Annotated in this window: 36 protein-coding genes; 14 read left to right on the plus strand and 22 right to left on the minus strand. The window is 68.0% G+C overall.

What is annotated here, in order from left to right; genetic code table 11:
• Positions 1-117: 117 nt before the first annotated feature.
• Both ACT3UL_RS17390 and ACT3UL_RS17395 read right to left on the minus strand, forming a co-directional pair.
• On the minus strand, positions 118-783 hold the full coding sequence (locus ACT3UL_RS17390; protein WP_443351010.1) for a lysoplasmalogenase: 666 nt from the start codon (positions 781-783) through the stop codon (positions 118-120).
• 33 nt (positions 784-816) lie between these two features.
• Positions 817-1,299 carry a globin domain-containing protein gene (locus tag ACT3UL_RS17395; protein WP_443351009.1) on the minus strand — a complete coding sequence of 161 codons (483 nt, stop codon included), beginning with the start codon at positions 1,297-1,299 and terminating at the stop codon, positions 817-819.
• 406 nt (positions 1,300-1,705) lie between these two features.
• On the opposite strand from ACT3UL_RS17395, the gene ACT3UL_RS17400 reads away from it, so the two are divergent.
• The 3 genes from ACT3UL_RS17400 (at position 1,706) to ACT3UL_RS17410 (ending at position 5,285) form a co-directional block, all read left to right on the plus strand.
• The gene (locus ACT3UL_RS17400; RefSeq protein ID WP_444579615.1) at positions 1,706-2,791 is read left to right on the plus strand and encodes a transglycosylase family protein; all 1,086 of its coding nucleotides are present in this window, start codon (positions 1,706-1,708) and stop codon (positions 2,789-2,791) included.
• A gap of 313 nt (positions 2,792-3,104) precedes the next feature.
• Positions 3,105-4,277, plus strand: coding sequence for a Gfo/Idh/MocA family protein (locus ACT3UL_RS17405; protein ID WP_444579616.1), 1,173 nt, complete (start codon positions 3,105-3,107; stop codon positions 4,275-4,277).
• A 159-nt stretch (positions 4,278-4,436) separates the two neighbouring features.
• Positions 4,437-5,285: a sugar phosphate isomerase/epimerase family protein gene (locus ACT3UL_RS17410; RefSeq protein ID WP_444579617.1), complete on the plus strand. Its 849-nt coding sequence runs from the start codon at positions 4,437-4,439 to the stop codon at positions 5,283-5,285.
• A gap of 128 nt (positions 5,286-5,413) precedes the next feature.
• On the opposite strand, the gene ACT3UL_RS17415 is transcribed toward ACT3UL_RS17410, so the two are convergent.
• Positions 5,414-5,908, minus strand: a complete 495-nt coding sequence (locus tag ACT3UL_RS17415; protein ID WP_444579618.1) for a hypothetical protein — start codon at positions 5,906-5,908, stop codon at positions 5,414-5,416.
• Between the two features lie 247 nt (positions 5,909-6,155).
• Between ACT3UL_RS17415 and ACT3UL_RS17420 the strand changes: the two genes are divergently transcribed.
• Together ACT3UL_RS17420 and ACT3UL_RS17425 are read left to right on the plus strand one after the other, a co-directional pair.
• Positions 6,156-6,959, plus strand: a complete 804-nt coding sequence (locus ACT3UL_RS17420) for a SurA N-terminal domain-containing protein (RefSeq protein WP_444579619.1) — start codon at positions 6,156-6,158, stop codon at positions 6,957-6,959.
• A gap of 411 nt (positions 6,960-7,370) precedes the next feature.
• Positions 7,371-8,819, plus strand: coding sequence for an MDR family MFS transporter (locus ACT3UL_RS17425; RefSeq protein ID WP_444579620.1), 1,449 nt, complete (start codon positions 7,371-7,373; stop codon positions 8,817-8,819).
• A gap of 33 nt (positions 8,820-8,852) precedes the next feature.
• Here ACT3UL_RS17425 and ACT3UL_RS17430 read toward each other — a convergent pair whose 3' ends face one another.
• From ACT3UL_RS17430 to ACT3UL_RS17440, 3 genes are all read right to left on the minus strand, one after another.
• Positions 8,853-10,418, minus strand: coding sequence for a GMC family oxidoreductase (locus ACT3UL_RS17430; protein ID WP_444579621.1), 1,566 nt, complete (start codon positions 10,416-10,418; stop codon positions 8,853-8,855).
• Positions 10,415-11,017 (minus strand): hypothetical protein, encoded by a 603-nt coding sequence (locus tag ACT3UL_RS17435; protein ID WP_441463342.1) that lies wholly within the window; start codon positions 11,015-11,017, stop codon positions 10,415-10,417. Before ACT3UL_RS17435 ends, ACT3UL_RS17430 begins: the two co-directional genes overlap by 4 nt.
• A gap of 128 nt (positions 11,018-11,145) precedes the next feature.
• Positions 11,146-11,937, minus strand: coding sequence for an IclR family transcriptional regulator (locus tag ACT3UL_RS17440; RefSeq protein WP_443426305.1), 792 nt, complete (start codon positions 11,935-11,937; stop codon positions 11,146-11,148).
• Positions 11,938-12,102: 165 nt separating this feature from the next.
• Here ACT3UL_RS17440 and ACT3UL_RS17445 point away from each other — a divergent pair, with 165 nt between their 5' ends.
• Positions 12,103-12,423 carry a putative quinol monooxygenase gene (locus tag ACT3UL_RS17445; protein WP_441463338.1) on the plus strand — a complete coding sequence of 107 codons (321 nt, stop codon included), beginning with the start codon at positions 12,103-12,105 and terminating at the stop codon, positions 12,421-12,423.
• Between the two features lie 58 nt (positions 12,424-12,481).
• Here ACT3UL_RS17445 and ACT3UL_RS17450 read toward each other — a convergent pair whose 3' ends face one another.
• From ACT3UL_RS17450 to ACT3UL_RS17460, 3 genes are all read right to left on the minus strand, one after another.
• Entirely contained in the window at positions 12,482-13,252 is a 771-nt protein-coding gene (locus ACT3UL_RS17450; protein WP_444579622.1) for a DUF899 family protein, read from the minus strand.
• A gap of 3 nt (positions 13,253-13,255) precedes the next feature.
• Complete coding sequence (locus tag ACT3UL_RS17455; protein ID WP_441463334.1) at positions 13,256-13,882, minus strand: dihydrofolate reductase family protein; 627 nt, start codon at positions 13,880-13,882, stop codon at positions 13,256-13,258.
• 125 nt (positions 13,883-14,007) lie between these two features.
• Positions 14,008-15,072, minus strand: a complete 1,065-nt coding sequence (locus ACT3UL_RS17460) for a tellurite resistance/C4-dicarboxylate transporter family protein (protein WP_444579623.1) — start codon at positions 15,070-15,072, stop codon at positions 14,008-14,010.
• Between the two features lie 405 nt (positions 15,073-15,477).
• On the opposite strand from ACT3UL_RS17460, the gene betT reads away from it, so the two are divergent.
• The 4 genes from betT (at position 15,478) to ACT3UL_RS17480 (ending at position 21,570) form a co-directional block, all read left to right on the plus strand.
• Positions 15,478-17,793, plus strand: coding sequence for a choline BCCT transporter BetT (gene betT, locus ACT3UL_RS17465; RefSeq protein WP_444579624.1), 2,316 nt, complete (start codon positions 15,478-15,480; stop codon positions 17,791-17,793).
• Complete coding sequence (locus ACT3UL_RS17470) at positions 17,786-19,270, plus strand: aldehyde dehydrogenase family protein (RefSeq protein WP_444579625.1); 1,485 nt, start codon at positions 17,786-17,788, stop codon at positions 19,268-19,270. The genes betT and ACT3UL_RS17470 overlap by 8 nt, the downstream gene beginning before the upstream one ends.
• Positions 19,271-19,358: 88 nt before the next feature.
• On the plus strand, positions 19,359-20,951 hold the full coding sequence (locus ACT3UL_RS17475) for a GMC family oxidoreductase (protein WP_444579626.1): 1,593 nt from the start codon (positions 19,359-19,361) through the stop codon (positions 20,949-20,951).
• A 277-nt stretch (positions 20,952-21,228) separates the two neighbouring features.
• On the plus strand, positions 21,229-21,570 hold the full coding sequence (locus tag ACT3UL_RS17480; protein ID WP_443350989.1) for a hypothetical protein: 342 nt from the start codon (positions 21,229-21,231) through the stop codon (positions 21,568-21,570).
• 69 nt (positions 21,571-21,639) lie between these two features.
• Here ACT3UL_RS17480 and ACT3UL_RS17485 read toward each other — a convergent pair whose 3' ends face one another.
• The 7 genes from ACT3UL_RS17485 to ACT3UL_RS17515 all read right to left on the minus strand — a co-directional run bounded on the left by ACT3UL_RS17485 (position 21,640) and on the right by ACT3UL_RS17515 (position 32,387).
• On the minus strand, positions 21,640-22,179 hold the full coding sequence (locus tag ACT3UL_RS17485) for a DUF4411 family protein (protein WP_444579627.1): 540 nt from the start codon (positions 22,177-22,179) through the stop codon (positions 21,640-21,642).
• Positions 22,179-23,336, minus strand: a complete 1,158-nt coding sequence (locus ACT3UL_RS17490) for an ImmA/IrrE family metallo-endopeptidase (RefSeq protein ID WP_444579643.1) — start codon at positions 23,334-23,336, stop codon at positions 22,179-22,181. Before ACT3UL_RS17490 ends, ACT3UL_RS17485 begins: the two co-directional genes overlap by 1 nt.
• 134 nt (positions 23,337-23,470) lie before the next feature.
• The gene (locus ACT3UL_RS17495; protein ID WP_444579628.1) at positions 23,471-24,409 is read right to left on the minus strand and encodes a GIY-YIG nuclease family protein; all 939 of its coding nucleotides are present in this window, start codon (positions 24,407-24,409) and stop codon (positions 23,471-23,473) included.
• Complete coding sequence (locus ACT3UL_RS17500; protein WP_444579629.1) at positions 24,406-27,621, minus strand: type I restriction endonuclease subunit R; 3,216 nt, start codon at positions 27,619-27,621, stop codon at positions 24,406-24,408. Before ACT3UL_RS17500 ends, ACT3UL_RS17495 begins: the two co-directional genes overlap by 4 nt.
• A gap of 1 nt (position 27,622) precedes the next feature.
• Positions 27,623-28,822 carry a hypothetical protein gene (locus ACT3UL_RS17505; protein ID WP_444579630.1) on the minus strand — a complete coding sequence of 400 codons (1,200 nt, stop codon included), beginning with the start codon at positions 28,820-28,822 and terminating at the stop codon, positions 27,623-27,625.
• Entirely contained in the window at positions 28,819-30,420 is a 1,602-nt protein-coding gene (locus ACT3UL_RS17510) for an N-6 DNA methylase (protein WP_444579631.1), read from the minus strand. The genes ACT3UL_RS17505 and ACT3UL_RS17510 overlap by 4 nt, the downstream gene beginning before the upstream one ends.
• Positions 30,420-32,387 (minus strand): hypothetical protein, encoded by a 1,968-nt coding sequence (locus ACT3UL_RS17515; RefSeq protein WP_444579632.1) that lies wholly within the window; start codon positions 32,385-32,387, stop codon positions 30,420-30,422. Before ACT3UL_RS17515 ends, ACT3UL_RS17510 begins: the two co-directional genes overlap by 1 nt.
• 188 nt (positions 32,388-32,575) lie before the next feature.
• Between ACT3UL_RS17515 and ACT3UL_RS17520 the strand changes: the two genes are divergently transcribed.
• Both ACT3UL_RS17520 and ACT3UL_RS17525 read left to right on the plus strand, forming a co-directional pair.
• On the plus strand, positions 32,576-33,061 hold the full coding sequence (locus ACT3UL_RS17520; RefSeq protein WP_444579633.1) for a hypothetical protein: 486 nt from the start codon (positions 32,576-32,578) through the stop codon (positions 33,059-33,061).
• 46 nt (positions 33,062-33,107) lie between these two features.
• The gene (locus ACT3UL_RS17525) at positions 33,108-34,046 is read left to right on the plus strand and encodes a hypothetical protein (RefSeq protein ID WP_444579634.1); all 939 of its coding nucleotides are present in this window, start codon (positions 33,108-33,110) and stop codon (positions 34,044-34,046) included.
• Between the two features lie 15 nt (positions 34,047-34,061).
• Here the strand turns inward: ACT3UL_RS17525 and ACT3UL_RS17530 are convergent, their stop codons facing one another.
• Together ACT3UL_RS17530 and ACT3UL_RS17535 are read right to left on the minus strand one after the other, a co-directional pair.
• Positions 34,062-34,985: an NADP-dependent oxidoreductase gene (locus ACT3UL_RS17530; protein ID WP_444579635.1), complete on the minus strand. Its 924-nt coding sequence runs from the start codon at positions 34,983-34,985 to the stop codon at positions 34,062-34,064.
• Between the two features lie 101 nt (positions 34,986-35,086).
• The gene (locus ACT3UL_RS17535; protein WP_444579636.1) at positions 35,087-35,410 is read right to left on the minus strand and encodes a hypothetical protein; all 324 of its coding nucleotides are present in this window, start codon (positions 35,408-35,410) and stop codon (positions 35,087-35,089) included.
• Between the two features lie 168 nt (positions 35,411-35,578).
• Here ACT3UL_RS17535 and ACT3UL_RS17540 point away from each other — a divergent pair, with 168 nt between their 5' ends.
• The gene (locus tag ACT3UL_RS17540; RefSeq protein WP_444579637.1) at positions 35,579-36,508 is read left to right on the plus strand and encodes an SDR family NAD(P)-dependent oxidoreductase; all 930 of its coding nucleotides are present in this window, start codon (positions 35,579-35,581) and stop codon (positions 36,506-36,508) included.
• Between the two features lie 79 nt (positions 36,509-36,587).
• Here the strand turns inward: ACT3UL_RS17540 and betC are convergent, their stop codons facing one another.
• The 3 genes from betC to ACT3UL_RS17555 form a co-directional block, all read right to left on the minus strand.
• A complete protein-coding gene (gene betC / locus ACT3UL_RS17545) occupies positions 36,588-38,180 on the minus strand; it encodes a choline-sulfatase (protein WP_444579638.1) in 1,593 nt (530 codons plus the stop codon).
• Positions 38,177-40,222 (minus strand): BCCT family transporter, encoded by a 2,046-nt coding sequence (locus ACT3UL_RS17550; protein WP_444579639.1) that lies wholly within the window; start codon positions 40,220-40,222, stop codon positions 38,177-38,179. The genes betC and ACT3UL_RS17550 overlap by 4 nt, the downstream gene beginning before the upstream one ends.
• A 228-nt stretch (positions 40,223-40,450) precedes the next feature.
• A complete protein-coding gene (locus ACT3UL_RS17555; protein ID WP_444579640.1) occupies positions 40,451-43,492 on the minus strand; it encodes a LamG-like jellyroll fold domain-containing protein in 3,042 nt (1,013 codons plus the stop codon).
• Between the two features lie 242 nt (positions 43,493-43,734).
• Here ACT3UL_RS17555 and ACT3UL_RS17560 point away from each other — a divergent pair, with 242 nt between their 5' ends.
• A complete protein-coding gene (locus ACT3UL_RS17560; protein WP_444579641.1) occupies positions 43,735-44,175 on the plus strand; it encodes a hypothetical protein in 441 nt (146 codons plus the stop codon).
• 222 nt (positions 44,176-44,397) lie between these two features.
• Here the strand turns inward: ACT3UL_RS17560 and ACT3UL_RS17565 are convergent.
• Positions 44,398-46,126 (minus strand): TRAP transporter permease (locus ACT3UL_RS17565; protein WP_444579642.1); only part of this gene is annotated, 1,729 nt, incomplete at its 5' end.

Genomic DNA, 46,126 nt, shown 5'->3' on the forward strand with positions numbered 1-46,126 from the left:
CCCCCCGGTATCATCGGGGGGGCGCCGTCCCGACGTCCGCGCCGAGCGCGCAGCTGTGCTGTGAGGCCCGCTGTGTAGTGCGCACAGCTGTGCCGAACGCGCAACTATGCCGTGCTCTCAGTGGTGGTGAGTCGTCCGTGCCTGCCGGGGCTCGGCCGCGCGGTGGCGCACCGAGAGCACCAGGAGCAGCTGCGCGAGAAGGTAGGTGCTCATCACCCAGAATCCCTGAGCGGGAAGGGTGAGCACTCCGAAGGCGTCCAGGGCGATCAGGGAGTCCGAGACGACGAAGACGGCGCCCCCGATACCGGCCCGCACGCCGAGACCCGTGGCGAGTGCCGCCATCACCATGATCGCCGCCGCGTAGACGACGATCGCGGGAAGCAGCAGCCCGGCCTGCGCCGCGCAGAGCGCGCAGATCAGCACGCCTGCGGCGACGTACGGGATCAGCAGCACAGGACGCGCGAGCACTGAACGGTGGCGCCACGGCCAGAACGCCGCCGCGTACAGGAGCTGTGCGAAGAGGAATGCCGCCAGCATCCCCACGAAGGACAGGCTGTCCGGGAGGAGGCGTGGCGCGGTATCGCCCACCCAGGACAGGCCGAGGGCTCCGAGCGCGAGCACCACCAGTCGGCCCCGCGGAGCCGTCGTACCCGTCCAGAGCGACACGGCGAGGGCGGGCATGAGCAGGGTCTGGGTGAGGGCCGCGAGCATCACCGCGTCGAGCAGCTGGGCGCCCAGATGCACGGACGACACCACGGCGACGACGAGCAGAGCGAGCCACATGGACGAAGCGTAGAGGGAGCCGAGAGCGGTGACTCAGGAAGACGGGGCAGGGATACGGGGTCCGTCTCCCGGCGCGCTCGGCCCACCCCAGGTCCAGGTGTGGACGGGAACATCGGCAGGAACGGCCGCCGCGGTGCCGGGATGCCGGTTCAGCACGTCGCGGGTCATCCAGGCCCAGTACTCCACGATCGAGGTGGCCGCGGGGTCGGGGATGTCCGCCTGGGCCACAGCGCGTGCGAAGACGGCGATTCCCGCCTCGTCGAAGTCCTCGTGGACCCCGTTCCCCGCATGGAGGCGATTCATCTGCGCGGGCGCGCCGTAGGACTCGGTGTAGGCAGGGGGCCCTCCGAGCGCCTGGGCCAGGTAGGTCGCCAGCCGCTCCTCATGATCCGCGGCGTAGCCGTGGGAGAACGCGTGAGCCACCACCGGGTCGGTCAATGCCAGCTCGTGCCAGCACCTCGCGATGCTCCGCATCGCGTCCATCCCTCCAGCGGCATCGAAGATGCTCTGCTCCATGGGTCCAGAGTATCCGCGCCAGGCAGGTCGGAGCGCAGCGACCGGACAACGGGCGCTGGTGCCGGCACACACTGTCCGGCGCCGCCGACCCCCGAGGCCTGGATCACGATCACCGTGACCATCCCGTGACCTACGAAACACCCCGTGACACAGCTCCCAACCCTCCGGTCTCGTGCGTGGAGCACACCATCGCCGCAGGTCAGGAGAACTTCCATCCCAGCTGCGAAAAGTCATCCCCGCTCCTGCGGAACGCAAAGTCTCCGCCAGAACGGGCCGATGCCCTTGCTTCGAGGGGGGACCGCCGCCGTACCGTGGCCGACGTTCGACAGACGCGAGATACGCGACGCGACGACCGTGCTATCCACGGGAGGCGCGACCCCCGCGAGATATGTGAAAGGACGTGTCCATGTCCCCGCACAACACACACGCCATCCGGACCCCGAAGACCGCCACGCTCCGCCGTGGCATGACCCGCTCCGCCATCGGCCTCGCCGGAGGCGCGCTCGTCGCGACCGGTATGCTCGCCACCGGCGGCGCCGCGAACGCAGCCGGCGGCTGGGACAGCGTCGCGGCCTGCGAGTCCAGCGGCGACTGGTCGGCCAACACCGGCAACGGCTACTACGGCGGCCTGCAGTTCTCGCAGCAGACCTGGGATGCCTTCGGTGGCTCGCAGTACGCCTCGAGCGCCGACCAAGCCTCGAAGAGCCAGCAGATCGCCACCGCCGAGAAGGTCCTCGCCCAGCAGGGCAAGGGCGCCTGGCCCACCTGCGGCGTGAGCCTGACCGGTGGCGCGGACACCTCCAGCGCCCCGTCTGCGGACAACAGCAGCTCCACCTCGTCGCGCAAGGCCGATCAGAAGGCCGATCGTTCCAGCGAGCGCAAGCCCGCCGAGAAGCAGGGCGACTGGAGCTGCAACGGCGACGGCATCGCCGACAACTGCGACGACAACGGCTTCACCAAGAAGACCGAGCAGAAGCAGCAGGAAGCGCCGAAGCAGACCGAGCAGAAGCAGCAGGAAGCGCCGAAGCAGCAGGCCCAGAAGCCCGCCGCCCCGGCCGAGAAGCAGGGCGACTGGAGCTGCGACGGCGACGGCATCGCGGACAACTGCGATGACAACGGCTTCACCAAGAAGACCGAGCAGAAGCAGCAGGCCGAGAAGCCCGCCGCTCAGCCCGAGGCGCCCAAGCAGTCCGACGCCGGCTCGCACGCGACCGCGGATCTCTCCGTGGCCGGCACGCTCGACGTCGACGGCACGATGGGCACCGACACCGTCACCGCCCTCCAGGATTGGCTGGGCGTGGACCAGACCGGTGAGATGAACGAGGAGACCACCCTCGCACTCCAGGCCTGGGCCAACACCGATCAGGACGGCACGATCGGCGAGGACACCGTCGCCGGTCTGCAGCACGAGGTCGGCGCCACCCAGAACGGCTCCGACGAGATCGATGGGGACACCGTGGAGGTCGTGCAGACCTTCCTCAACCTCTACTGATCCTTCCGTCGCGACTCGCGACACCAGTGCGGATATCGAAAGGCCGGGCCCCTAGGGGCCCGGCCTTTCCCGGTCTCTCGGGACATGCACGGCGTCACCGGACCCGACGCTCTGCCGGTCGCCGGTTCTCCCCCACGCCTGCAACTCATGGCAAGAAGCACCCACTCTCCACCGTCCGGGACACACTCGGGCCATTCGTCGCGCTCGGCTGCAAGCAGCCGCCGCGATCGGGGCGATCGGGAGCCGTCATCCGCACTGCACGACGAGTGGCGTCCCGCGAGTCATCACCTTTCACCGTGGACAGGAGACACTCATGTCGGAGAAGAACGTACGACTCGGGATCATCGGACTGGGCGCCCAGGGCGGCATGTACGCCGGGCTGCTCGCCGACGGCAAGGTCGAGGGGATGTCCCTCGGGGCGATCGCCGATATCGATCCCGCCAAGAAGGAGCTCGCCGCGGAGAAGCACGCCGGCACCCCCTTCTACGACGACTACATCGCGATGCTCGACTCCGGCGATGTCGATGCCGTGGTCACCACCGTGCCGCACTTCCTGCACTCGGAGATGACGATCACGGCGATCGGCAAGGGCATCCACACCCTCACCGAGAAGCCGGCCGGTGTGTACACCAAGCAGGTCGAGGAGATGAACGACTTCGCGGCCGCTCACCCCGAGACCACCTTCGCCATCATGTTCAACCAGCGCACCAACCCCGTCTACACGGATCTGAAGGCGCTGATCGACTCCGGCGAGCTGGGCACGCTGCGCCACACCTCGTGGATCATCACCACCTGGTGGCGTCCGCAGGGCTACTACGACCAGTCGGCATGGCGTGCGACCTGGGGCGGCGAGGGCGGCGGCGTCCTCGTGAACCAGGCTCCCCACCAGCTGGACCTGTGGCAGTGGCTGTGCGGAACCCCGAAGAAGGTCTTCGCGAAGCTCGCCTTCGGCTTCCAGCGCGACATCGCCACCGAGGACGAGGTCAACGCCCTCGTCGACTTCGGCGACGGCGCCACCGGCCACTTCCTGACCTCCACGAACGACATCGTCGGCACCGATCGCCTGGAGATGCTGTTCGACAAGGGCAAGGTCGTCGTGGACGCCTCGAAGAAGGTCACGATCACCCGGCTCAGCGAGGACGAGCGCTCGCTCAGCGACAAGATGACGATGCAGGACGTCGCCAAGCTCTTCCGCGGCGAGATGGATCCCTCCGAGGTCTACACCGTCGAGGAGAAGGACTACGAGTCGGCCTGGGGCCAGCAGCACATCGACGTCCTGACCAACTTCGCCGCGCATATCAACGACGGCACCCCGCTGATCGCTGATGGCGCCGAGGGCATCAACGGTGTGCGCCTGGCCTCGGGCATGCAGCTGTCGGCCTGGACCGGCCGCGAGATCGACCTGGTCGACTACCCGGCCGAGGAGTACCTCGCCGAGCTCAACAAGCGCATCGAGGCCGAGGGCACGTTCCCCGTCCGCTCCTGATCGCGCAGCGGGCCCAGGGAGGTATGCGCCAGCACGCCCCCTGGGCCCGCACCGTATGTACGCCGCCGACCACGCATGACCCCCGTCGGCCGGACGACCACCGCACCACCCGCGCCGCGCACCTGCTGCGTCGGCCCGAAGACTTCAAGGAGAACACCCATGCCCGTGCTCGGACTCCAGCTCATGATGCTCAAGGACCAGATCAACGAGAAGGGGATGTACGAGGTGCTCCGTGACGTGCGCGAGCTCGACCTCGACGCCGTCGAGGTCTCCCAGGTGGAGATGACCGACGAGCTGATCGACGACCTCGTGCGCGGCACGGCGGACTTCAATGTCGAGACCGCCGCCATGAGCGCCTCGATCGCCCCCGGTGGCAACGGCTTCGCCCTCGAGACCGAGTTCGAGCGCGCCGTCGAGGCCTGCACGAAGACCGGCTCGCGCTTCCTGCGCATCGGCATGATGCCCTTCGAGGCCATGACCTCGAAGCAGGCCTGCGAGGAGTGGGCAGCCTCGGTCGAGCCCTACGCCGCCCGGCTCGCCGAGCGGGGTGTGACGCTGTGCTATCACAACCACCACGTGGATCTCATCCAGTTCGAGGGTGAGCGGATATTCGACATCGTGCGCCGGGTGGCCCCGTCCCTGCTGTTCGAGGTGGACCTCCACTGGGTCCAGCGCGGCGGCATGGCACCGCTGGACATGCTCGAGGCGTACTCGGGTGCCTGCAAGCTCATCCACGTCAAGGACTTCCGCGTGGCCCCGCTGGATGCAGAGGTCTACCGCAGGTTCGAGGCGAAGGAGATCGACATGCAGGAGTTCTACGGTGCCTTCCTGTCGCTCGGCCAGTTCGCCGAGGTGGGCCAGGGGAACATGAACTGGCCCGCGCTGCTCCCCGCCGCGGAGAAGGCCGGCGCCGAGTACTTCCTCATCGAGCAGGATGACACCTACGGCCGCGACCCGATCGACTGCATCCGTGAGTCCCGCGAGTACCTGAGGTCCATCGGGTACTGACCGCGCGTCCCGTCCACGGCCGCGTTCACCCCACAGCCGCGTTCCGTCCACGGCCACGATGCCCGGCGCCCCCTGTTCCGACGGGAGGCGCCGGGCATCGTTCTGCGGCTATCGCTCGATGCTCTGCCTCAGTGCTCTCCGGCGGCGGGCTGGAGGTACGTACGGATCTCGCGGATCTTCGCCGTCTTCGAGGCTCCGGCGAAGCGGATCACGTGGCAGAAGTCCACGCGCTCGGCACCGCGGAGGAGGTAGCCGTCGCAGGCGGCGAGCCGCCCGTGGTTGAGGACAGTGAGGATCTCGCCGCGGTCGGCCTCGAACGGCGGCGGCACGATGACGTCGGTCGCCCCGTCATCGTCGGCGGCATCGTCATCGTCGGCGGCCTTCCCGTCGGCCTTCCCGTCGGCCTTCCCGTCGGCCTTCCCGTCGGCCTTCCCGTCGGCCGTCCTGTCGGCCTCGCCAGGGGCCTCCCCCGGGCGCTGCGCACCGACCAGCACCCATCGGGCGCCCTCGACGAGCCACTCATGCACCGATGCCTCGTCCCCTGTCGCCCAGGCCGTGATGAGGTCGGCGACGAGCGCCATCCGTGGCGAGTTCCCGCAGTCGGAAGGAGCAGTGATATCCATGCCCGACACCGTAGGCGGGTGCCGCGCACGTCCCGGCATTTCTGGAGAAGCGAGCAGTCGCGACGGATCGCCCCCTGCCGGCCGGTGAGCTCGGGCGAGGATCTGCTCCGAGAGAGCCGGGACCGTTACCGTTTCGTGACACTGCCCACGGAACGCGACTTCCTGGCCGCTCTCTGGACGCTTCCGCAACGCGATGCCAGGTTTCGGGGCGTAACGTCGCCCGCGCCGCTCAACCCCAGGAGGCACAGTGAAGGTCCCCAGCACCTCGAAGCTCCGTAACTCGATCGTCGCCGTCTCGTTCGCCGCCGTCCTCGCCCTGACCGGGTGCAGCGACGACCAGTCCGCCCCGTCGGGCGCCAGCGATGGCGGAGGCGAGCAGCCACCCGCCGCGAGCGATGGTGGAGGCGCCCCCCAGGCCGGCGGCGAGCAGGCGATGCCCGAGGCCGATGTCTCCGACGTCCCCGATGTCGTCGCCGAGGTCAACGGGGAGAAGATCTCCAAGGACGAGTTCGTCAAGGCCTACGAGCCGCAGTTCCAGCAGGCCTCGATGCAGCAGCAGTCCACCGGTCAGGAGATCGACCAGGCCGATCTGAAGAAGCAGGTCGCCGGTCAGCTCGTCGACAACCACCTGCTCCTGCAGGCCGCCTCGGACTCCGGCATCAAGGCCTCCGACAAGGACATCGACGCCACGCTCGAGGAGATCGCCGCGCAGAACGGCATGGGCTCCGCCGACGAGGTCGTCAAGGCTCTCGAGCAGCAGGGCATGAGCGCGGACGACGTGCGCGCGGACGCCGCCTCCCAGTTCGCCCTGACGACGTACATCGAGCAGGAGGCCGACATCAAGAAGCCGAGCGACGAGGAGCTCAAGGCGCAGTACGACCAGCTCGTCGCCCAGCAGGAGCAGTCCGGCGGCCAGCAGGGCGAGGTCCCACCCTTCGAGGACGTGAAGGATCAGCTGGCGGATCAGGCGACGCAGCAGCAGCAGGGCGAGGCGGCGACGAAGCTCGCTGACGACCTGGAGAAGAAGGGCGACGTCACGATCAACATCTGATGGCCTCTGATGGCCACAGCCCCCTGAGCGGGAGCAGACGAGGATCCTCGCACCACGTCCACCAGGACGCGGCGCGAGGATCCTCTGCTGCCCGGCGCCTCGGCGCCTGGTGCCTGGTACCTGGTGCTTTCGTCGTCGTGCGTGGTGTGCGGCATCGCACTGCCGGCGAGACAAGCCCAGGGACTCGCCTGCCCGGCAGACCAGCCCGCCAGCGAACCTGCCTGCGACCTGCGCGAAGACCGGTGAGCCACGCGCGTGAGCGCGCACCGGATAGTCACGGGGAGGACCGGGAGCAGGCCGAAGAAATACTTGCAGTCGCTGCAAGCTCATGCCTAGTGTGCGAGTACCGGCCCGCTCTGCTCCCCGAGCATCCGCGATGACGGGCCAGACGCAGCAGAGGAGAGACCCCCGGTGACAGACAAGAACGGCGCCCCTGCCCCGTTCAACCGCAATGTCGTCCTGGCGACCCTGGTCTCCGGGGCGTTCATCGTCATCCTGAACCAGACTCTGCTGAACACGGCGCTGCCGGAGTTCATGCGCGACTTCGACATCACCGCGAACTCCGCGCAATGGGTCACCACGATCTTCATGCTGGTCAACGGCATCATGATCCCGATCACCGCGTTCCTGATCCAGAAGTTCACCACGCGTTCCCTGTTCTTCGCGGCGATGGGCCTCTTCACGATCGGCACGGTGATCTGCGCCCTCGCGCCAGCCTTCTCGGTGCTGCTGATCGGCCGTGTCGTCCAGGCGGCCGGCGGCGGCATCATCATGCCGCTGATGCAGACGATCCTGTTCGCCGTGTTCCCGCTCGAGAAGCGCGGCACGGCGATGGGCACCTTCGGCCTCGTGATCGCCTTCGCCCCGGCGATCGGCCCCAGCCTCTCGGGCTGGATCGTGGATCATCTGCCCTGGCAGACGCTGTTCATCATGCTGGTGCCGATCGCGATCATCGACATCCTCGTCGCGTCGTTCATCCTCAAGAACGTCACCGAGCGCACCCACCCGCGGCTGGACGTGCTGTCGATCATCCTGTCCACGTTCGGTTTCGGCGGTCTGCTCTTCGGCCTCGGCACTGCGGGGAACACCGGATGGGGCAGCCCCGAGGTGCTCATCTCCCTCGTGGTCGGCGTGGTCGCGCTGGTGTGGTTCATCCGTCGCCAGGGACGCCTCGAGCAGCCGATCCTCGAGTTCCGCGTTCTGCGATTCCGCATGTTCACCCTCGGCACCGTGCTGGGCATGCTCGTGTTCATGGCGATGATCGGCGGGATGCTGATGATCCCCCTGTACATGCAGAACATGACCGAGCACAGTGCGATGGACTCCGGTCTCGTGCTGCTGCCCGGCGCCGTGGTGATGGGGCTGATGTCCCCCGTGACGGGGCGGATCTTCGACCGCTTCGGGGCCAAGTGGCTGGCCATCATCGGCTTCGCCCTGGTGACGGTCACGACGTTCCTGCTCGCCACGCTCACCCCGACCACCACGTTCGCCTATATCGCGATCGTCAACGCCTTCCGGATGTTCGGCACGGCCATGGTGATCATGCCGGTCACCACGGCGGCCCTGAACCAGCTGCCGCAGCACCTCATCCCCCACGGCACAGCCCTGAACAACACGCTGCGCCAGATCGCGGCGTCCGTGGGAACCGCCGTGCTGGTCACCGTGATGACCTCCGCCGCGCTGGACCCCGCGACCCATGGGGCACAGGGTCCGATCCACGGCGTCAACGTCGCCTTCATCGTGGCCGGCGGCTTCAGCGTGCTCGGGTTCATCGGAGCCTTCTTCATCCGCTCCCTGACCCCGCGGACGATCCACTCCGGGCACTCCGGCCCCGGCGAGCCCGACCTCACGGAGGACTGATCTCCGGCAGGGGGCCCGCCCTCCGCTCCGCAGTCACACCCGCCCCGCGCGGAGCTCCTGGGCCAGGTATTCGGCCTGCCGGATCGCGAGCGCCACGATCGTGAGCGTCGGGTTCGCGGCCGCCCCGGTGGTGAACTGCGAGCCGTCGGAGATGAACAGGTTCGGAACGTCGTGCGCTCGGCCCCACTGGTCGACCACACCGTCCTCGGGCCGCTCGCTCATGCGACAGGTGCCGAGGTTGTGCGTGGACGGATACGGAGTGGTGCGGTGCGTGCTCTCGGCCCCCACGGCGCGGTACAGCTTCTGCGCGGTGGAGTACGCATGCTCGCGCATAGCGACGTCATTGGCGTGGTCGTCGAAGTGCACGTTCGCGACCGGCAGCCCGTGCTGGTCGCTCATCGACGAGTTGAGAGTGACCGCGTTGGACTCCTGCGGCATGTCCTCCCCCACCAGCCAGCAGCCGGCCGTGTTCTCGTACCCTTCCAGCAGCGCGGTGAAGTCCGGCCCCCAGGCGCCCGGTTCGACGAAGCTCGCCATGAACGCCGGGCCCAGCGAGATGGTCTGGATGTAGTAGCCGCCGGCGAATCCGCGTGCCGGGTTGTGCACGGACTCATCCGAGATGTTCCCGGCCATGGTCTCGCCCCGATACATGTGCACCGGCTTGTCGAACTGCGCGTACACGCTCCCGGTCATGTGGCGCATGTAGTTGCGACCCACCTGCCCGGAGGAGTTCGCGAGCCCGTCGGGGAACATCGAGGAGGAGCTGAGGTGCAGCAGCCGGGGCGTCTCGATCGAGTTCCCGGCCACGCACACGACCTTGGCGGCCTGACGGTTCAGGTTTCCGTCCTTGTCGAGGTAGATCACCGCGTCGACCCGGCCGCTGCGGTCGTGGAGGATCTGCGCGACATGGGAATCGGGGCGCAGGTCCAGCAGCCCCGTCTCCAGGGCGCGCGGGATCTCGCGGACCATGGTCGACCATTTCGACGTGTTCTTGTCGCCCTGGAAGTTGAAGCCGTCCTGGATGGAGGCGGGGCGCCCGTCGTACGGCTCGGCGTTGGTGCCGTACGGGCCGGTTGCGTAATGCTTCATCCCGAGCTTCTCGGCGCCGGCGGCGAGGACCTTGTAGTTGTTGTTCGCCGGCAGCGGCGGGCGCCCCCCGCGGTGGGTGGAGCCGATCGCGTCCTCGGCCCGCATGTAGTACGGCTCGAGGTCGTCGTAGGAGATCGGCCAGTCCAGCAGGTTCGCCCCGTCGATCCGCCCGTAGGTGCTGCGGGCTCGGAATTCGTGCGGCTTGAGCCGCGGGGTCGCCCCCGACCAGTGGGTGGTGGTGCCGCCGACGGCCTTCACGATCCACGTCGGCAGATTCGGGAAGTCCTGGGCCACCCGCCAGGACCCGGAGGTGGTGCGGGGGTCGGTCCAGGCCATCTGGTTGAAGGCCTCCCACTCGAGGTTCATGTAGTCCTCGTGGCGCAGGTAGGGCCCTGCTTCGAGGACGACGCACTCGATGCCCTGCCGGGTCAGCTCGTAGGCGAGGGTGCCGCCTCCGGCCCCGGATCCGATGATGACGACGGCTTCGGTGTCGTGGTCGATGGTGCTCATGAGGTCTGCTTCCTTCCGGTCCCGACGCGTCCTGCTCGTGCCTTGCTCTGCCCGGCCGGGACAGCGGCCGCCCGGTTGCTGCGGGTGCTCGCGGCGGTGGGAAGATCCGAGACGACGTCCTCCAGGGGCTCGCCGTCGTACTCCTCGATGCGTGGATCGGGCAGCCAGTCGAGGTCATCGAAGCCACGGTCGATGTAGCCGCCCTTGTCGAAGGACGGCCCCTCGTAGCCGAGCGCCTCCCACACCTCCTCGTCCTCGTAGAGGTTGACCACGACCGTCTGCCGCACGAAGCCGAAGAAGGTGGTGTGCTGCACCCTCAGCAGCACCAGGTGCGCCTGCTGCGGGGTCAGCTCGTGGAAGCGCCCGTCGGTCAGGCCCTGCAGGGAGTCGAGCCCCTGGGCGAGCTTGACGCGCATCCAGGTGCTGTCGTCAGCCTGCTTCTGCACGGTGTCTGCGGCCCGCTCGTAGGCGGCGTCCGGGACCTTCTCATGCGGGAATGCGGCTTTGATCAGGGCAATCAGGGTGCGTCGTGCCTCTTCCGTGCCTTCGACGTCATTGACTGCCTCGTCGACTGCCTCGCTGCTCTGCGATGCGTTCATTACCTCTCCTCCCCACTGCGTCGTCGTCAGTGATCTGAGGCACACACTAGGGAGGGGGCGGGCCGTCGACAAGCCGCGTTATCGCTCGGCGAGAAGCCGACAGTTCTGGGGTGCGTTCAGGAGCGGGTTCAGGGGTGATGGCCGCCGAGGCGGTAGGCCCGGCCGGCGCGGGAGGCGCAGGCGCGCACCCGGTCCTCGACGTGGCGCACCCGGCCCGCATAGGCCGCCACCGGGGCCGAGACGGCGACCGTGGCGATGAGCAGACCGTCGTCGGCCCGGATCGAGGCGGCGAGACAGTCCGTGCCGAGCTGGAACTCCTGGTGCTCCCAGGCCATGCCGCGCTCGGCGATCTCGTCGAGCTGGCGGCGCAGCAGCTCGGGGTCCGTGACGGTGCGGTCGGTGTGCGCCAGCAGGGTGCGATCGGTGAGGAAGGCGTCGCGCTCCTCGATGCCGAGCGCGCTGAGCCCCACCTTCCCGAAGGCCGTGGCGTGGGGGCTCTCGTGGAAACCGAAGCCCAAGGGCGAGAGCCGCGGCGCGGCCGGCGAATCGGAGACGTGCACGACGACGAAGTCCGTGCCGCGGTGGATCGCGAGGTAGGCCGCCATGCCGAGATCCCGGTGCATCCCGTGGACCTCTTCGCGCACTGCCCGCGGGATCCCGAGGTCGTCGTGGAGCCCTACGGCCAGTCGGTGCAGCTTGTAGCCCAGCGCGAAGCGCTGCTCGTCCTTGAGGTGGACGAGGTACTCGGCGCGGATGAGCTCCTGAGCGAGCCGGTAGACCGTGGGCAGCGGGATGGAGGTGGCCTGGGCGATGGTGCGCGCGGTGCTGCTGCCGTGCTCCGCGACGGCCTCGAGCACCGCGATCGCCCGGGCGATCTGCCCGGTGGGGACCTCGGCGTCCCGATCCTGCGTGCCTGCCATGTCTCCCCCTCGCGGTCCGTTCCCATTGTGGTGCACGGCCGCGCCGACCGGGGCCTGATCGCGGTGGCCGGAGGCGTTCTTGCCCTGCGAGAATCGCTCTATCCGCCCGTCCGAGAGCCGGGCAGGCTGTCCCCACTCATCTCTCTGTCCCGGAAGGACCCGATCATGATCCTCATCAACGTGAAGTTCCCTGTGAAGCCCGAGTTCGCGGATCAGTGGCCCGAGCTCTCCCGCGAGTTCACCGAGACCACGCTCGCCGAGCCGGGCAACCTGTGGTTCGAGTGGTCGCGCAGCGTCAAGGAGCCGAACACCTATGTGCTCATCGAGGCGTTCACCGACGAGGGCGCCGGACCGCACGTGAACTCCCCGCACTTCGCGACCATGCAGGAGGAGTTCCCGCAGTACCTCGAGGCCACGCCGCAGATCATCTCCCAGCAGATCGAGAGCGACGGCTGGGGTCCCATGGGCGAAATCCAGGTCGACTGACGCGAACTCCCGGCCCGGGCCCGACTCCGCAGCGCTGTGATCCGCAGCGCTGCGGAGATCAGTGCTCGCCGCGCCGGCCGAGCGTCGTCACCGGGGCGGCGCCGGGCCTCGTCCACTGCGGAAGCGGCCGGCTGGTCCCTCCCCAGGTGGGGTTCCCCTCGGAGTCGGTGCGCCAGGACCAGCACGCATGGCGACCCGCCGGCCAGCCGTCGGGAGTATCCTCCCAGCTCTCTCCGCGCCCGTACGGGGTCATGTCGAGCAGCCCCATCGCGACGTTGACACGTTCGTTGCCCCGACCGGTGGTGCGGTAGGTGAGGAACACGCGGTCCCCGTCCCGCAGGAAGCTCGCCAGATAGCCCATCCCGCCGCCGACGGGCTCGGCGAGCCCGCGCACCGAGTACCAGGGCACCTGGGTGTAGCCCATGAACTCGGTGTACGGGGCGACCTCCTCCCACGGCCCGGTGGTGAGGATCGCCAGGGACACCCCGTGGCCGTGGAGATAGGTGGCGTCCTGCAGGTGCCAGGCAGTGGTGGTGCAGCCTTCGCACTGGCCCTGATGCGGGGCGCCGTCGTGCCACATGTGCTGGTAGACCACGAGCCGATCGCGGCCCTCGAACAGGTCCCGGAAGGGCACCGGGCCGTCCCGGCCCACCACCTCGACGGAGCCGTCGATCTCGACCATGGGGAGCTGGCGCCTGGCCGCGGCGAGGGCATCGCCCTCGTGGGTATGGGCCTTCTCCCGCACCAGCAGCTCGTCGCGGACGTCCTGCCAGGTGGCCATATCCACCACCGGTGGTGTCCCCTCTCCTCGCGCAGCCTCAGGTGACATCGCTCAGCGCTCCCAGGCGGTGCCGGGAGGTTCCGGCAGGTGGGTCGGTGCGTACTCGAGCAGCTGGAGACCACCGGCGAAGGTACGCGCCTCGGTGAGCTCCAGGGCGAAGTCCTCGAAGCGGTCCCAGATCCGCTCAAGGCCGGTGCGGCCCGTGAGCACCGGGAACAGGATGACCCGGAAGCGATCCACAAGGCCGGCCTTCATCAGGGAGTGGCTGAGGCGGATGCTGCCCACGGTGGTCAGCGGCACCGTGGAGGTCTGCTTCAGCTCCCGCACCGCCTCGACGGCGTCGGTGCTGATCAGAGTGGTGTTCGGCCAGGCGAGCGGCTCCTGGAGCGTCGAGGAGAAGACCACCTTCGGCAGCTGGGCCATCTCCTCGAAGCTCGCCTTCTCCTCCTCGGAGATCTCGATCTGCTCGGCCTGCTGCCCCATCTCGGACATCAGCCGGTACGTGGTCGCCCCCATCAACGAGACGTAGTCGGGCTCCTCGGCGAGCCAGTCGAGGTACTCGTCGCTCTGGAGGCCCCACCACCCCGGCCAGCCCTCGCCGGCGGCGCAGCCGTCCAGCGAGAGGATGAAGTCGACGAGCAGCGGCTGTGCGGTCCGTGGTGCAGGGATGTCATCCATGAGTGGTCCTCGACGTCGAGAGATCCGGCCCGTGCGTGTGCGGATCCCAGATTACGCCGCGAGGGCGGGCACCGCCATCGTCCAGAGGCCGGCAACGAGGACGACGGAGATCGCAGAGACGGCGCTCATGCCCGGCCGACGGGGCGTCGCCGCGCTCCTCGTCCGATCGTCACGGCAAGTCCCGCAGCGACCAGCACCCAGACGAGCAGGGCGACGACGAGGAACCCCGCCCCGATGGTCTCGACCGCGGGCATGTGCTCCACGCGGCCCAGTCGCATCGAGGCGACGGCGAACATGCCCAGCGGGAACACCATCGACCATAGGGCCGGGGTGTAGCGCAGCGGGACGCGATGGAGCAGATGGCGCCAGATCCCGGCGCCGACCAGCAGCGGCACCAGCCATGCCGCGAAGCACCAGAAGACGACGACGGTGCCGCCGATGAGCCCCCTGGCCGCGTCGACCATCGGCACCGATCCCATGTCCACGATGCTCGCTCCGGCGACCACGGAGATGGCCAGCGCGCCCATGGCCACCCAGTAGGGCGGCTCGAACTGCTGCGGGGTGATGCCGTGGTGCACCACGCGCAGGATGACCAGCACAGCGATCCCGACGTAGAGGATCGTCCCCACCGACCAGGCCATCACGGTGGCGATGCCGAGCAGGTCGGCGAGTCGTGGTGTCGCGGGGTTCAGCCCGGAGAGCCCGACGGCGAGGGACTGCGAGGCCACGGACCAGATGAACCAGGTGCCGTTGGTGCGGGCGAGGATCGGCTCACCGTCCCGCGCCATGAGGACCTGCCAGGGCAGCACATAGCCCAGCACCAGCCAGATCGCGGCCGCCACGATCAGCAGGCCGACCGAGAGGCTCCCCATCCCGTTCCCCTGGAAGCCGGCCGCGAGCACTCCGGTGCCGGCGACGATCGTGAAGTACCCGAAGGCCGTCTCGGAATTCCGGGCATCGGCGAGCATCCGTCGGCCGTGGCGGATCGCGCGGGTCGCGAAGAGACCCACGAGCACCAGGTACGCGCCCACGGCGAGCGGGAGGGCGACCCGCGAGGCACCCACGAACCCGGCTTCGTGCAGCGCGACCGACAGGATCCCGGTCGCCATCACCAGGGCGAAATATCCGGGGGAGAGCCCGGATATCGCACTGTCGGCTCGTACGGCGAGGTGGGGAGGCGTCCTGGTCACGCTCTATTGTGCCCACATCCCCAATTGTGCCCACATCCCCACCCCGCGGTCGCCGACCCCTGCCCGTGTTCTCCCGGCACCGCCCGCGGCGCCCGCTCCGCGTCGGCGTCGGCGCGGCGCCCGGCACTCAGCAGGCGCGCTGACCTGCCTCTGGACACCGGGCCGAGACCACGGCATTCTGGGATCCCCGCCACGCCGACGTCGGCGTGCATTCCTGCCCAGTCCCCCTGACGGATGTGTCACCCAGCTGGATGGATAGTGGACCCCCTCCACCAGTGAACCTAGGGTGATGAGTCGTCCGCGGCCCGGTGGCCAGTCACCGGCCGCCGACACCTTCCCACCGCCGGGCCTGCTCGCTCGTGCGAAACGGCCCGCTCCGCTCGCACGTCGATCGAAAGGACCGTGATGGCCGAGGCCGCCAAGATCCCTCGCCCCGCAGAATCTCCAGGCACCGGGAACGACCCCGGCGGGAGCGGAGCGGGATCTCCGACCGGCACCGGCACTGCGGGCACCACCCATTCCGCCGTCAACTGGCCCGTCTTCCTCGGCACCGCCACGATCATCGTCGCGTTCGTGCTGTTCGCAGCGATCTGGCCGAGCACCGCCGAGACCGTCATCTTCGGCTCAATGGCCTGGATCGCGACCAACTTCGGCTGGTACTACGTCCTCACCGCCGGCATCGTCGTGGTGTTCGTGCTGATCGTCGCCTTCTCCAAGGTGGGCGGGACCCGGATGGGTCCGGACCATTCGCTGCCGAAGTACAACATGTTCACGTGGGCGGCCATGCTGTTCGCGGCCGGCATCGGCGTGGACCTCATGTTCTTCGGGATCTCCGGACCGGCCACGAACTTCCTCACCCCGCCGGACGTCCCTGCCGGCTCGGACGAGGCCGCCCGGATGGCGACTATCTGGACGATCTTCCACTACGGGATCCCCGGCTGGGCGATGTATGCGCTGATGGGAATGGCCTTCGGGCTCTTCGCCTATCGGTATCACCTGCCGCTGTCGATCCGCTCTGCCCTGGCGCCGATCTTCGGCAAGCGGATCCACGGCGCCGTGGGCCACGTCGCCGAGATCGGCGCGACGATCGGCACCATCTTCGGCATCTCGGTGTCGCTCGGCATCGGCGTCGTGTTCCTGAACTTCGGTCTCTCCGCCCTGTTCGGCATCCCGAACTCGATGGCGGTGCAGATCGCGCTCATGGCGCTGGCCGTGTTCATCACGATCCTCTCGACCGTCTCCGGCGTGGACAAGGGGATCCGTCGGCTCTCCGAGCTCAACGTGATCCTGGCCCTGGTGCTGATGCTCTGGGTGCTGTTCTCGGGCAGCACGCACGAGCTGCTCAACGCCCTGGTGCAGAACATCGGCGACTTCTTCTCGCGGTTCCCCTCGATGCTGATGAACACCTTCGCCTACAGCGACGGGGCGGTCGACTACCCCTCCGACCAGTGGATGGCCGACTGGACGCTGTTCTTCTGGGCCTGGTGGATCGCCTGGGCACCCTTCGTGAGCCTGTTCCTCGCCCGCATCTCCCGCGGCCGCACCCTGCGCCAGTTCGTGGTGGGCGTGCTGCTGATCCCCTTCGCCTTCATCCTGCTGTGGGTCTCGATCTTCGGCAACGCGGCCCTGAGCTTCTTCGGGGATGCAGAGTTCCTCGATCTTGCCGTGAACCAGCCCGAATCCGGCTTCTTCAACCTGCTCGAGCAGTACCCGGGGGCGACCTTCACCGTCTCCCTCGCTCTGCTCACAGGTCTGTTCTTCTACACCACCTCGGCGGATTCCGGCTCGCTGGTGATGGCGAACATGACGTCCAAGGCCTCGATGAATGATTCGGACGGTCCGCCGTGGCTGCGCATCGTGTGGGCCGTGATCACCGGCGCACTGACTCTGGTGATGCTGTTCATCAACGGCGTCTACACGCTGCAGGCCGCGACCGTGATGGTCGGGCTGCCGTTGTCGGTGCTGCTGTACCTGGTCATGTACAGCCTGTGGAAGGTGCTGAAGACGGAGAGCATGAACCTCGAGTCCCGTCGGGCCGCACTGCCCGCGCTGCTCACCAGCCGCGTGCGCGAGGCCGACGGGGGCGATCGTGGATCCTGGCGCCAGCGCCTGTCCCATCGCATGTCCTACGCGGACGAGGAGAAGGCCCGCAGCTTCGTGGAGACCGTCGCCGCGCCCGCCATCGAGGAGGTCGCCGCGGAGCTCACCAAGCTCGGTGCCGACGTCTCCTGCCACCGCGGTGACCACCCCGACTGCACGGTCCCGTTCGTGGACCTGGTGGTCACCTTCCCCGACGCGGAGGACTTCAAGTACCAGGCCTATCCCGTCGCCTACTCGGTGCCGAGCTTCGCCGCGAACCTCGCCACCGTGCGGGACGTCTACTACCGCCTCGAGATCTTCTCGATGCTGGGCTCCCGCGGCCGCGACATCATGGGGTACACCAAGGATCAGGTCATCTCCGACGTCCTGGACTCCTACGATGCCCACATCATGTACCTCACGATGAGCCAGGAGATCGGCACCGCGACCGGCACCATCCCGGTCAGCGCACCTGACACCTGGCTCGACACGGATCAGATCGACCACTCCGATCAGCGCGACCACTCGGACCAGCACGATCCGACGGACGCGCAGGACCACCCGACCGACCCCGCGCTCGGCACCGACGAGACCGGGGCGACGACCACGACGACGAAGACCACGAAGGAGAGCAATGACTGACAGCATCGCCACCCTGTTCATCGACGGGAAGTGGGTGCCCTCGTCCACCGGCGAGACCCGCACCGTCATCTGCCCCGCGGACCAGTCCGAGGTCGGCGTCGTCTCCGAGGCGAGCGCCGAGGACGTCGAACGCGCGATCCTCGCGGCCCGTGCGGCCTTCGAGTCCCGCGTGTGGGCCGACAAGCCGGCCTCCGAGCGCGGGGACTTCCTGCTGCAGGTCGCCGACCAGCTCCAAGAGCGCAAGGCGGAGTTCGCCCGCGCCGAGGCCTTCGACACGGGCAAGCGCCTGGTCGAGGCCGAGGGCGATATGGACGACATCACCGCCTGCTTCCGCTACTTCGGGAAGGTCGCCGGGCAGAACCCCGGCCGCCTGGTCGACGCCGGGGACGACAGCGTGATCTCCCGCGTGGTGCACGAGCCGATCGGCGTGTGCGGCATGATCACGCCCTGGAACTTCCCGCTGCTGCAGGCCGCGTGGAAGATCGCCCCGGCCCTGGCCGCCGGCAACTCCTTCATCATCAAGCCCGCGGAGCTCACCCCGCACACCACGATCCTGATCGTGGACGTGATGGACAAGCTGGGCCTGCCCGCCGGGGTGGCGAACCTGGTGCTCGGCTCCGGCGCCGTGGTCGGCGCTCCGCTGTCCTCCCACCCGGAGATCGACCTGGTCTCCTTCACCGGTGGTCTGGTCACCGGCCGGAAGATCGCCGAATCCGCCGCGAAGAGCATCAAGAAGGTCGCCCTCGAGCTGGGCGGGAAGAACCCCAACGTGATCTTCGCCGACGCCGACTACGAGGCCGCGCTCGACAATGCGCTGAACGCCGCTTTCATGGGCTCCGGTCTGCTCTGCTCCGCCGGCACGCGCCTGATCCTGCAGGACACCATCGCCGAGCAGTTCGTCGATGACCTGGTGGCCCGCGCCGAGGGCATCGTCATGGGCGGCCCCCTGGATGAGAAGGCCGAGACCGGGCCCCTGATCTCGAAGGAGCACCGCGACAAGGTCACCGACTACGTGAATCGCGGCATCGAGGCCGGGGGCCGGCTGCGCACGGGCAACCACTGGGGCGGCCCGGAGCTCGAGAAGGGCTACTTCTACGCGCCGACCATCCTGGACCAGTGCACCGCGGAGAACCCCGCCGTGATCGAGGAGGGCTTCGGCCCCGTCATCACGGTCGAGACCTTCTCCACCGAGGAGGAGGCGATCGCGATCGCCAACAACACCGAGTACGGCCTGGCCGGCGCGGTGTGGACCTCGAACTCCGGGATCGCGAACCGGGTCTCACGGCGGCTGCGCCACGGCACCATCTGGATCAACGACTTCCACCCCTACCTTCCGCAGGCGGAGTGGGGCGGCTTCAAGATGTCCGGCGTGGGCCGCGAGCTGGGCCCCACCGGTCTCGAGGAGTACACCGAGTCCAAGCACATCTACGAGAACACCGAACCGGCCGTGACCGGCTGGTTCCCCCGCAAGGACTGACCCCGCGCAGTCCGGGCCGCCCCGCCGTGCCCCACGCCGGCGGGGCGGCCCCGCACCTCCACCTCCCACTCGACAGGAAGCAGAAGACATGTCCACTCAGGATCTCCCCTCCGAGAACCCCGTCGCCGAGTTCGACTACGTCGTCGTCGGCGGCGGCTCCGCCGGAGCGGCCCTCGCCTCGCGCCTCAGCGAGGACCCCAGCATCGATGTGGCACTGCTCGAGGCCGGCCCCTCCGACCTCGAGCACCAGGAGGTGCTGCAGCTCAAGCGCTGGCCCGAGCTGCTCGAGGGCGGCCTGGACTGGGACTACCCGATCGAGCCGCAGGAGAACGGCAACTCCTTCATGCGCCATGCGCGCGCGAAGGTGCTGGGCGGCTGCTCGTCGCACAACTCCTGCATCGCCTTCCACCCGCCGGCGGAGGACATGGACCAGTGGGAGCAGCTCGGCGCCGAGGGCTGGAACGCCCAGACGATCCTGCCGCTGATCGCGCGCCTGGAGACGAACATGTCGCGCACCGGCGAGGGCCACGGCACCGACGGCCCCGTGCACCTCATGGACGTCCCGCCCGAGGACCCGGTGGGCGTGGCTCTGTTGGACGCGTGCGAGCAGGCGGGCATCCCGCGCGCCACGTTCAACGACTTCGAGACCGTCGTGAACGGGGCGAACTGGTTCCAGGTGAACCGTCAGGCCGACGGCACCCGCGCCTCCTCGTCCGTGTCCTACCTGCACCCGAACCTGGAGCGGGGGAACCTGCACGTCCTCACCGGCCTGCAGGTCATGCGGGTCCTCTTCGACGAGGACCAGCGGGCCACGGGCGTGGAGTACATCGACAACGCCTTCGACCGCTCCTCGATCATGCATGCACGGCGCGAGGTCATCCTCTCCGCCGGCGCGATCGACTCCCCCAAGCTGCTGATGCTCTCGGGCATCGGCCCGGCGGATCACCTGCGCGAGGTGGGCATCGGGGTGCGCGTCGACTCCCCCGGCGTCGGCTCGAACCTGCAGGACCACCCGGAGGCCGTGATCTCCTGGGAGTCCACGCAGAAGATGACGCGCGAGTCCACCCAGTGGTGGGAGATCGGGATCTTCTCCCCCACCCAGGAGGGTCTGGACCTGCCGGATCTGATGATGCACTACGGCTCGGTGCCCTTCGACATGCACACCCGCCGTCAGGGCTACCCCACCTCGCCGGAGTCCTTCGCGCTCACACCGAACGTCACCCATGCCCGCTCGCGCGGCACGGTGCGCCTGCGCACGGTCGACTACCGCGACAAGCCGAGGGTCGATCCGCAGTACTTCACCGACCCCGAGGGCCACGACATGCGCGTGGCCGTGGCCGGTATCCGCAAGGCGCGCGAGATCGTCGCGCAGCCCGGGATGGACGCCTACCGGGGCCGTGAGCTGTTCCCCGGGGAGGCCGTGCAGACCGATGAGGAGATCGCCGACTACGTCTCCAAGACCCACAACACCGTCTACCACCCGGCGGGCTCCTGCCGCATGGGCGCGGTGGACGACGACATGTCGCCCCTGGATCCGCAGCTGCGGGTCAAGGGCGTCACGGGTCTGCGCGTGGTCGACGGCTCGGTCATGCCGCAGCTGGTCGCGGTGAACCCCAACATCACCACGATGCTGATCGGCGAGCGCGCGGCGGAGCTGATCCGCGCCGAGCAGCGCGCCTGACCCACTGCTGACGAGCGCCCTGGACACCGAGGAGGTGTTCAGGGCGCTTTTGCGTACCCGACGAGTACTGGGCTGGCCTCAGCATCGACATGCTCACCAGATCTGTCGCCATCTCCCGAGATAGCAACCCTTATCGACGGTCGCGGCCGGGTTTGTCCGCCCGCTGTCGCATCCTCAGATCGTGCGCCACTCCTTTGTGTGCGGCCACCGATCAACTGCCCGCAGCGCTCCCGACGAGGGTGTCGCGCGGGCCCGCCACTCTTGGTGAAGGACACCCATGCATCTCACTCCCGATATGGCCGATTCCTTCGGCGACTGGCTCGAGCGCGACCGCATCCAGCAGGCTCTGGTCTCGGCGCGGCCAGATCTCGCCGACGCGATGTCGCTCGATGAGCACCGTCCGCTGCTGCAGGTCCGGCGTCCCGAAGGCGGCACGCTGTTCGTCGCACGGGTCTTCGAGGGATCAGGCGCGCGGTGGGTGGTCGGCGTGCCCGGCCAGCCCTCGCCGACGCTCCTCGACGCCGAGACCCCCGACGATGCCGTCACGATCGTTCTCGCCGCGTTGGACAGGGTGGGCCGAGGACGTCAAGGACACAGCCCTGCTGGCAGCCAGGATTGACGTGCCGTCTCTGCATGGCACGCACCCGCCGGCGCAGGCGATAGATGGATTGCGAGGCCCCTGCGAGCGTCATTCGAGGCCTGGAAGAGTCGGTGCTACGAGGCTCCCGTCGTCGAACGGTGCCGACGCGAAATGGAGACTGGCACCTGTCGCACGCATCATGTCGAAGGTATCGACGGTCGGAACGCCCATGGCGACGCAGACGTCCGGCATCAGCACTCGCCTGCGCGCGTTGGGCTTGGGCCTCTCATGCGTCGCCACGGTGAACCCGTGCTCCACCGCGAAAGCGATCAGCTGGAAGTCAGCGTCTTTCCCCGTGAACGCGTTGAGGGCGGAAGGCCGGTATCCCTGCGCGGTGACCCAGGCCGTGAGTGCACCGAAATGAGTCGTGCTCCGCTGGTCGATGGGGCGGAAGAATTCTCGGTGAGCGGCGGCCCATCCGGTCAGCTCGTCATCCCCGCGCAGGAGCTCGTCACGAACGGAGTCGATACTGCAGGTGACGCCCTGCCGATGAGCCCGGTCCAGCCACTCCCAGAACCCCGGTGCGATGTCGAAGGCGTAGTACCTGTTCTTCGCTTCGATCAAGATGTTCGCGTCGACGAGGTACATCAACGGGCCCCGAGTTGGTCTGCGAGCCCTTCGAAGGTGCTGTGCTTCGTCAGGCCGAGGAGCTGATAGGCGTCCCGGTATCGGGTGTTCCCCTCGTGGGTGCTCTCGATGACCGATCGAGCGAACTGCCTGCTCAGTCTCAGCGGCTGAGTGTTGTAATAGTTCCCTCCCCCGCCGGCCTCACGCACCTCTGCGAGTTTGGCCAGGACTCGACGCTCTTCGTCGATGTACCGCGCACGGAAGTCGACCCAGGCCAAGAATCCTGCGTCTGCGATGCGACGCAGCATGACGAGCGTGCTGACAGAGAACTGGCGAGCGAGCTCGTCGAGTGCTTCTGGGGAGGCATCGCCCCGGTATACCGCTCTCAAGAGGTCGAGCGGCACCAGGAATTCCGCAGCAACGTCGTTGCACCAGCGCTCCGTCGTGTTCACAGAGCGCTCAGCGACATTTGCATCAGAGAGAGCGCTGCCACCCAGCCAGAGATGCGCGAACTCGTGGATCAGGGTGAAGATCTGGGCTGCTTTGGTATCTGCGCCATTGACGTAGACGAGCGGTGCGATCTCGTCTGCCAGGGCGAAACCTCGGAATTCGCGAGGATCCAGCATTCGATGAGTGTTCGCCCCGACGACCCCGCTCACCATCACGAGGGCGCCGGAGGCCTCGATGCCGTCGACCAGCCGCCGGAACGTCGCCGACCAGCTGCCCGGAACGACAGGTCCAGGGTGCGCGTCTCCGAGGAGTTCGTGCATCCGGTGCGCAACCTTCGCGGGAGCGTCCTCGATACTGACAGAGCCGATGTAGCTCACCGGGTCGAGGCCGTTCTCCGTTGCGAAGTCGCGGTACCAGTCCTGCCGTTCCTGGCAGAGGTAGATCGTGTCCAGGAGATCGGCGGAGGGCCGTCGGACCGCCGCGTCCTTGATCGTGCGCAGGTCCGGCATCGGCAACGGCTCGATGGGCGGCTCGGGAAGGAACAGCTGCCCGAACGGCGCATGGGTTGCGTGCGCGAACTTCTCCAGCTGCTTGAGGGTCGGCTGCCGTACCCCGGCAGTCCAGTCATCGAGCTGGGGGAATCGCTGGAGCGCCGTCTGCTCATCCCAGCCGGCTCGCTCAACGGCCCAGCGGAGCAGATCAGGCGCGACGTCAAGGTATACAGCCATGCCCAACTGCCTCCCACCTCGCCGATTCTTCTGGAGCTCGTGCCCCTCATCGTAGGGACTGGCTGAGCTTCACGGGCACGGATGTGGACGACATCGCAACGAGCCGTACCGCTCCATCGAGCCTGGCGCTCAGGTCACGCCTCCGCCTGGGATACCTCCCAGGTGCCGTAGCTCATGCCGCTCTCTGCGACCCACTCGATCCGTCCATTGGAGGACGCTCGACCCAGCACGACCGACGCTGCCGCCGACGGCGAGGAATAGACGAGGTCCTTCGTCAGCCGCGCCAGTGAGCTGTTCTCGAGCGACACCGCACTCTTCATCAACTCTCCGTGCTGCAACGAGCGGTTCTCGAACTGCCTGGCCGTCGACTCCGACTGCTTTCCGGAGGAGCGCATCGCAGCGCTGACAACAGACCCCTCGAGCACAGTGAACTCCCCGTCGATGACCTGTGCCAGGGCATCGACGCCCTTGGACGTTCTCAGTCGGAACTGCGGGCTGTCCACTGCCATGTCCTCCAGTCCGAGAGTTTCCTGCCCCGCAGTCTTCGTCGGGCGCTCAGGGACCGATGCCGCGCGGCCGCGGAAGATGTCGTAGCCGAGAACGGGCATGAGGATACGTACCTGATCGATGAAGTAGTCCATGTCGGAGGCGTCTGCCTCCGGGAGCTCGGCACCGCCGGTAGGTCCTTGGACGTTCTCCAGGGAGACCCGGCCGACGGTCTTGGCGATCCTCACCAACCGCGATTCGAGGTAGCGGACGTGGGCACTGGTGAGGTTCGCATCCTTCGAGGTGATGATGGCGACCTCGTCCCAGAAGTCTTTCTTGGAGTCATGATCGACAAGGCGTTTGCCGACGTTGTCGCTCTCCCCGATGTAGGCAACGTTGTCCCCTGCGGCGTTGCTGCCGAACAGGATGTAGATCCCTGTTCGTCCAGCCTCGGTGCGCTTGCGGATCTCGCCGAGCTCGAGGCGCTTGCCTCGGAGCACATGCCCTGTCCAGTTCCCGATCTCTGCGGTCATCAGACCGCCCGGCTTGCCGTCGACGAGGAACAGTCTCACCTGTTTGCCGTTCACTGCGAGCCTCCGTTCTCGGACTCGAGCTGTGCGGCATAGCTCGGCGCGAGCGACTCCATCTGGTTCATGACGTTCGCGATCGCGTCCTTCTGCTGGTCCGGTGGGTACTTGTACTTCCGCAGCAGACGTTTGATCGAGGAGCGCAGCTTGGCCTTGACGTCGTCGCGCACGGTCCAGTCGGTGCGGATGTCGCGCTGCATTGTCGCCACCAGCTCGCGGGCGATCTGGGCGAGCACATCGTCACCCATCACGTCCATGGCCGAGGGGTTCTGGGCGACGACGTCGAAGAACGCCAGCTCGTCCGTGCCGAGCGGCGGGCTGAACTGCTGGCCGCGATCGGCCTCAGTGCTGACCTCCTGTGCCATCTCGATGAGTCGGGCGATGACCTCGGCGGCGGTGAGCTGCTTGTTGGTGTACTTCAGCATCAGCTCGTTGATCCGCTCGGAGAACAGCTTCGAGCGGACCTCGTTGCCGCGGGTCACCCGCGCGGCCTCCTCGAGGATGCTGGCCTTCAGCGCCTCGATCGCGAGCTGCGACTTCGAGGGCTTCTTCGCCTCCTCGACCCAGTCGGTGGTGATCGCATCGAGCCGCTGGAGGTCCAGCCCGGCCTCCTTGTAGATGTCGACCACGCCGGTGCTCTCGGCGGAGTCGACGAGCAGCTCGCCGAGCAGGCGCCGCACCTCGTCGGTGACGGGCTCGCCGCGGGAGATACGCTCGCGGGCGTCGTACTTCGCCATCCAGACGCGCACCTCCTTGTAGAACTGCACTTCGGGCAGCAGCACCTGGATGTCGTCGTGCCCGGCGGCGAGCGCCCACGCACGGTCGAGCTTCGCCGAGAGGCCGCGGAAGGCGTCGGCCAGAGGCCGGGCCGCCGGGTCCTCGGGGTCGGTGTTGCCCTCGGTGAGCGGGGAGCGCAGGAAGTTCGTGGTCGCGGAGACGGCGTTGATGAAGCCGCGGCGCACGTCCGCGTTCTGGATCGCCTTCCAGTCCAGGGTGACGATCTCTCGCAGGGAGCCGACCAGTGTGTGGACCAGCTGCGCGGCCTCGTCGACGTCACGACGGCCCGCCGACGGATCCGTCGCGTCGACCTCGTGGGTGAACTCGCGCAGGGCGGCGTTGAGGTTCTCCAACAGCGGCGCGTACGCGACGAGGAGGCCGTCCTGCTTGCCCTTGTAGGTGCGGTTTACTCGGGCGAGGGTCTGCATGAGCAGGGCACCCTTGATGCTGCGGTCCAGGTACAGGGTGTGCAGGGCAGGGGCGTCGAAGCCGGTGAGCATCATGTCCTTGACGATCACGATCTCGAGCTCGTCGGCGGGGTCCTTGACCCGCTGCTTGATGCTCGCGATGGCGCTCGGCCGGCGCATGTGGGTCTTGATCAGGTCCGGGTCCGACGGGTTCGCCGTGTAGACGACCTTGATCTTGCCCTTGGCGTCGGCCTCGTCGTGCCAGTCGGGGCGCAGAGCCACGATCTCGTCGTACAGGCGCGCGGCGATCGACCGGGTGGCGGTGACGATCATGGCCTTACCGGGCCCTTCGATCATGGGCCGCATGTTGTCCCGTCGCCGCTCCCAGTGCTCGACGAAGTCCTTCGCGAGGGTGGTGAGGCGCTCGGGGGCGCCGTAGAGAGCTTCGAGCACGGCGACGGACTGCTGGAGCCGCTGCTTGTCGACTTCGTCCAGGCCCGTGGTCGCTTCCTCGGCGGCATCGTCGATGGTGTCGTCGTCGAGCTTGTCGAGGCGGGCGAGCTGGATGAGCCGCGGCTCGAAGTAGACGGGCACGGTGGCGTTGTCGTCCACGGCGCGCCGCAGGTCGTACACGTCGATGTCGGCGCCGAACACCTGGCGGGTGTCGCGGTCCGCCTCCCGGATGGGGGTGCCGGTGAAGGCGATCAACGCGGCGTTCGGCAGTGCGCTGCGCAGGTGGCGGGCGTAGCCGTCGAGGTCGCCGTAGTGGCTGCGGTGCGCTTCGTCGGCGATGACGATGATGTTGCGGCGGTCGGAGAGAAGCGGATGCTTGGCGCCAGCTTCTTTCTCGTCCTGGGACAGCCCGAACTTCTGCAGCGTGGTGAAGTAGATGCCGCCGGTGCGGCGCTCGCTGAGCTGGGAGCGCAGCTCTTTGCGGCTGGAGACCTGCTGGGGCTGTTCGGGAAGGAGGGTGGAGCGCTGGAAGCCGTCGAACAGCTGGGTGTCCAGCTCGGTGCGGTCCGTGAGCACGACGATGGTGGGGTTCGCCAGCTGCGGGTGACCCATGACCTTTGCGGTGTACAGCTCCATCTCCATGGATTTGCCGGAGCCCTGGGTGTGCCACACCACGCCGATCTTCCCGTCCGCGCGGACAGCGCTGATGGTGGATCCGACGGCCTTGGTGACGGCGAAGTACTGGTGGGGCTTGGCGACACGTTTGGTGAGTCCGGCGGCGTCCTCGTCGAAAGCGACGAAATCGTGGATCAGCTGCCCGAAGCGATCGAGGTTGAACAGGCCGTTCAGCGTCCAGTCGATTTCGGTGAGGATCTCCCCGTCCGGCCCCTGTTCGCCGATGGCGACGGGTCGCCCGTCGTCGTCCACGTTCCAGGAGGCGAAGTGGTTCCACGGCGTGAACTGCGTGCCGTAGCGGGCATTGATCCCATCACTGGCGACGACGAAGGCCGTGAAGCGGAACGCCATGGGCAGCTCATCGACATAGGTCTGCAGCTGGTTGAACGCGGCCTCGGCCGTGGCGGACCGGCTGCCGGCCTGCTTGAGCTCCATGATCACCAGCGGCAGGCCGTTGACGTAGGCGACCACGTCGAAGCGCCGCTCCACCTGCCCGCGGCGCATAGTCACCTGGTTCACGACGCGGTAGCTGTTCTCCTCCACGTTCCCGGCCAGGAAGCGGATCACCGGGCTGCGCTCACGCCCATCGTGATCCACGTAGGTGATGCCGCGGTAGCCGTCGCGCAGGATCTGGTGCAGACGGAAGTTCTCCGTGATCGCGTCCTGCGACTGCGGAATCAGCACCTCCGCGGCGGCCTGGTGGAGGTAGTCGGCCGGCACCTCGGGATTGAGGTTCTTCAGCGCCGTATCGAGGGTGCCGCGCAGCACGATGTCCTGCCATGACTCGCGCTCCCCCGAGCCAGGCGCGACCTCCGCGCCGGGCGTGTACTCCCAGTCCAGCCCTCGCATCTCATCGGTGACGAGCTGCTCCCAGGCATCCTCACCAGTATTCGCGGACATGTCAGACGACCTCCTCGACGGTCTTCTCGGCATCCTTGACAGTGATCTTGCCGGACATCAGCAATGGGAGAAGCTCGTCGCGGGTAGCGGCGAGGCGAGAATTTTCTTTCAAACAGGCCGAAATCTTGTCACGCAGTACACCAACTCGTCTAGCAAACACGCCGATCTCTTCACCAGAAGGGACACTTAATGGTGCCGCTCGAATAAGCTTAGCATTCATGTTTCTTTGCACCGTCCCCGTGATTACAGAATCCGCGTATTCCAAGAAGAAGTCCGACTTGAGGAATCCATATAAGAACAGTCCATACTCGTAGCTCGGAGGCTTTAGCCTGACGAGATATGAAGCAAACACCGCAGACCCGGAATTCTCCTCATAGATTGCCGACTTTCCCGGGTCCCCCATGCGCGCAACCAACAAGTCACCCTTAAACAGCTCATATTTCGAGAAATCGGCACCCTCACTAGAGACTGCCGGGACGCTTCCCCAGTCAATCCAATTGCTCTTATTTATGTCGGTAACCCTCAAAAAGTAGGCCCCCTCAACATTCTTGCCCGCACTTGCAGTCAATCCGTACTGCGAGGGTGCCACATCACCCAGAGAAACCTTCAACCACCCCTCGCCCTCTGTGTAAAACTTACGCCACTCGAGGTGGAACATCTCGTCCGCAATGGAAGCTACCTTTTCGTTCGCGACAATCTTGCCATCGAGCGCGCCAAGCATATGCGATATCGCTCTTTGGGCACCAAGGGCCCCCAGGACAGGGATATCCCAGTCCGCTAGTTCGTTGAGCGGTATCCTATCCACGGTCGCGCCGCGAACTGCGCGTCGATCAATTTGAGATTTGAACACGGGAGACAACCATGCATACAGGAGAAATCGAGGGTCAATCTTCCCTGGGTGCGGCCTGAGGAGTGCCATTCTGCGCCCAAGGCATGCCTCTATATCGGAGGGCATCAGCGCTGCTTGACCTAGTCGAGTTTCATACGAAAAGAGCAGATCGTTTTCCTGTGGCTGCACGCGTCGCGTCCACTTCTGAAAATCCTCCTGATCCACATGGTCTGACTGACTGAGGTCCAGGCGCCCCTCATTTAGACTTGAGATGTTCAAGAAGTACGCACCGGTCTCGCGCCGGACGGGCGTCGCGTGCGGCCCATCGAAGATGACCCCAAGGTTGCCGAGCTTCTCAGTCCTCATGTTCACGCCAACCTCCCTAGCTGCTCCCGCACCACGTCATCGAGGCGCGCGGACTCATCCAGCGCCGCGGTCAGCTCCTTGGTGACCCGTTCGATCTTCTCGTCGATCGGTTCGTCGTCCTTTTCGGCCTCGGGGGCGCCCACGAAGCGGCCGGGGGTCACCGCCCATCCCGCCTGCTCAATCTCGTCGATGGTGGCGCTCTTGCAGAAGCCGGGCACGTCCACGTACTCGCCCTCAGCAGAGTCACGGCCGCGCCAAGTGCGGTAAGTATTGGCGATCGTGTGGATGTCCTCGTCGGAGAACGTGCGCTCCACGCGGTCGATCATGTGCCCCGTCTCGCGGGCATCGATGAACAGCACCTCGCGGGAGCGGTCGATCGAGCCCTTCGAGCCGGCAGTCTTGTCGTTCGCGAAGAACCACACGCACACCGGGATCGCCACGGAGCGGAACAGGTTCGGCGGCATCGCCACCACCGCGGAGACCACGCCGGCCTTCAGCATGTTCTTGCGGATCTCGCCCTCTCCCCCGGTGTTCGAGGCCATGGTCCCGTTGGCCATCACCACGGCTGCCTCACCCTGCGCGGAGAGCTTGGAGAGGATGTGCTGCATCCACGCATAGTTGGCGTTGCGCACCGGCGGCACGCCGTAGGTCCAGCGGGCATCGTCCTCCTGGCGGGACCAGTCCTTGATGTTGAACGGCGGGTTGGCCATCACGAAGTCCGCCACCAGGTTCGGGTGGATGTCGCGGGCGAAGGTGTCGCCCCAGCGGGCGCCGAGGCCCCGGGAGTCCATGCCGTGGATGGCGAGGTTCATCTTCGCCATCCGCCAGGTGCGCTCGTTGAGCTCCTGGCCGTACACAGCGATGTTCGTCGGATCCTCGTTGTGCGAAGCGAGGAACTTCTCGGCCTGGACGAACATGCCGCCGCTGCCGCAGCACGGATCGTAGACGCGGCCCTTCTTCGGCTCCAGGATCTCCACCAGGGTGCGCACCACCGCCGGCGGGGTGTAGAACTCGCCGCCACGCTTGCCTTCGGCCTTGGCGAACTTGTCCAGGAAGTACTCGTAGACCTCGCCGAGCAGGTCGCGGGCCTTGGAGGCTCCTTCACCGGTGAAGCGAGCGGAGTTCAGCAGGTCCACCAGCTCGCCGAGGCGGCGCTGGTCCACGTTGTCGCGGCCGTAGATCCGCGGCAGCGTGCCCTCGAGCGAGGGGTTGTCCGTGCCGAGGTGGGTCATGGCGGCGTCGATCAGGTCGCCGACCGTCTGGCGGTCCGCGGTGGCGCTGACCTGGGTGCCCTTGGCGTGCGTCGAGATGTACTCCCAGCGGGCCGTCGGGGCCACCCAGAACACACCGGAACCGGTGTACTCGTCGACCTCTTCGAGGGTCTCGCCGATGTAGTCCTCGTTCTCGCCGGCGAGCTCGGCACGGATCGCCTCGCGGCGCTCCTCGAAGGCGTCGGAGACGTACTTGAGGAAGACGAGGCCGAGCACCACGTCCTTGTACTGGCTGGCGTCCATGGAGCCGCGGAGCTTGTCTGCTGCTTTCCACAGGGTGTCCTTGAGCTCCTTGGGCGTCGAGGGCGCCAAGGTTGCTGACTTCGGGGGCATCAGTTCTCCTTCAGAGGGGGTATGGGAGCTGCGGCGAGGGTGCCCGTCGCGAGGGCCCGGGTGAGTTCGTCCTCGAGGGCGTCGAGGGTGGCGAGTTGGGAGGTCAGGTGGGCCCGGCGGGCCTCAAACCGTGCAGTAGTCTGCTCGATCGCGGGCACCGCATCGTCCGGGACGGTTCGGAGGCGCCAGGTGCGCCGGTCGCGTCCCTCTTGGCGGGAGATATCTGCGGCGACGACGGACGGGTGGAGGATGCGTCCCTGCCGACCATCGGGCCGGCAGCGCAGGGCCCGCACAGGTGACTGCAGCACGTGACCGCCCTCCACATCGACGAATGCAGCAACCCCACCTTCGGCGGTGAAGACCACGTCTCCGGGGTGCGTGAACGTGCTGCGCGAGGTTGCCTTCTCCAGCACGAGGCGATCGATGGCCCTCCGGCCGCGTCGTTGCGGATCCCGTACCTCCTCGGGCCCGATCACGATCGCACTGCCAGGTTCCGGGCCGGCGATCGCTTCCTCGGGAAGCCTGGTGCCGCGCATCTCGGCGGCGAAGGCCGTGGTCACTGTGTGCCAGGAGATCGTGGGATCGATGCCCCCGGCGTCCACGGCTTCCAGATGCACCGCATCGCGCACGAGCCCGTCGTCAAGTTCCCAGATGCGGGCGAGGCTCTCGCCCCCGCTGCGCTCGAGCGCCTCCTGGGGTGCAAGGACCAGGGATCGCCGGCGCACCAGGGCATCCGTGGCCAGGCGGCTGCTGCGCAGGAAGGCGTGGGAGGTCAGCGCATCGCCGCCGGCGAGGGCGGCTACGACGTCGGCGGCGATCGCGGCGCGGGAGGCCCGGTCGAGCGCGGTGTCGGCGTGCTCGCCGTAGACGGTCCAGGTTCGGTCGGCGTGGGTCACCGCTGTGCCGACCACCCACAGGGCGAGTCGGCGGCGCCCGCCATGACGGCTCAGGCCCCGAGGCAGGCGCGCGACATATCGCAGGTCTGCGGGATGGCCCGCCGTGGGCATCAGCAGGCGCTCACGTGCCACGCGGAGGGCATCGTCTTTGAGGGGCTCGACGAGGAGCTCGGCCGGGCCGATGAGGGCGAGCACGTCTCCCGGGCCGCGCTCGAGCAGGAGCGAGTCGATCTCCTCGAAGAAGGTGTGGGCATCCTCGATCTCCTGGCTCATGACCAGCGTGAGGTGGCCCTGCGCCATCTCGTCGGCGCAGGCAGTGTCCACGACGCTGTCCGGGCCCAGCTGGGTGGCCAGCAGGCGCAGCAGCGCCCGCCCGGTGGGTTCCTGGATCATCGCGTCGTCGATGCCGACGAGAAGACCGCGGTCTTCGCCGGCCGCTGCGGCGGCGATCGTGATCAGCAGCCGCCCTCCGCTCCCGTGCGGATCGAGGCGGTGGTTCGACTGTTCGTGCATCGCCAGGATGACGTCCGCCACGAGGTCGGCGCCGGGGCCGGTGAGGGCCTCGCCCGCCCAGGCACCTCGGGAAGTGGAGAAGGTGTCCACCAGCCTCTCGAGCACGTGACGACCGGAGAACGCCGCCTCGGCAAGATCATCGATGGCCGCGACGAGTTCGGACTGCGCGAGCAGGTCGGGCAGCTGCGCACTGTCGATGAGTCGATCCAGGCCGGCGTCGCGTGCACCGTCCAGCACCTCGTGAGGACGCAGGTCGGCGAGCGGCCCGCCGAGCTGGTCATGGAGCAGCAGAAGCGTCGACGCGGCGTCGAGGTCCTCGAGCAGGCTGTCGAACAGTGAGGAGTGGAGAACCGCTTCGAGCGGGGCGTCGGGATTGTTCCCACGCCCGGTGACGCGGAGCCAGTCGGCGACGAGGTCGGCCTCGAAGAGGCGGCCATCGGCCTCGACGGGTCGCGGGAACGGATGTGGGGAGTCGGCGTAGCGAGAGCGCCACATGCTCACGACTTCGCGCTGCACCTGAGCGAGGTCCGCAATCGCCTGCATCGTCAACGTGGGCACTGTGCACCTCCTCCAAGTGGGACAGACACACACTAATGAATCGTCGGCACCCTTGCGCGCGGTCCGTTGATAAGGGATGTTACCGCTCGACGCCATATCGAATGTCTGCCACCGTCCGCATGCTGTGACGACCGCCGAAAGCTCCCCGTACTGCAGCACTCGGTACGCCACCCGATCGGAGATTCACCATGAACGACCTGCTGAAGGACCTCGGCACCCCGCCCGAGACTGTTGTCCCCCTCGGAACGTGGGGCACGGTCGGATTCTCCGTGCTCCTCGTTCTCGCGGCCGCCGTCACCGTGGCACCGGCCCTGGTGGGGCGCTGGAACTTCACCGTGCCCCACCTGGTGGTCACGATCGCTGGCGGTATCGGGCTCCTCCTCGTCGAGCTGCGCTTCTGCCGGGCCATCGGGCCGGAGAACCAGATCGGTTCCCTCGTCTTCTGGCTCGCGGCGTTGCTCGTCCCCCTGGCTGTCGCCGTGACTCTCGGACTCCTGGACCAGGTGTCCCTGGCCGGTGGTGCAGCGGTCGTACTGACCGGGATCGTTGCCGCCTTCGGTGCAGGAGCCGCGGATTCGCTTCTCGAACGTCTCTCCCTGATCCCGCTGTCCGTGCTCGGAGCTGCCGCACTCGTCGCGCTCGTCGTCCTCTGGATCGTCAGTCCCCGGCGCTGAGGCGCGTCCCCTCTGTTCCACTCCACCCCTTCTCGAAGGAGCCATCATGGCCATCACCTCGCGTCACGGCGCACCGCCCTCGGCACGCGCATCCCGCCCCACCCCGGGACTGCACAGCGGCGTTCACCCTGACCCGGAGCAGGAGAACCGCCACCGCACGACACTGGCCCGCAGGCTCTCCCTCGCTCCGCTCCTCGCCACAGCTGCGCTCATGAGCGGTTGCGGGATGGCCCCGGCCGCACCGACGGACGACGAACCCACGGTGGCCGCGGAATCGTCGGCGACCGAAGAGTCGGCGACTGAGGAGGAGGCAGCGGCGGCTGCTGCGGACGAGGGTGCGGACGTCTCGGACACCACTGCGGACGATCACGGGAGCGAGGACACCGTCGACGCCGTGCCGGAGCCGGCTCCCGAGCCCGAGCCCGAGCCCGAGCCCGAGCCCGAGCCCGAGCAGATCGACCCACCGTCGTTCACCGGCAGCGGCTCCGACGTCGTAATGCTCGACCCACTCGGCGAAGCGGTGTTCTACGCCGAGGTCACCCACGACGGCACCGGGAATGTCGCTCTGTGGTCCGTGGACGGTAACGGACAGGACATCGATCTGCTGGTCAACGAGATCGGCACCTACTCCGGGCAGGTCGCGATCAACTTCAGTGAAGAACCCTCAGCTCTCCGCGTCGAAGCGGACGGCGACTGGACCATCACCTTCCACCACCTCAACGAAGCACCGCGCTGGGACGGGACCGGTACCTATGAGGCAACCGGCGACTCGCTCGTCATCGTCGACGGCGTCGCCGATGGACTCACGCCGGTCACGTTGACCCACGGCGGGGAGAGCAACTTCGCGATCTGGGCGTGGGGCGAGAGCAGCCCGGATCTGATCGTCAACGAGATCGGCCGCTACGACGGCACCACATTGCTCCCCGATGGTTCGCTGGTCCTCCAGGTCGACGCCGATGGTCCCTGGACGATCAGCGTGGAGTGAGCGAGTGCGCTCGTCTCAGCGGGTCGCGTCGATGAGGAGCTTTCCGTTCGCGGTGCCGGCCATGCTGACCTCGAAGGCCTGACCGGCGTCGGCGAGGGCGAAGGTGCGATCGATCTCGACGTTCAGGGTGCCGTCGGCGACCTTCTCCAGCAGGCTGCTCAGCCGGGCGCCGTCAGGACGCACCCACACCCAGTGCCCGCCGGTCTCCTCGACCGAGGGGTCGGCGATCGAGACGTGGCGGCCGCCGTCGGCCAGCAGGGCGAGCGTGTCCTCCCGGACTCCGCCCACGAAGTCGGCGACGGCCGTGACACCGTTCGGCGCGATCTCGCGCACCCGCTCGACCAGGCCCTCGCCGTAGGTCACCGGCGTGACGCCGATGGCCTGCAGCTTCTCGTGGTTCTGGGCGGAGGCGGTGCCGATCACGGTCACGCCGATCTCGCGCGCCAGCTGCGCGGCGAGGTAGCCGACCCCGCCAGACGCAGCATGGATCAGCAGCGTGTCGTCTGCGGTCAGCTCCAGGGTCTCGAGGCTGCGCAGCGCAGTCAGGCCGGTCAGCGGGAGGCCCGCGGAGACGTCGAACCCGACGCCCTCGGGGATGGCCGCGACCGAAGTGGCGGGCAGCGCGACGAACTCGGCATAGGTGCCGCCGTGGATGATGTCGGTGCGGCCATAGGAGGCGACACGGTCACCGGGCGTGAACTCCGGGGTGTCGGGGCCCACGGACTCGACGACGCCGGCCACGTCCCAGCCGGGGATCACGGGGAAGATGGTCTCGATGAGCCCGTCGAGACCGCCGGACATCACCTTCCAGTCCACGGGATTCACGGAGGCCCGCTCCACCCGGATCACGACAGTGCCGGGGGCGGCCTTCGGGAGGGGGGCGTCGGTGAGCTGGAGGGTCGAAGGGTCGCCGTACTCGGTGTAGGTCATTGCGCGCATAACAGGGACAACTCCTCTGGTCGCGTCCGCATTCCCTCGAGCAGGGCACCGCCCCGGCGGAGTGCTGATCATCGCTACGGCGGCCGGGTCGGCATGCGGGCTCACCCCACGTCGTCGGGTGCGGAGTTCGCCCCCAGCGCGGCCTCGCTGCTCACCATCCAGGTGGCGAACACGGCGGCGCCCAGGTCGAACGCGACCAAGCGGGAGTCCCAGCGTCCCTCTCCCCCGGCGGCCCGTCGCGCCAGAGCGAGGCCCGCGAGCAGATTGGCCGTGCCCCAGGCCGCGTTGATCCACGGCGCGGACTGCGCCCCTCCGACCGGGGTGAGGTGGCGGCGACCGGTCACCGCCGTGGCCAGGTGCGGGAGGCTGTTGGCGCACAGCACTCCCGCGGTGAAGGCTCCGGCCCGTGCTCGTCGCGTCGTCATACGGCCAACGTATCGAGCAGTGGCGCCCGGCGCCAGGGCAGGACGACGACGGTCCGGGGGAGCCATGAGGTCGCGCGGCCGCCATGGTGTCGGGGCGTGGCCGAGCGTAGCCTCAGGAGAAGGATGCTCTGCGATCCCGCGGGCGCCCCATCTGGGTCAGGAGCCGACATGATCCTCCACGAGGGCCGGACCTACGTCGTCACCGGTGCCGACAGCGGCATCGGTGCCCTCACCGCGACCACTCTGCGACAGCACGGGGCGCGGGTGATCCGTTGCGGCCTCGGCCCGGACGTCGATGTCCGCGCGGATCTCGGCGACGACGAGGGCCGGGATCTGCTCGTCGCCGAGGTGAGCCGGCTCGCGCCGGGTGGCATCGACGGTCTGGCGCTGGTCGCCGGGCTCGGCACCGCGTCGACGGAGACGGTCCGCGTCAACTACTTCGGAACCCTCGCCGTGCTGGCGGGGCTGCGAGCGTCCCTGCGGAAGAAGCCGGCCCCGCGCGTGGTCGTGGTCTCCTCAGCAGCGTCGCTCTCGGCCGGGGACGACGCCCTCATCAGTGCCTGCCTGCGCGGCGACGAGGCCGCGGCCATCGCCACGGCGGAGCAGCTCCTCTCCAGCGGTCGCGGCGGCGTGCTGTACCGGTCCTCGAAGATCGCCCTGAACCGCTGGGTCCGCCAGTCGGCGGCCGGCGAGGACTGGGCGGGGACCGGGGTGGTGCTCAACGTCGTCGCCCCGGGGATCGTCGAGACCGACACGGCCCGGGAGGCCCTGCGCACCAGCACCACGCAGGACTCCACAGGGACCGCCACGCAGGACACCTCGCAGACCATGGCGCAGGAGAGGGTGCTCAGCACCGCACTCCCCCAGCCGCTCGGCTTTCCCGGGCCTGTGCAGGCGGTCGCCGACGCGATCTCCTGGATGGTGAGCGAGGAGAACTCGTTCATGGCCGGGCAGATCGTCTTCGTCGATGGCGGAGCTGACGCGACGCTGCGCTCCGACAAGCCCTATGCCGACGGGGTCCGCTACGGCCCGGTCGCCACGTCGAGGATGCTCTTCTGGGCGCTCAAGGCCCGCATGGGGCCCTGGCGCCGGAGCTGATCGGGCCGGAGCTGATCGTGCCGGAGCTGACGGCGCCAGCTCGACTGCTCCCGGCGGAGAGCTCCGGCATCGGTCATCGTCACTGCTGCGTCGCGACGGGCTCCACGTCCCGGATCTGTCCGAAGGCCAGGGCGGACCAGAAGTCCCCGCGCACATAGCGCTGCTCGGGGTCGGGCTCGTAGTCCCAGTGGCGCACCCGGCCCTGCTGGAGGGCCATGGCGACAAGTCGGCGGCGGTCCTGGCTGGCCAGGATGTCCTCCTCGAGGGTCTCCAGGCCGTACTGCGCCGTGAGCTCCTCGCGCAGGCGGCCGACGAGGTCGGCGTGCTCGACGTCGGCGGCGACGTTGCGCAGCTCGTGGGGATCGGCGACCAGGTCGAACAGCTGGTCGGGGTCACCGGGGCAGATCACGTACTTGTACTGCCCGCGCACCAGGGTCACCTGGGGGCGCAGCGTGCCCTCGGCGAGGTACTCGATCAGGATGTCGCGGTCCTCGGGGCCGGCCGCGCCGCTCGCCTCCCGGCGGGCGGATTCCAGGAGGGAGAGACCGCGCGACGCCGCGGCACGCTGCCCTCCGCCGGTCGTTCCGGCAGGAACCGGTGCGGGGACCTCCTCGGGGGCGCCGGCCAGCTCGAGCAGGGTCGGCATCAGGTCCAGCAGGGAGACGGGGTTCGCGTAGCGCCCACGCTCGACCAGGTGCTCCGGTCCGTGGAGGATCAGCGGCACGCGCGCGGACTCCTCGTAGGGCGACATCTTGTACCACAGGCCCTTCTCCCCCAGCATGTCGCCGTGGTCGCTGGTGACCACGATGACCGTGTTCTCGAGCAGCCCCAGGGACTCCAGTCGCTCCTGGATCCGCCCCACGTGATCGTCGATGTAGCTGACGGCCGCGTAGTAGGAGCGGCGGGCACGGGCCACCTCTGCGGCGGTTGTCTCCCGCTGGTCGAAGCCGCTCATCGCCCGCAGACGGTGGGTGTGCGGGTCCTGGGAGGCGTCGGGCACCTCCGGGTGCTTCGGGGCGGGGATGTCGCCGTCCGCGAAGCGGTCCCAGTGCTCGCGCGGCGGCTCGTACGGGTCATGGGGGTGGATGAAGCTGGTGACCATGAGGAACGGGATGTCCTCACCGGCGGCGCGATTCGCCCGCACCCGGTCGTTGAGGTGACGCAGGGTCCGGAAGCCCACCTCGTCGTCGAAGTCCTGCTGCACCGTGGCCTGAGAGACCCCGGCCGTGTAGACGGTGTCGGCGTCGTGGTACCACTGCAGGCGGTCGGCCGGGTCCCGCTGCCAGTCCGGGACCATGTCCAGATCGGCCGGGTAGACGTCCGTGGTCAGTCGCTGCTCGAAGCCGTGGTGCTGGTCGGGGCCGATGAAGTGCATGCGGCCCACCAGCGCCGTGTGGTATCCGGCGGCGCGCAGGTGGTGGGCGAACGTCGGGGTCGAGGCGGCGAAGTCGTCGCCGTTGTCGTAGCAGCCGAGGTCCGAGGGCATGCGCCCGGTCATCATCGAGGCGCGCGACGGGGCGCACAGCGGGGTGGTGCAATAAGCCCGGTCGAACACGGCGCCGTCCGCGGCCAGGGCATCCATGTGCGGGGTGCGGGCGGCGGCGTCCCCGTAGGCGCCGAGCGCCTGCGCCGCCATCTGGTCGGCTTGGATGATCACGATGTTGGGTCTCATGACCGTGCTCCATTCTGCTCGGCCCCGTCAGGGCCGGTGCGGTCGGTGCGGTCGGCAACGTCTGTATCGCCGGTATCGTCCGCGGTCGCGTCGTCGGTCTCCGGCTCCCAGCCGTCGGCCCATTCGCCGGTCGCGAAGTCGTAGCCCACGGGCTCGCCGTCCTCGTCGGTGCGCTGGTACCAGTCGGTGTAGTCGGCGTGCGTGGAGTCGACCCCGGCGCCGGCGCCCTCGCCCGGCTCGGCCTTGACGACCTCCAGGCGGAAGTCGTCGTCGTACCGGTCCACGCCGTCCACGACGGCGTTGCTCACGGCGGCCTCGGCGTACTCCTGGCGCAGGGTGTGCGGATCACTGCGCAGCTCACGGACCCAGGCCACGATGATCAGCAGCATGACCAGGGCGAAGGGCACCGCCGTGATGATCACCAGCGACTGCAGCCCCTCCAGGGCGGTGTCGCCGCCCAGCAGCAGCATGACCACGGCGATCCCGCCCATCACGATGCCCCAGAACACGACGATCAGCTTGGGCGGGTTCTGGCTTCCCCGCGTTGTGAGGATGCCCATCACCACGGAGGCGGAATCCGCTGCGGTGATGAAGAAGATCGCCAGGATCGCCATGATCAGGATCGGCAGGAACCCGGAGAAGGGCAGATTCGCCACCATCGAGAACAGCACCTCCGCCGGGTTCACCGAGTCCATCTCGCCCAGCTTCCCGTCGCGATACATGGAGATCGCGGTGCCACCCATGATCCCGTAGGCCACGAACAGCAGCGAGGAGGGGATGAGGATGACGCCGAGCAGGAACTGACGGATCGTGCGACCCCGGGAGATTCGGGCGATGAAGATGCCCACGAAGGGCGACCAGGAGATCCACCAGGCCCAGTAGTAGACGGTCCAGGCGGACTGGAACTCCAGGGTGTCCGAGCCCCAGGAGGCCGAACGCGCCATCATCTCGAAGAGGGATCCGATGTACTGCATGACGCCCGAGGGCAGCAGGTTCAGCAGGAACAGCGTCGGACCGAGGATGAACAGCATCCCGGCGAAGCCGATCGTGAGCACGATGTTGATGTTCGAGAGGTAGCGGATGCCGCGCGAGACCCCGGAGACGGCCGAGATCACGAAGCCGACCGACAGGACGGCGATGATCAGGATCATCGCCGTGTTGGTCAGCTCCGAGGCACCGGAGACGATCACCACACCCTGGCCGATCTGCAGCACGGCGATCCCGAGAGCGGCGGCGGTGCCGAACAGGGTCGCGATGATCGCGAAGATGTCCACCAGCTGGCCGGCCCAGCCCTCGGTGAGCCGCTTGCCGAACATGCGCTCGAAGATCGAGGACATCAGCAGGGAGCGCCCGCGCCGGTAGGCGGCATAGGCCACGGCGCCGCCCACCAGGGCGTACATCGCCCAGGCATGGAAGCCCCAGTGGTAATACGTCTGCGCGAGCGCCTGATGCAGGGCTTCGACCGATTCGGGCTCGTTCGTGAGCGGCGGCGGGGTGATGAAGTACGTCAGCGGCTCGGAGGGCCCCCAGAACATCACACCGATACCGAGGCCGGCGGCGAACAGCATCGCGACCCAGGAGAAGGTGGAGAACTCCGGCTTCTCCCCGTCCTTGCCCAGCGGGATCTTCCCGTACCGGGAGAAGGCCAGGATCAGCAGGGAGACCAGCACCACCGTGGCGACCGCGTTGAACAGCCACCCGAGATGAGCCATGGTCCAGCCGTAGGCGATGTCCGCCACCTCGCCCACGCCCGCAGGATCGACGATCCCCCAGATCACGAAGGCCACCGTGAGGACCCCGGCGACACCGAAGACGAGCTTGTCCACGCTGTACCGGCGACGCTGGTCGTCGATGGCGATGCCCGGCACGAGAGCCGGATGGATGTCATGGGGGTACTTCGGTCGCGCGTAGTCGAGGCTTCGCAGGAGCTCGCCGCCGCGCCGTCCCGTCCGCGTCCCGGGAGCGGATCGCTCTCCGGAAGCGGGTCGCTCTCCGGAAGCGGGTCGCTCTCCGGGAGTGGGCGGCTCGTCCTCGGTCTTCACGATGGAACTCCGTTCGGGCTGGGGTCAGGGATCCAGGGGGCCGACGGCTCGTCCAGCGATCCGGCACGATCGAACGTGCCCGACGAGGACTGATCAGGAGGGACGGTCGGCCCTACCGGATACCCACTCTAACCGTGGACCTGCTGGACACGGTCCGACGGCGGGCTCGGAGGCAGCGGGGCCCCCGGCCTGGACCCGGCCGGGAGCCCTGCTGATGTCGCGATCCTCTCAGGGGGTCGCGTCCCCCGCTTCCGTGGCGGTGAAGACGCTGGACTGGACGATCCCGTCTGTCCCGTCGGACCCCGTACCGTCAGACGCTGCCCCGTCGGACTCCGTCGCGGCTCCGGCCCCGAGGGCTGCTGTGCGCAGCTCGTTCGGATCCATCGCCCTCGCGGCGTCCTGGGTGATGGCGTACCAGCCGTACGAGGCGCCCTCGTCGAGCCCGTCCCAGGCCGTCGTCGCCGGCTCGCCGGAAGCGTGCGTGGCCTCGCCGATCACGCGGTCGCTCGGGGTCAGGCCCATCACGGTGTCGGTCCGGAACGTGGTGGTGCGTCCCTCGAACTGCACGGGCAGGCGGAAGTCGTCCTCGTGCCCGTCGTAGCGACCCTTGGTGTCGTACTCGGTGGCACCGAACTCATCGAGCTGCGCGGAGTACGTGTCCACCGCCATCTCGCCGCGGTCCAGGTCGAACTGGAGCAGGCGGAAGAAGGAGGCCCCGAACTGCAGCCCGGTGTCCGCGTCATAGCGGCGCATCCCGTCCAGCCCCATCTGCTCCGCGCTGACCTCGTAGAACTGGTAGTCGGCGAGCAGCTCGACGACGTTGTTGCCGGGGGTGCCGACGTCCTTGCGCACGCTGATGCTCACCCCGTGCTCGTGCCCGGACAGCACGAGAGCGATGTTGGGGTGCTCGGCCAGGAGCTGCTCGTGGATGATCTGCCCGTCCTGCGAGAAGGAGCCGCCGCGGCCGTCGGCCTCGTCGCTGGGCTTGTTGTAGGCGTGGGTGAGGACGATCGCGTTGCGCGTCGGGTACTGGTCCAGGACCTCGCTCGCCCAGGCCACCTCCTCCTCGGTGACCGCATAGCCGAGATTCACGGCGATGAAGTCGCGGCCGGCGGCGGAGAAGAGGTTGTAGCTGTTCTGGTTGTCGCCGGGCTTCCACGGGTGGTACTCCGCTCCGGCCTCCTTCCAGGAGTCCGTCTGCGCGAGCGCCTCGTACCGCTCGGGCCCGAAGTAGTCGTTGTAGAGGCTGTCTGGGCCCACATCGTTGCCGCCGCGGTTGTCGTGGTTGCCGGGGATCACCGAGTGCGGGATGCCGGTGTCCTCGAGGATCTTCTGCGTCTCGGAGGCGAACTCGAACTCCCGGATCGCGACACCGCGGTGCTCGGCGTTCGTGTTCCAGTTCTCGATGACGTCCCCGGTATGGGCCACGTAGGCGACCTTGTGCTCCGCCCCGTGCTCGGCGACCCACCGGTAGGAGCCCTCGTAGGCGTCGGCCCAGACCTCCCGCTCCGTCGTCGACGGGCTCCCGGCGGCACCCTCGGAGAGGTACTGGGTGTCGGTGAGGTGCATGAGGGAGAAGTCGAAGCTGTCCGGGTCCTCGAAGCCGTCGCGGATCGGCTCGTCGAGGTCATCGGCGAAGGGATCGGTGCCCAGCACGAGCGCCCTGATGGTCCCGTCGGCGTCGTGGTGCGCGGCGGCCGACGCGCTCAGCTCGACCTGGCCCTCGCCGTCGCCCCGGGCGGTGTCGGCCACCTCGTAGCTGTCGGTCTCGGTGTTCAGCAGCAGCAGGCGCACCTCGCGGGCGGGGTCGACCTGCCCCTGCCACAGCACGTCCTGGCCCGCGGTGGTGAACGGGATGTCGGTGCGGAGCGCGGGGACCTGCTCGCTGACCGGTGCGTCCAGGAGCTGGCCGTCCGCCGGGTCCAGTGCGTCCTCGACGGCGGCGGCGTCCTGCAGCTCGACGTCCTCGTCGACGGTGCCGTCGGCGGCGATGGTGGCGGGGTCGATGACGCCCTGCTCGACGTTCGTCGCCGTGGCCACCTCACCCTCGAGGAAGGAGGTGTGCAGGTCCCCGCCGCTCGGGTGCTCGGCACGGGCCGTCAGCTGGGCGGTGCCGTCGGCGTACTCCTGGGTGGCGCCGCCGGCCGTGGGGATCGAGGCGGAGGTGAAGGTGCTCGATCCGGAGACCTCGCCGCCGAAGGCGTCGGTGCCCGTGTAGGCGATGGTGTGCTCGCCCTCGCGCAGGCCCTGCCCGATCTCGTCACCGAGGGCGACGCTCTCCCCGTCAAGCGTGAACGCGAGCGGAGCGGCCAGAAGATCCTCGTTCCCGACCGTGCCAGCGAGGGCCGTGGGGGCGGTGAGCTGCGCGTCCGGTACCGGGCTGCCCAGCTCGAAGGTCACGTCACCCTCAGCGCGGTCCGCGAAGGTCTGCGCGTACCGGGCGGCGATCTCGTCGCCGCTCAGTGCGCGGCTGTAGATGCCGGCTTCGGCGAGGGAGGTGGTGCCGTGGAACTGCGGATCCCCGCTGCCGTTGGTGTCCGCCCCGAGGAAGAACTGGCGCGCACTCTCCTTCGGCGGCGTGATCGTGCTGCCCTTCGTGGGGGTCTCGGCGACCTTCTCGCCGTTGAGGTACAGGGCGACGGTCTTCCCGTCCCAGACACCGGTCGCGTGGTACCAGACCCCTTCCTGCACCTCCACCCCGGTCCCGTAATAGGTGCCGTCGACATTGACCATCATCTTCAGCGTGAACCCGTACGCGGTCAGCGAGTAGCCGCCTGCCTCCTTGGCCCCGCAGAAGTTCCCGGTCCCCTCGGACGTCCCCTCGGTCAGGCCGTCATCGAAGCGGACGGTGCACTCCAGGGTCAGGGCCTTCGAGGTCGCGTCGAAGCCGTCGGCGTAGTCATAACGCAGGGCGTTAGTGCCGTCGAAGGCGGCGACCTTCCTGCCCAGGGCCGTGTCCACGGCGATCTCCGGAGCGGCGCCGAACCCGGTGACAGTACGGTCCTGCGCGCTGTCCGCCGTCGAGCCGGACGCGATGTCGACATCGAGCACGTCCGGGGTGGGTGCCTCGACGACCGGCTCCGGCAGGGGCGCCCGCTGCGGCACTGTTCCGCCGGCTCCGGGCGCAGCGGGTGCGGGCGCGGCGGGGGCGGCGGGTGCGACGAAGGGGGCCGATGGGAAGGCCGGAGCGGCCGCGGAGACCACGGGGGTCATCCCGACGGCGACAGCAGCAGCGAGGGTGAGGGACAAGGTGCGCCAAGAGGTGGGCACAGGGGCTCCTGAGGTAGGGAGGAGTCGCGGACGCCTGCACGCTAGGGAGCCTGGCGGTCGCTTCCGTACCCTTCTGCCGAACCTCGGACGTCCAGCAGATGTCCAGAAGATGCCCCGGACCGCTTTGTGCCTTTCGTGGTGAACTGCCGAACACTGCAGGTCAGCGCACCGTTGCTAGCGAGTCGTCTCTTGTTGGGCCGTGCGTCATGGCGAACCTGGCAGGGTCGCCATAGAGCGCCGCGATGGCGTCCCGCCTCGACGCGCCGATCCACTCCACGAAAACGTCCCACCCACGTGACGAATCAGTGGAATCGACGGCCCGGAGCCCAGCGCTCGCCATCGCCATCGCCACCGCCACCGCCACCGGCACAGCCACCAGCACCAGCACCAGCACCAGCACCGACCATGCCGCGGAGATTTCCGTTGACCCGGGGCAAGGACACGGCCACGCTGTCTCCATGGGCCAGGCACAGGGATTCGAGCACATGACTCGCCGCGACGGCGCCGTGGTGATCACCCATCACGGCACGGTGGCCGCTGTGCTGCGCGGGATGCGCGCGGAACAGTTCCTCGACGAAGCGGCGGACGATCCGCAGGGCGCCATGGCCCGCTGGACCGGGAACTACAAGCACGGCAACGAGCGCACCGCGAGACAACACCCCCGCAACCGGGCTCGACATTGACCCTGCCCGTGCGAACCTGCCCGCGATAACCCCGCCCGTGACGACAAAGGTGCCGCCGAGCTGAAACCTTGTGCGTCGCGGCAGCTCTGCGCCTGCGCCCCGTCACGCTGGCGGCGACACCGCCCCAATGCGGCCCTCGAGGATGCGGTCCTCTGCGACGCGGTCCTCTGAGCGGCAAGGGGCCCGGGATCCGATGCCGTCGGATCCCGGGCGGCGTCGCCGTCAGGCGGTGACCACGGCCGGCCCCGGGGTCTCCGAATCGGCTCTGCGCCGAATCAGCTGGAGCACCACGGCGGTCACCGCGAGCACGAGCCCGGTCAGCGAGACCGGGATCGAGGGGTACACCAGCAGCACACCGCCCACGATCAGCAAGGTGCGGTCCAGCGCTCTCCCTCGGGCCACGAGGAATCCTGCCAAACCTCCGGCGATCGCTGTCATCCCGAGGATCACGGTGACCAGAGCCGGGATCAGCTCGACGATGGTCCCTTCGAGCAGCAGCGCGGGTTCGAGGACGAACACGAACGGGATGAGGAAGCCGGCGATCGCCAGCTTCAGCGCCGTCACACCGGTCTTCAGCGGGTTCGAGTTCGCGATGCCGGACCCCGCATAGGCCGCGAGGCACACCGGCGGGGTGATGTCCGCGAGGATGCCGAAGAAGAAGACGAACATGTGCGCGGAGATCAGCGGGACGTCGAAGTTGTTGTAGAGGATCGGTGCCGCGACAGTCGCGGTGACCACGTAGTTCGCGGTGGTCGGCAGTCCCATGCCCAGCACCAGGCTGACGATCATCGTGAAGAACAGCACCAGCAGGAAGTTCCCCTGCGCGAGGTCGATGACGGCATTGCCGAGGCGCCCGCCCAGCCCAGTTCCGGTGACGGTGCCGGCGACGATGCCCGCCGTGGCGCAGGCCGCGATCACGGGCAGCGCAGTGCGAGCAGCGGCCTCGAGCATCCTGACGATTCCGGAGAACGAGAGCCGGGTCGACTTCCGCGCGAAGCTCAGCACGAAGGCGACTCCGATGCCCCACAGGGCGGCACGCGCCGGAGAGAAGCCGGAGAGCATCATGTAGACGATGACGATCAGGGGAAGGATCAGGTCGATCCGAATGATCAGCGACTTCCACGAGGGCAGCAGCGAGACAGCTAGACCCTTGATACCGGTGCGCTTGGCTTCGAAATGCACCGAGAGGAAGGCGCCCAAGAAGTACAGCGTCGCCGGGATGATGGCGATGATGATGATCTCGTTGTAGGGGATCCCGGTGTACTCGGCCATGATGAACGCGGCCGCCCCCATGATCGGCGGCATGATCTGACCGCCGGTGGAGGCGGTCGCCTCGGTCGCCGCTGCGAAGTGGGGCTTGAAGCCGGCCTTCTTCATGATCGGGATCGTGAACGAGCCCGACGCCACGGTGTTGGCTACCGACGACCCCGAGATCATGCCCTGCAGCCCGCTGGCCACCACGGCGGCCTTGGCCGGCCCACCGGTGAAGCGGCCGGTCGCGCGGAACGCCAGGTCGTTGAAGAACGTCCCGATGTTGGTGTGGATGAGCACCACGGCGAACAGCAGGAACAGGAAGATGAAGGTCGATGAGACCTGGATCGGCGTCCCGAAGATGCCTGAACGGGCGGTGAAGAACGTGCCGACGGCGAAGTTCTCCCACGACTGCCCGACGATCAGCGTCGAGTAACCGATCGCCGCCAGCGCGATGAGCACGATCGGCAGTCCGACGCACCGTCTCGTGGCCTCCAGGACCAGCATGATCCCGAGCGTCGCGACGATGTAGTCGAGTTCGCGGAAGCCCAGGATCTGCACAATATTGCTGGTCAGGTGCTCGTACTGGAACACGATGTACAGATTCACCGCGAGGGCGACCACAGACAGGACAGCGTCGTACCAGGGCACACCTCTCCGGGTGAGGGAGAGACGCTTGCTGGCCGGGTAGAGCAGGAAG

The sequence above is a fragment of the Brachybacterium sp. 107 genome (assembly GCF_052379725.1).
Classification (GTDB): Bacteria; Actinomycetota; Actinomycetes; order Actinomycetales; family Dermabacteraceae; genus Brachybacterium.

What these genes read in the sequence shown, in the direction of transcription:
- ACT3UL_RS17445 (WP_441463338.1), top strand. Translation starts at nt 12,103, where the DNA reads ATGATCCTCATCAACGTGAAGTTCCCTGTGAAGCCCGAGTTCGCGGAT.
- ACT3UL_RS17480 (WP_443350989.1), top strand. Translation starts at nt 21,229, where the DNA reads ATGCATCTCACTCCCGATATGGCCGATTCCTTCGGCGACTGGCTCGAG.
- ACT3UL_RS17485 (WP_444579627.1), bottom strand. Translation starts at nt 22,179, where the DNA reads ATGTACCTCGTCGACGCGAACATCTTGATCGAAGCGAAGAACAGGTAC.
- ACT3UL_RS17400 (WP_444579615.1), top strand. Translation starts at nt 1,706, where the DNA reads ATGTCCCCGCACAACACACACGCCATCCGGACCCCGAAGACCGCCACG.
- ACT3UL_RS17475 (WP_444579626.1), top strand. Translation starts at nt 19,359, where the DNA reads ATGTCCACTCAGGATCTCCCCTCCGAGAACCCCGTCGCCGAGTTCGAC.
- ACT3UL_RS17535 (WP_444579636.1), bottom strand. Translation starts at nt 35,410, where the DNA reads ATGACGACGCGACGAGCACGGGCCGGAGCCTTCACCGCGGGAGTGCTG.
- ACT3UL_RS17405 (WP_444579616.1), top strand. Translation starts at nt 3,105, where the DNA reads ATGTCGGAGAAGAACGTACGACTCGGGATCATCGGACTGGGCGCCCAG.
- ACT3UL_RS17540 (WP_444579637.1), top strand. Translation starts at nt 35,579, where the DNA reads ATGATCCTCCACGAGGGCCGGACCTACGTCGTCACCGGTGCCGACAGC.
- ACT3UL_RS17525 (WP_444579634.1), top strand. Translation starts at nt 33,108, where the DNA reads ATGGCCATCACCTCGCGTCACGGCGCACCGCCCTCGGCACGCGCATCC.
- ACT3UL_RS17435 (WP_441463342.1), bottom strand. Translation starts at nt 11,017, where the DNA reads ATGAACGCATCGCAGAGCAGCGAGGCAGTCGACGAGGCAGTCAATGAC.
- betC (WP_444579638.1), bottom strand. Translation starts at nt 38,180, where the DNA reads ATGAGACCCAACATCGTGATCATCCAAGCCGACCAGATGGCGGCGCAG.
- ACT3UL_RS17560 (WP_444579641.1), top strand. Translation starts at nt 43,735, where the DNA reads ATGGCGTCCCGCCTCGACGCGCCGATCCACTCCACGAAAACGTCCCAC.
- ACT3UL_RS17500 (WP_444579629.1), bottom strand. Translation starts at nt 27,621, where the DNA reads ATGTCCGCGAATACTGGTGAGGATGCCTGGGAGCAGCTCGTCACCGAT.
- ACT3UL_RS17440 (WP_443426305.1), bottom strand. Translation starts at nt 11,937, where the DNA reads ATGGCAGGCACGCAGGATCGGGACGCCGAGGTCCCCACCGGGCAGATC.
- ACT3UL_RS17470 (WP_444579625.1), top strand. Translation starts at nt 17,786, where the DNA reads ATGACTGACAGCATCGCCACCCTGTTCATCGACGGGAAGTGGGTGCCC.
- ACT3UL_RS17410 (WP_444579617.1), top strand. Translation starts at nt 4,437, where the DNA reads ATGCCCGTGCTCGGACTCCAGCTCATGATGCTCAAGGACCAGATCAAC.
- ACT3UL_RS17520 (WP_444579633.1), top strand. Translation starts at nt 32,576, where the DNA reads ATGAACGACCTGCTGAAGGACCTCGGCACCCCGCCCGAGACTGTTGTC.
- ACT3UL_RS17455 (WP_441463334.1), bottom strand. Translation starts at nt 13,882, where the DNA reads ATGGATGACATCCCTGCACCACGGACCGCACAGCCGCTGCTCGTCGAC.
- ACT3UL_RS17510 (WP_444579631.1), bottom strand. Translation starts at nt 30,420, where the DNA reads ATGCCCCCGAAGTCAGCAACCTTGGCGCCCTCGACGCCCAAGGAGCTC.
- ACT3UL_RS17430 (WP_444579621.1), bottom strand. Translation starts at nt 10,418, where the DNA reads ATGAGCACCATCGACCACGACACCGAAGCCGTCGTCATCATCGGATCC.
- ACT3UL_RS17450 (WP_444579622.1), bottom strand. Translation starts at nt 13,252, where the DNA reads ATGTCACCTGAGGCTGCGCGAGGAGAGGGGACACCACCGGTGGTGGAT.
- ACT3UL_RS17530 (WP_444579635.1), bottom strand. Translation starts at nt 34,985, where the DNA reads ATGCGCGCAATGACCTACACCGAGTACGGCGACCCTTCGACCCTCCAG.
- betT (WP_444579624.1), top strand. Translation starts at nt 15,478, where the DNA reads ATGGCCGAGGCCGCCAAGATCCCTCGCCCCGCAGAATCTCCAGGCACC.
- ACT3UL_RS17390 (WP_443351010.1), bottom strand. Translation starts at nt 783, where the DNA reads ATGTGGCTCGCTCTGCTCGTCGTCGCCGTGGTGTCGTCCGTGCATCTG.
- ACT3UL_RS17395 (WP_443351009.1), bottom strand. Translation starts at nt 1,299, where the DNA reads ATGGAGCAGAGCATCTTCGATGCCGCTGGAGGGATGGACGCGATGCGG.
- ACT3UL_RS17490 (WP_444579643.1), bottom strand. Translation starts at nt 23,336, where the DNA reads ATGGCTGTATACCTTGACGTCGCGCCTGATCTGCTCCGCTGGGCCGTT.
- ACT3UL_RS17415 (WP_444579618.1), bottom strand. Translation starts at nt 5,908, where the DNA reads ATGGATATCACTGCTCCTTCCGACTGCGGGAACTCGCCACGGATGGCG.